Source organism: candidate division KSB1 bacterium (genome assembly GCA_034506335.1).
GTDB lineage: Bacteria > Zhuqueibacterota > Zhuqueibacteria > JANLFK01 > Oleimicrobiaceae > Oleimicrobium.
Window position 1 is genome coordinate 1 of record JAPDPR010000025.1, and the last position, 47802, is coordinate 47802.

The following is a 47802-nucleotide window of genomic DNA, read 5'->3' on the forward strand; positions in this document are numbered from 1 at the left end:
GCGCACCTATGTGCCCACGATGCTGGAGTACACCACGACCTGGGGCGTGCTGTCCAGCGACAACTATTTTGCGTGCGTCAGCGGCGACGACGTACTGCCTGACCTCTATGTAGGGCGCCTGCCGGTTGCCAGCGCAGAAGAGGCAGGGGCGGTCATCGCCAAGATTATCCAGTACGAGCGCTATCCCCTCCTCGGTCAATGGCGGCGACAACTTGGCTTAATCACGGGTACAGGCACGGCAACGCGTAATGAGTTCGAGATGAACGCCGACTACCTCCAGCGGAACTGCACGCCGCCGGAGATCCGTGTGCGACGATTGTCCACGGACACCCGCTCCCCGCACATGGGAAGCACCGAGGAGCTTGTGAAGCTGTTTGAAGAAGGCACAGTGATCATGAACTTTATCGGCCATGGCGGCGGCGGTGTGTTTTCTGATGAGGAGCTCTTCCAGATCGACGACGTCAAGCTCCTGAAAAACACAATGAAGTTTCCGGTTCTTTTCAGCCTCACCTGTTTCATTGGCTATTTTGATAGCCCGACCAAGGCGTCGCTGGGCGAAGAGTTGCTGCGCGCTCCCGCGCGGGGAATAGTGGCTCACTTCGGCTCGGCAGGAAGGGCGCGCCTGTACGGCGACCAACTGCTAAACGTAGCCCTGTTCAAATCGCTCTTTGTAAACGGGAGGCGCCGCGTGGGCCAGGTCACCACCGAAGGCAAATTGGGCATGCTCGGCGGCGGGTTCCGTTATCCGGATGAGGCAAAGAGTTTCAACCTCATGGGCGACCCGGCTTTGCGCATCGGATTGCCGCCCACCGAAATCCAGCTTTCACTGGCCAAATCGAGCCTCAGCATGGGCGATTCGTTGCTGGTGAGTGGATCTGTCGCTGGTGGGCTGAGTGGCTTAGTGCTACTCGAAGTGGTCAACGATGCCGACTCGGTGGTGGCCGAAAAAGTGGTGCAAGTCAGTAACGGGCGGTTTGAGGCGTGCCTGGCTGAGGTCACTTCAGGGTTTGCCCAGCACTGGCAAGAGGGCAAGGGGCCGGGGGTAGTCCGTGCTTATTTCTGGAATGAACAGACCGACGGGATGGGGGCAATAACGTTCCGCCTCAACGAGCTCCACTTTGTTCAGGTGTTCACCGAACCTCCGTGCCCGGCCCACCTTGACTCGGTGTGGATATCGACAAAGGTGGCGGTTTCTCCGTCGCTGTCGCCTGGCGGGCCTACGGCCGTATACACCGAGTGGTCGCGGAACAGTGCTACCTGGACGCGCATCGACATGACACCGAACGGAGAGGGATTCTACCGCACCGTGGCCCCCATTCAGGTGGAAGGGGGTGCGCGCGTGTATTATCGCATTGTGGCCGAGTACAGTGCCAGCGCGGCCGGTGTTTTGGTGAGCCAGACGTTTTCTTATGAAGTGGCCCGGGCAGCGGACATTGCCGTAAAGGGAGAAAGCATGGTGGTTGCCGGTGTCTCCTCGCTCCAGGTGAGCACCACCATCACCAATGCGGGCGAGGTGGAGACCGGTCCCTTTCTCGTGCACTTGTTCGATGTCACTTCAGGAGCCAGTGCTCTTTTGGCGCCTGAGATTCATATCGGCAACTTGCCCAGGGGTGCGGATACCACGGTCACTTTTGTGTGCAAACACGAGGTGAGCGGGTGGCGTACGCTGCGCGTCGTGGTGGACTCGGCGAGGGCGGTGCGGGAACAAAACCGTGCCAACAATGCGGTGCAACGCACAAGGTGGATTGTACCCCAGGCCACGGGTACGGGCGACTGGGCAATCGCGCCGGACGTGAACTTTTCTCTGAGCATTCCCCCGCAAGCCATGGCCCATAGTACCGCGATTGCAGTGAGCGGCATGATGCTGCAGCACTTTGCCCCAGGCGCTTCCAAGGCGAAGGACCTGGTGCCTGTTCGACTCAAGGACGGGAAGTCCAACTACCTCTACGCCCTCGTGAGTGACGACAGCACGATTAGTTTCACCAGCCCCTATCACGTGACGATGTTTTTTGACAAGGGCGATACGTTGGCAATGCATGCTGCTTCGCTGGGAAGGTTGAAGCTTTATGCCTGGGACGCTCGGGCCTCCCAGTGGGTCTACTTGGACAGCCAGGTGGATGTGCAGGAGGCGAAGGTGTCCGCCACCGCCACCGCGCTCTTCCCGGTGTATGGGCTTTTCGTGAATGCCGACAATCAGGCGCCAACCATTAGGGTCAAATTCGAAGGCCAGACCTTTGCCGATGGTGACTTTGTCCCTGCCAAGCCCAGCATCGTGGCCATTGTTGAGGACGCCAGTCCTCTGGATAATGAACTGCGTCCGGTACGGGTAGTGCTGGACGCAGTCGAGCTGGCGCCGGCAGAGTTTTCAGTCAGATCCACATCGGAAGCACCTAACGTGCTATTTGTGGGGTTCACTCCTGAGCTGGCACCGGGCCCGCACCATCTGCAGGTGACCGCGTATGATGTGCACGGAAACAAGGGGATAGCTGAGGTGTCGTTCGTAGTGAGCGAGCATTTCACCCTGCGCAGCATAGCGAATCACCCAAATCCTTTTGCATCCGAGACGGTGATCGCATTCACCCTCACTGCCGAGGCCGATGAGCTTCAACTGCGCATCTATAGCACCTCTGGGCGTATGGTGCGGGACCTGAGCAATCAGGTAGAATCGGTGGTGGGCTACACTGAGGTGGTGTGGGATGGCCGGGATGAGGAGGGCGACGAAGTGGCCAACGGCGTCTATTTCCTGAAGCTGGTGGCAAAGAAGGGTCAGGCGCGCATAGAGACCATCGAGAAGATAGCGAGACTGCGATAGTAGCACAGTGCGGAGAACGAGCGAAATGACAATCAGTCGTGGCCTACGGTGGGGAGTGACAATTCTGATCGGATGGTTGGCGCTAGTGCACCAGCCGGCGCAGGCTGGGACATACGCCGCGGAGTTCCTGCGAATCGGCGTGGGAGCACGTGCCATAGCCATGGGCGGCGCATTTACCGCTCTGGCCAACGATGGTACTGCCTTCTATTGGAACCCAGCCGGTTTGACGTGTGTGCATCGGGCCGAGCTGACCTTCGAGCACGCACCTCTCTTCGGGGGCATGGCGCACTATAATGTGGCAAGCCTCGCGGTGAGACTCATACCAGCATTAACCGTTGGCGTGGGCTGGATAAGGTTGGGGGTGGAGGACATTCCGCGCTACGGCCCGCTCCAGGAGACGCGATGGGATAGATTCACCAATCCAGCGCTTCGCTCCACGGGCGAGCCAGAAGGGTACTTCCAAGACTCGGAAAACGCCCTCTTGCTTTCCTTTGCCAGGCGCATGGACTTCGAGGTTAGTTTGGGGGTTGGACTGGCGCGAGTGTGGATTCCAGCCGAGCTTAGTTTAGGGGCCAACTTCAAATACCTGGAGCAGAGACTGGACACCTTTGCCGGTCGCGGCGAGGGTCTGGATGCCGGCCTCCTCCTACGCCTCATGAGCGAGTCGATGAGCGATAGCGAGCCACAGAGGACGGTAAGCGTTGGCCTGAGCGTGCACGACCTCTCGCGGACTTCTATGAGGTGGAACACTCCTTCAGGTGCAGTTGATCGTGCGGGGGCGGTGGTGCGCTCCGGTGTGGCCATTTGTCAAACTGTGCCCTTTATTAGATCTCAGGTCACCCTCGCTTTGGACAGAGAGTGGCTGAGTGCCCGCGCGATGTACTTTGGCGGTGAATTGCGAGTGCGAAGGGCGGTAGCACTGCGCGCCGGTTCGAACGATGGCCAGCTTGCCGTCGGCACAGGCCTGCGCCTCGGACGGGTGCAGGTAGACTATGCATTTGTGAGCTACCAGTTGCGCGGCACACATCGGGTGAGCGCAGCGTTTCGCTTCTAGTACCGAAATCAGCTTCAGCGATGGAGGTGACTTAGACGGCGGAGGGGCGGGTGTGGGTCACGTAGGAGCAGGGCGCGGCAGCGTCCTGAGGTGGAAGAGGCCGCTCTTGACCGTCTGAGCTCTCCAGGGCCGGCGTTGCAAGCTGCAACGCCGGCCTTTTGCTTCAGAAAGAGGTGGCACAGGGGATGGCGAGAAACAAGTTGATTTTTACGTGAGATGTGCTAACTTTCCTCTCGTGACGCAGGAGCATGAGACATTGCCGGAGGGTGTACTGTACGGCGGCATCGACCCAAGTGGCAGCTCAGCCCGGCCTAGCGGCGTGGCCGTTTTGGACGGGAGGTTGCAGGTGGTGGACGCCGGGCTAGGCCGGACTGACGAGGAAATCGTGGGATTCTTTACCCCGTACCGGCTCCGTCTCTTCGCCGTGGGACTGGATGGACCTTGCGTGCTGCCCATAGGATTGCATGAGTGCTGTTTTGCGGCCTCCCCCACCTGTGACCATGATCAGCCCAACGGGCGAAAAGGCCGCTTCTGCGAACTGGAATTGGCGCGTCGGGGCATCGGCTGCTTTTTCACCGTGAAAAACTCTTTCGCCAAGGGCTGGGTCTTGCGCAGCCTGCGCCTCTACCGTCAGCTTTGCGCGGTTGGACTCAGAGTGGTAGAAATCTATCCGTACGCCACCAAGCGGCTGCTGCTCGGCGCGCAACTTCCCGCCAAGCAGACGCGGCGCGGAAGGCTGTACCTTGGCCAGATGCTTTCTCGGCTTGGGGTAAGTGTTCCAGAGGACCTCAGCCACCACGAGCTGGATGCGATTGTCGCTGCTTACACAGTCTACTTGCTGGCCCGCGACCTGGCTGAAATGGTGGGGGACGAGGCAGAAGGGTACATTGTCATCCCCAAGAGGGGGGCTCAGCTATGAGTGCCTGGTACCGGGAGTTGTTCGATCGGCTGGGGGTAAAGTACCTTGACTACCCCTTCACCCAAGGCACGAAGCAGGAGGTCTCGTTCCTGATCCAGGCGTTGGCTTTGACGCCGACGACACGTGTGCTCGATATCGGGTGTGGTGCAGGGCGACACTGTATTGAGTTGGCCAAGCGCGGGTTCTGGTCCGTGGGGGTGGACCTCTCGCGGCGCATGGTGCAGGTGGCCCGACAATGTGCTGCCCAGCAAGGGGTCAGCGTGCGGGTGGTCAGGGCGGACGCTCGGGCTCTACCATTCTCCGAAGCGTTTGATGTGGCAATCTCGCTCTGCGAGGGGGCTTTTGGCATCATGGACGGCGACCAGGACGACCACCAGTTTCTGCTTGAAGTTCATCGCGCTCTACGCCCAGGGGCTCTCTTACTCCTTAATGTGCTGCACGCAGCCTTTGCCTTTCGGCATCCAGAAAACGATGACCTTCTGGAGGTAGAACGTTCGGTGGGGCACTGGACGGAGCGAGGAGTGGGCGAGGATGGGGTGCCGTTTGAGCTCAAATGCGTCAATCGCTATTACACCTGCGCAGAGATCCGGCTCCTCCTTGAATTCTGTGGGTTTGAGGTGATCGCGTTTTGGGGCTCCCTTGCGGGCCATTTCGAGCAGCGTCCGGTAGCCTTGGATGATTTTGAGTTCTTGGTCCTCGCTCGGAAACCCACTTCCGGGTAGGCTGGGAGGCGGCGCACCCTCATCCCCGAGTGGCCGGCTGGAACCAAGGGGAGGGTACCGCTTGGACTTCCGCAACTGTGAGCAGATGCAGTATAAGGCAGTATCCATTGCGCTCGCGCTACGCCGCTAAGCCAACAAACCAATTGACTTTTAGGCTACCTTTTTGTAAATTGACACCCGTTTCAGCTAAGGAGATCGACCGTGATCGATGGCGTCAAGCTTAAGCCCCTCCGTGTTATTCCTGATGAACGTGGCCGATTGATGGAGATGTTACGGGCCGACGACGAGATGTTTACCAAGTTCGGTCAGGTGTACATGACCACCACCTACCCAGGAATCATTAAGGGCTGGCACTACCACAAGCTGCAGGAGGACAACATCGTGGTCGTCAAGGGCATGCTCAAGGTGGTGCTGTATGATGACCGTCCGGACTCGCCGACCAGGGGTGAGGTGAACGAGTTTTTCATTGGCGAACACAATCCGATGCTGGTCCATGTGCCAGTGGGGGTGTTGCACGGCTGGAAGTGCATTGGCGAAGAAGAGGCTATCGTTGTCAATACGGTGACCGAGCCCTACAATTATGCCCAGCCGGACGAGTATCGCCTGCCATACGATTCGCCTCAGGTGCCGTATACCTGGGACGTCAAAATGGGTTGACAGAAGGGGGCCAATGACATGACCACATATTTGGTTACGGGCGGTGCGGGGTTCATTGGGAGTAACTACATTCACTATCTCCTCCGCACTTACGACGATGTGCGTGTCATCAACCTTGACAAGCTTACCTATGCTGGCAATCTGAACAATCTGCGCGACGTGGCCCACGACCCCCGCTACCGGTTCGTAAAGGGGGACATTTGCGACCGGGCGCTCGTTGGAGAGCTCATGAAGGGGGTTGATGTCGTGGTCAACTTTGCGGCAGAAAGCCACGTGGACCGCTCCATCGGTGCGCCTGATGATTTTATCAAGACCGACATCTTTGGCGCTTTTGTTCTCCTGGAGTGCGCCCGTGAGCAGCACGTGCGCAAGTTCATCCAGATTAGCACAGACGAAGTATACGGCAGTATTGAGCACGGCTCGTTTACAGAAGAGTCGCCCCTCAAGCCCTCGAGTCCATACTCAGCCTCGAAGGCCGGTGCCGATCGCCTGGCTCATTCCTACTTTGTGACCTACGGGTTGCCGGTGATTATCACCCGGTGTTCCAACAACTTCGGTCCGTATCAGTATCCAGAAAAGCTCATCCCATTGTTTGTAACCAATGCCCTGGACGATAAGGCATTGCCCATCTACGGGGACGGCAAGAACGTCAGGGACTGGATCTACGTGGAGGACCATTGCGAGGCAATCGAACTTCTGGTCCAACGCGGTGTGGATGGAGAGACGTACAACATAGGGGCCGGCAACGAAAGGAGCAATCTGGAGATAACCGCCATTATCCTGGAGGAATTGGAGAAGCCGAAGGAACTGATGACGTTTGTCAAGGATCGCCCGGGGCACGACCGGCGCTACTCGGTGAGCACCAACAAGATCCAAACATTGGGGTGGAAGCCTCGCCACCAGTTCCGCGAGGCGATGGCCGCCACTATCAAGTGGTACCGTGACAATCGCTGGTGGTGGGAACCTTTGAAGAGCGGCGCCTACCTGGAGTACTACCGGGCACATTATCAGCGCGATCTGTAGCATGGGCCGGCAAGGCCCCAGTTCACAGAGTGGAATGGTCATCCAGTTCAGTAGACCGCTCGACCATTCCATTCTTTTTGGAGAGAACGCAGAGTACATCGGGCACAAGACACTTGAAGACCGGAGAGGAGCATATGAAAGAGAAGATCGCAGACAAAAGCGCGAAGATTGGCATCGTGGGGCTGGGTTACGTGGGCCTGCCCTTGGCGGTGGAGTTTGCCAAAAAGGGATTCAGCGTGGTTGGTATTGACAAGTCTGCTGCCAAAGTGGATAAAGTCAACCGGGGCGAAAACTACATCGATGATGTGGACGATACAGAGCTGGCAACCTGCGTGAGGGAGGGGAAGCTTAAAGCCACCGCCAGTTACGACTGTGTCCCAGAGCTGGACGTGGTCTACATCTGCGTGCCGACGCCGTTTACCGACAACAAAGAACCGGACGTGTCATACATCGTGGACTCGGCAACGGAGATCGCGAAAGGCTTGCGCAAGGGTCAACTCATCATCCTGAAAAGCACGACCTTCCCGGAGACGACGGAAAAGATTGTTCAGCCGATTCTGGAAAAGACTGGCCTCAGAGTCGGAGAGGATTTTTTCCTGGCCTTTTCGCCTGAACGGATCGACCCGGGCAACAAGAAGTTCACCACGGCGAACACCCCCACGGTGGTAGGAGGTGTGACCAAGCGTTGCACCGAGCTTGCTTGCGCGATCACAGGGCAGGTGGTGTCGCAAGTGGTGCCGGTTTCCAGCCCGCGCGTGGCGGAGATGGAAAAGCTGTTGGAGAACATCTTCCGCAGCGTAAACATCGCACTAGTTAATGAGCTGGCACGGTTGTGTGATCGCATGGGCGGCATCGATGTGTGGGAGGTGATCGATGCGGCGGCCACCAAGCCGTTCGGGTTCATGCCGTTCTACCCCGGTCCGGGTATCGGTGGGCACTGCATCCTTGTGGACCCGTACTATCTTGCATGGAAGGCACGGGAGTACGACTTTCACACCAACTTTATCGAACTGGCCGCCGAGACTAACGAGGACATGCCCTTTTACGTCATGGGTATGGTGCGGCGCGTGCTGTGTGACCGCGGCATCGCCTTTGGCAAGGCCAAGATCCTCATTTTGGGCGTGGCGTTCAAGCGTGATATCGATGATGTGCGCAACTCACCGGCGCTTAAGGTCATGGAGCTGCTGGTGAACCGTGGAGCCAAGCATGTCTCTTACAACGACCCCTACGTACCTCAGGTGACTGTTGACGGAAAAGAGTTTCGCTCAGTTAAACTGACGAAGCAGGTGCTGGCTGCTTCTGATCTGGTGCTCATCACCACCGACCATTCGTGCTATGATTATGAGCTTATTGTGGGACACGCCAAGAACATTGTGGACACACGTAATGCGACGCGGCACGTGAAGGATCGGGGGAAGAAGGTCACGGTGCTGGGAGGGGGGCGCAGGCTGTAGCAGAGGTTGGCTCATCCGTCGTGACACTTGGGTCAAGAGTTTGTTGCTCGCCCGTCAGCGCGGCATTCGTGGGGACGCGCAGCGTGACGTTGACTTTTCGGCCGAGCAAGGGAGCACTGCTCGCAATAGGGACCGGACGAGGTGAGATGTGTATGAGCTGGTGAGTCGGCTGCTAAAGCACTCCGGTGCCTATGCGGTGGCCACGGTGCTCAACCGGGCGGTGAGCGTGGTGCTGCTGCCGCTTTATACGCGCAGCCTGACAAAGGCCGAATACGGTATGCTGGAAATCATCACCGTCACCTCGACGGTGGTGATGCTGGTGTTACAGCTGGGCATGGATTCGGCGCTCTTCCGCAGTGCCCTTTACCGCCAGGGAGTCGACCGGAAGGTGCTCACCAGCACTGCCCACTACTTTCTGATGGCATGCGCACTGGTGGCGGTGTCTCTTCTTGTTTGCGCGGCAACGCCACTTGCGCATCTTCTCTTTGGCGAGATTAGCTACGCCCGACTCCTCAGGATCATGTTTCTCGGTGATTTTTTCTTGGTATGCAATACTATTCCCATGGCGCGACTGCGCATAGACGAAAAGTCCGGCAAGTTCGCGCTCATTGCAGGTGCCAATTTTGTTCTCACTGTCGGGCTGAACGTGCTTTTCGTGGCTGTGCTCAGGAGGCGCGTGGAGGGTGTGGTGGTGGCCAACACCGTCGCGGCGCTCTGTTTTGCGCTGATCTACACTGCGGTCATTTGGCCTGAGCTGGGGCGGAGCTTCTCCACTTATGAATTGAAGGAGATGCTCAGCTTTGGGCTGCCTTTGGTCCCGGCAGCTGCCTGCAACATGGTCCTGATGATGTCGGACCGGTACCTTCTCCGCTTTCTCGCGGACTTTGATCAGGTGGCGCTGTACAGTGCAGGGATGCGTCTTGGCGTGCTCATGATGTTGGTGGTGAGCGCGTTTCAGCTGGCCTGGCCGGCCATCTTTTTCCCCATTGCCCGGCGCTCGGATGGGCCCCAGATCTTCGCCCGGCTCTTCGAGTTTTTTATGCTGGGAGTGTGCACCATTGCGCTGGGTCTGGCAATTATGGCCCGAGACCTCCTTGAGCTATTGGCGACCAAGAGTTACCTGGAGGGCGCACAGGTGGTGCCATTGATTGTCGCTTCCTTCGTGCTGTACGGAGTCTACTACTACACCGCCATCGGCGTGCAGGTGCGGAAGAAGACCTACTTTCTTCCTCTGGGCATCGGCGTGGCGGCAGCCATCAACCTCTTTCTTGGGTTGTATTTCGTGCCGCGCATGGGGATGATGGGCGCCGCCTGGGCAAAGGTGGCGGCCTATGCAGTGCTGGCGGTGGTGATGTGGGCCATCTCCCAGCGCCTGTACCGGATTCCGTATGACGTGCCCAAGTTCGCCCTGCTGATTGGCATAGGCGCGGCGTTTTTCTCGCTCAGCAGATTGACTCCTCCGCACCTGGGCGTTGCCCCTGTGATGGAGCGTTTGGTCCTGACCTTGGCATTTCCGGCTGTGTTGCTTGCCGTCGGGTACGTTGACCGCCACACGGTGGTTCGTCTGCTGAGCACGGTAGGCCACAGTGTACGTGGGATTCGGTTTCCCGGTAAGAATTCTGCGGCCTAGGAGTCCAGGCCAGGGGAGAGCCCTCAGGTTCTGCAAAGCAGTGCCATGGTGAGCACAGAGTTGAGGTGAACAGATCTGGACCGTGTCTCTGGTAAAGTGGCCCGCAACGCGGTGTTTGTCTTCTTGGGACGGATCGTGGGGTTGGGCCTAAACATGGTCACCATTGTGGTGCTGGCTCGGGCATGGAGCGAGGAGATGTTTGGGATCTTCTCCTACGCTTTGGTGCTGGTCGGCTTTTTTTCGCTGCTTCCGGACTTTGGCATGCAGCCGGTGCTCATTCGTGAGATGGCGCGGTGCCGGTCGCGGGCTGGGGATGTCGTGGGACTTGGCATCCTCAGCAAGCTGGGGCTCTCCCTTCTTTCCTTAGCATTGGCTTCCGGCACCATGCTCTTGTTTTTTCCGGACCCACGGATGCGCATAACGTTTGCCTGGCTCAGCCTGACGATGTTTCTTTCCGCCAAGGTGAACACCATGCGCGTGGTGCTGGAAGGCGTGTTCTACGCAGACATGGATATGGGGCTTCCGGTGATTTTTCAGCTGGTGGACGGCGTACTGCAGGTGGCGTTAGTGGTGGTGTTGGTGGGTCTGGGTGCGACTCCTGCCCAGGTAATTGCCGGCTATGCACTATCCAGTCTGCCGGGTCTGATCCTCACCATTGCCTTCGTGTGGCAGAGAGTGCGCCCGTCCTTTCGGCTAGACGTCGCCGCACTCAAATGGCTCCTTGGGGAGTCTTTCCCGCTATTTTTGTACCTGGGCTTGACGATGCTGCATGAGCGCATGGATGTGCTGTTTCTTAACTCGCTCTGGGGCGAAGGTGCGGTTGGAGTCTATTCCACGGCCTTCCGCTTCACCGCGCCTCTGGGAATTGTGCCCTTTGCCGTGGCTACAGCGCTGTATCCGGTGATGGCAAAGGCGGCCAATGCCGAGGACGCCAGGCTGGGCGTCGCGTTTCGCATGGGTGTAAAGGTGCTACTTGTTGTGGGACTTGCTCTGGGGGTAGTCGGGACCATTCTGGGCCGCCCAGTCTTCTTGATGCTCTTTGGCGAGAGGTTCAGCGAGGCGGCCTTGCCTTTTCAACTGTTGCTCTGGAGCCAGTGTTTCACCTTTCTGGCTTTTTTCATCGTTGACTTTAACAATTCACAAAACCGGCAGGGGCGCAATACGCTGTTCATGTTGTGTATGGTAGGTGCGGCGCTGCCTGTGCAGTGGTTGCTCATCAGCCGCCTGGGCGTGCCTGGGGCTGGCTGGGCTAAGTTGCTGCTCAGCGCGCTTGGACTAGCGGTACTGTGTGCTTTTTCATGGAAAGGCTTCACAAGACAGCAGGCACGCGTGGCGCTGTTCGCGGCCCTGGCGCTGACAGGGTTCGTGGTTGTGGCTCTGGTACATCTGAGGCACCTACTGCCCACGGTGCTTTCAGGCGGGCTGCTCATGCTATTGTTCTGCGTATCTCTGCACCGTGTTTTCTCGCCTGAGGAGAAGGAGCTTTTGCGCCAGGCAGTCAGGACCGCCGTGCCCGGATCCCTGCCCGCGCCGCTTGCCTGACGAGACAGGCCGGGGACCTCGCAGGGACTGCCGGATTACAACCGCTCCTGGATCGTGCAGCAGTTGGGTGCGTGTCAAGTCGCGGCATATGCGACAGAGGGGGGGCCTGGTGGATCCCTCGGGCCGAGCCAGTATGCAGGCCCTTGCGTCAGAGCGCTTAGCCTGCGGCACGTTCTCGGTGTGAGTGGAGCGAGGCGACGTTTTCCATGCGACCGCATCGATCATTGTTCATCCTTCTAGCCATGGCAGGCTTGTCGAGGATTGTCTCATCACGGAGATTTGTGAGGGGGAGAGCAGTCGTGCACCAGTTTCGTGTATGTCGGGTAATCCGCGTGCTCACTTCGTCGTCGCGCCGCCGCGCGAAATGACGGAGTCGGGGAAGGAGAAAGTGAGGTGCTGTGTACCATTCTTCAACGATTACAAGCACGTGAGCTGAGGGCGCGCTGATGGCGGCACGAGTGCTGTTCTGGGTGAGCCTTGTGCTGATCCTTTACACGTATGTGGGCTACTACATCATCCTGGCCCTATGGTCGCGGATTCGCCCACGACGTCGCCGGGTGGATGAGGACTTGTTGCCCACAGTGACAATGGTTGTCGCCGCCCACAACGAGGAAAAGGTGATTCGCGACAAGTTGGCGAATTGCCGGGCGTTAGACTATCCGGCGGGGCGGGTTGAATTCCTCTTCGGTTCTGATGGCAGCACCGACGCCACGGCGGAGCTCATCCGCTCATGCGGGATGGACAACGTGCGCCTGATCGCCTATGCGCAACGCGAGGGCAAGGCGCGTGTGCTCAATAAGCTGGTGCCTGAGGCACGGGGTGAGATACTCGTTTTTTCTGACGCCAACACCATGTACCAGCCAAATGCCTTGCGCAGGATGATGGCGCACTTTGCAGACCCATCAGTAGGTGGCGTATGCGGCTACCTGCGTCTGGTCAGCCCTGACAGACGCGCTAGCAGTCAGGGCGAAGCCGTGTACTGGGACTATGAGAACCGCCTGAAGGATATGGAAGGGAGGATCAAAACCGTATTTGGGGCAACTGGCGGCATCTACGCCATCAGGCGGGAACTGTTCGTGCCCTTGCCCACTACCAAAATGGTAAACGACGATTTCCTCATCCCCCTGCGCGTGGTGGAACAAGGGTACGACGTTGTCTACGAGGGGAGAGCTATAGCCACTGAGTACACCTCGCCGCGCGTCAAAGGGGAATTCTTGCGGAAAGTGAGAATTGGCGCAGCCAATTTCAATGTGCTTCCTGAGATCCGCCACCTTTTGCACCCGAAACGTGGATACGTCGCTTTTGGCTTGTGGTCGCACAAGCTCATCAGGTGGCTGGTGCCGTTCATGCTCGTAGTGCTTTTCGTGAGCAACGTATTTGCCACGGGCGCGCCGTTCTATGATGCCTTCATGGCCCTGCAAGGCGCCTTTTATTGTCTTGTCGTCCTTGGGTGGCTCCTGAGCCTGATGGGCGTCAGGCTGGGGTTGGTGACTTATGCCTACTACTTCGTGGTAATTCACATGGGGCTCCTGGTGGGATTCTTCAAATTCCTGACAGGCAGGCAGCCTGCTGCGTGGACGCGAGTGGAGCGGTAAGGGGACGTGCTCTGGTAGTGACTCGAGGAGGTCTTGGCTGAACAGTGCCAAAGAACGTGCAAAGAGTGCTGCTCTTGCTCTCGGACAGCGCGGCCGCCGTCGGTGTGTTCGTTGTCTGGTGTTGGCTTCGGAAAGGAATGGGTTTCTTCGCCGCCTCCCAGCTGGAGCAGCAGTTGGAACTTGCTGCTATCCTAGCGCTCTTCTGGGTGGTCGTGTTTGGCCTTTCGGGCTTATACCGTCCTTGGTATGCTCAGTCGCGGATGGACGAGCTCATCACGGTGGTGAAGGCGGTGAGCTTTGGCGTCGTGCTGTTGCTATTGGCTACGGCCGACTGGGAGCGGGACCTTTCCCGTCCGCCGGAGCTGAGCCGCATGATGATTGTGAGTTATTGGGGACTGATGGTGGTGGGGGTAGGAACCGGCCGCGTGGCACTGCGCACCTTCCAGCGCAAACTCTTGGAAGCGGGGGTCGGCGTGCGCCGCACCCTCATCGTTGGGTGGAATCCAAAGGCGCGCAAGTTATATGACGACCTCCTTCGCTATCCAGCGTTGGGACACAGAGTGGTTGGGTTTATTGACGCGGTGGCCAAGGAGGGGAAAGGGGAACACCGTGGATGCCCGGTGCTCGGTGGGCTGCGTGAGCTGACTGAGGTGGTAACTAGGGAGCACATCGAAGAAATCCTCATCGCGCTCGAAGGCAACTCACGACGCAAGACTGTAGATGTGATCGCGCGGTGTGAGGGCCTGCCGGTAAACATCAAGATTCAGCCCGACCTCTACGACATTGTTACCGGCCAGATGCGCACCAACCAGATCTACGGCTTTCCGCTCATCGAAGTGTTTCCGCAACTGATGCCGGCATGGGAACGCAAAGCGAAGCGGGCGTTGGATGTGCTAGTATCCGTGGTGGTGCTGGTGGGCTTCTTGCCGTTGTGGCTCTTGGTGGCGCTCCTCATCAAACTGGACTCGCGCGGGCCGGTGTTGTACAAACAGTGCCGGGTGGGCAAAGGGGGAAAGCACTTCGAGATCTACAAGTTTCGATCGATGATCGTTGGTGCGGAAAAGTACACTGGGCCGGTCTGGGCAGGGAAGAAGGACCCTCGGGTCACGCGCGTGGGACGGATCATCAGGCGCCTGCGCATCGATGAGGTGCCGCAGTTCATCAACGTCTTGAAAAACGATATGAGTCTGGTGGGCCCGCGGCCCGAGCGCCCTTACTTTGTGGAAAAACTGAAGCGCCACTTTCGTCTTTACACTAGACGGCTCATGGTCAAGCCAGGCATAACCGGGTGGGCGCAGATTAAAGGCGCCTATGACGAGTCCTTGGAGGATGTGAAGAAGAAACTGGAGTATGACTTTTATTACGTGGAGAACATGTCGTTGCGCATGGACTTGAAGATTATCCTCAGAACCATTTGGGTCATGCTTACAGGGAAGGGTCAATAGAGAAAGGCGAACGATGCTGGACCTGAAATTCATCCGTGAGAACGTGGAGCTTGTGCGTCAGGCGATCCACAACAAGAGGGAAAGGGTCGATTTGGATCGATTGTTGGAGCTGGACGCAGAGCGGCGAAACATACTGGCCGAAGTTGAGGCGCTGAAGGCACGGCGCAACAAGGTTTCGGAAACCATCGCTGTGCTCAAGAAGCAGGGCCAGGACACTTCCTCGCTCATAAGGGAGATGGGACAAGTAGCCGACCGCATCAAAGAACTGGACGCTCGCCTGGGAGAGCTGGAAGAAGACCTCCTCCAGGTCCAAGTCCGTATCCCCAATATCCCCCATGCCAGCGTCCCAGTGGGCGACGAATCGGCCAATGTGGTCATAAAGCAGTGGGGAACCATCGAGCCCTTTGACTTTCAGCCCAAGACCCATTGGGAGCTCGGTGAGAGCCTCGGTCTTCTCGATCTTGCCCGCGGCGCGAAGGTGGCCGGTGCGTTCTTCGTTAGCTTCCGTGGACTTGGGGCGAAACTGGAGCGCGCGCTCATCAACTTCATGCTGGATCTCCACGTCAACGAACAAGGCTACACCGAGGTTTTCCCGCCGTTCGTGACGAAGCGCGAGAGCATGTTCGGCACAGGGCAACTGCCCAAGTTGGAAAAGGACATGTACCGGATCGAAGAGGACGACCTTTTCCTGATCCCCACCGCTGAGGTGCCTGTCACGAACCTCCATCGGGACGAAATCCTGGACGGCGCTGATCTGCCCATCTATTACACGGCCTATACCCCCTGCTTCCGGCGGGAGGCCGGCTCGTACGGCAGGGACACGCGCGGGCTGGTGCGCATTCACCAGTTTGACAAGGTGGAAATGGTGAAATTCGTCAAGCCGGAAACGTCCTACGATGAGCTGGAAAGCCTGCTTGCCGACGCCGAAGCGGTTGTGCAGCGTCTTGGGCTGCCCTACCGAGTGAAGGTGCTCGCCACGGGTGATTTGAGCTTTGCTGCTGCCAAGTGCTACGACATCGAAGTGTGGGCTGCGGGTATCGGCAAGTGGTTGGAGGTTTCTTCGTGCAGCAATTTCGAGGCCTTTCAGGCACGCCGGGCAAATATCCGGTTCCGTCGCACCAAAGGGTCTAAGCCTGAGTATGTGCATACCCTCAATGGCTCTGGTCTGGCGTTGCCGCGGACGGTCATTGCCATCCTGGAAAACTACCAGACAGATGAGGGCACAGTAGTTGTGCCCGAAGCGCTTCGGCCGTATATGGGAGTCGACGTGCTCCGCTGAGCGCTTCGCTTTTCCCTAGCGGCCCTTCTTTAGATTCGCCGGAGGTACCGTGGAACCTACAGGATGGGTCTCTGTACTTCCCCCGGTCGTTGCGATTGCCTTAGCCATTTGGAGTAGGCAGGTGTTCATTTCATTGTTCGTGGGCATCTGGCTAGGATGGACGATTCTGAGCGCGTGGAATCCAGTGGCAGGGCTGGTGCAGGCGTTGGAAGGGTGTGTGCGCGTCTTTCAAGACCCTGGCAATGCCAAGGTTATCCTTTTCAGCGCCATGGTGGGTGCACTAATTACTTTCACTCAGTACTCTGGCGGGATGGATGGATTTGTCAACTGGGTGAGCAGGCGAGGTCTCGTGAACAGTCGGCGGAGTGCCGGGCTCTTGGCGTGGGTGCTGGGAGTCGTGGTTTTTGTTGAGTCGAGCATTTGCGTGCTGATCTCTGGCACGGTGTGTAGACCGTTGTTCGATCGTCTGCGTGTGTCGCGTGAGAAGTTGGCCTACATCTGCGATTCCACTTCTGCCCCCAAGTGCATTATGATTCCGCTGAACGCCTGGGGTGCTTTCGTGATCGGCCTGCTGACCGAGCAGCGGGTGGAAGACCCTGTGCGCTGGCTGGTCTCGTCCATGCCGCTTAACTTTTATGCCATCCTGGCCCTGCTGTTGGTCCTGCTTGTGGTGCTACTGGGCCGTGACATCGGTCCTATGCGCGCAGCCGAGCGACGCGTGCGCGAGGAGGGGAAGGTGCTTCGCGACGGTGCCGAACCTTTGGTCTCCGCCGACGTGACGGCAGTGAGCGCAAAACCCGGCGTGCCTGCGCGAGCTGTCAATGCAATTCTGCCCATTGGGGTTATGGTAGCGATGATGCCGCTCGGCTTGCTGATCACAGGCCAGGGAAACCTGATGCGAGGCTCCGGTTCCACTGCCGTGTTTTGGGCGGTGATTGCCGCGGTTGGCGTCGCGGCGGTGGCCTATCGGGTGCAGGGCATCATGACCGTGCGAGAAATCACCGACCAGTTCATGAAAGGCGTAGGCGGATTAGTGCCATTGGCGCTCCTGATGGTCTTTGCCTTTGCGATAGGGGCGGTGTGTCGCGAGCTGGGCACAGGTCCGTTTGTGGCGAATATCGCCAGAGTGTGGGTTGCCCCTGGGGTCGTGCCCGCGCTCCTTTTTCTGGCTGCATGTGTGGTCGCCTTCTCCACTGGCACCTCTTTCGGCACATTTGCTATCATGATTCCCATTGCCGTACCGATGGTGGGGCCCATGGGGCTGCATCCCGGCCTGGTGCTCTCGGCCGTGCTGGGCGGAGGCGTGTTTGGCGACCACTGCTCGCCCATATCCGACACCACCATCATATCTTCGATGGCAGCGGCCACAGACCACATAGACCACGTGAATACGCAGCTCCCCTATGCCCTTGTGGCCGCAGGCCTTGCCACGGTCCTTTATCTGATTGTTGGCTTTGCAACCAGCGGGTGATCCGCGTGATGAGAATCGGGCTCATAGCCGACACCCACGGCCAGCTTCACCCTTCGGTGGGAAAACACTTTGCTGGGGTGGAACTGATCCTGCATGCCGGCGACATCGGCTCGCCAAAGGTGCTGGAGGAGCTGGCGGCGATTGCACCCGTGCAGGCGGTCGCGGGAAACATGGACCGTCCGCCGTTAAGCACCTCCCATCCGAAGTATCGATTCCTCGAGCTCCAGGCGGTGTCGATCCTCTTGGTCCACCGGGCTCCGTCTCGAGTTGAACTGGACGACCTTGCAAGGACTTGGCGGAGGCGACCGAGGGTTGTGGTGCACGGGCACACGCACTGTCCACGCCAGGAATGGCGATCCGGGATTCTGTTCGTAAACCCCGGTCCGGCCGGCGGTCGCGGCGATACGTTCTCCGTCGCTATCCTCACACTCCAAGAAGATGATGCTCCTTCGGTTGTCTTTTGCGACTTGTAACCTACAACTGAGCCCTGCTCGAGCGCCTGTCGGGGCCGAGCCCTCAGGTGAGAATGGGAAACCGCAATAGGGCCAAGAAACGCTTGATATGTTCCAATGAAATGGCTACATTTGTCGGCGGCTGTTCGCGCGGTCTTCTGCGGTGGCTTTTGGGAAGGTGCTCCGGCGATGCCTGCGTGTTGGTGGGCCGCCAAGTTGTGGACGGGATGTGACAATACTTCGAGGAGTGCACCAGATGGGTGATTCTTCGCCTGGGAACAAGGTAGGTGTTGCTGTGCTCTGTGGGTTTCTCCTCTGGTGGGGGCTTTTTCTTGTCGCCTCGGCACAGGAGCGGGAGCGGCTGCTGGAACAACTCTTTCCTCGCACCGGCAAGGCCCAGCTCGCCGGTGAGACCACGGTGGCGCTTGAGGAACCGGTCGATCCGAAAACCTACATTGTGGGGCCATCGGACCGAATCACAGTCTCCATCTGGGGTAGCCCATCGGTCAGCTATGAGCTCACGGTCACACCCGAAGGGACGCTGCTGGTCCCTACGGTGGGTGAGATTCAAGTGGCGGAGCTTACCTTAGCTGAGGTTAAAGATCGTACGATAGCAGAGGTGCGCAAAAAGTACGTGGCCGGGCAGATCACAGTCACGCTGACGCAACCCCGGTCGGTGGTGGTAACAGTCGCTGGTCTGGTTATCAAGCAAGGCTCCTACACTCTACTGGCCACCGAGCGGGTGGACAAGGCGATCTCATTGGCAAACGCGGCCATGGACACGGTGCGGGAGGAGCGGGAGCGGCAACGCGCAATGCTGCAGAAGGCTTCGACGCGCAACATCCTCCTGCGGCGGCGTGACGGCACAATCCATCGGGTGGACTTGGCTCGCTTTTATGCGACACGAAACGCCAGCACAAACCCCTATCTGCTCAACGGCGATGTGATTCTGGTGCCGCGCAGGGACTTGACAAAGGACTTTGTGAGCATCTACGGCGGCGTGACCGCACCGGGGGAATATGAGTTCGTGGAAGGTGATCGTCTGACCGATCTCTTTCTCATCAGCCATGGCCTCACGCCACTTGCTGACTCCAGCTACGTTGAGATTTCCCGTCTCGATAGCACGGGCAATCGGATGATCAACTGGGTCGTGGATGGTAAGGCCGTGCTCGCAGGGCAAGCAGAGGACTTGCTTTTACAGCGGGGCGACAGAGTCTTTGTGCGCGAGAGGACACAGGAGCGACGCAATTTTGTCGTTGAAGTTCAGGGAGAGGTCCGCTACCCGGGGGTCTATCCGATCACCAAAGAGAGCACCAGGCTTTCCCAAGTCATCCGCAGTGCAGGAGGTTTCACCGAACATGCTTTCTTGCCTGGGGCGGAGATCATTCGTACTTCGGTATCGGAGAAAGAGGTGGATCTTGAGCGTCTCCTCAGCTCGCGTGGTTACATCACACCCGTGGATAGCGCCTATTACAATACTGAGACGAGCATTCGCCTGCGGCGGGAGGTGGTGGCCGTAGACTTTGAACGCCTTTTCGTGCACGGGGACTCCACGCAAGACGTTACCCTCCATGCGTGGGACGTGATTCGTGTTCCGGCGAGAAAGAAAACCGTGTACGTATTTGGTCAGGTTGTGAGCCCTGGACATGTGCCCTACGAGGAGGGCAAAGGTTATGAGTACTACATCCGCAAGGCCGGCGGGTACGCTAAACGGGCGCGCAAAGGCGATGTGAAGATCATCAAGGGTAGGACCAAGCAGTGGCTTGACGTGGGCAAGACGGTAGTGGAAGAGGGGGATAACATCTGGGTCCCGATGAAGCCTCATCGTGATTTTGCCTACTACATGAACCTTTACGGACAGGTGTCAAGCGCGGTAAGCGTGATCGTGGGCATTGGCGTGCTGATCATGCAAGCCTCAAAGTGAGCGCACAGACCAGCGCCCCAATTCTGTGGAGAGTTGTATGGCACCGCAAAGACCAAGACGTGACGAGGAAGGGGACGGTCAGTTTCGTTCCTCCTCTCTGTTTGACTACTTGTACGTCCTTTTCAAACGACGGCGGTTCATACTCCTGACCGTTCTCACGGTTGCAGTGGTGACGGCTTTGGTGAGTCTGTTCCTGCCAAACTGGTACGCGGCAAGGGCCTCCCTACTTCCCCCCAAGCGACCTGGCGGAATTGCCGGCATGCTGGAAGGCGGCCTCTCTTCTCTCATGAAGAACCTGTCCGGCCTTAGCCGAGGCCTTGGCGGGTCAGAAGAGGCTTATAGCTACCTGGCCATTCTCCAGAGCCGCACGGCGATGGAAGCGGTCGTGCAGAAGTTTGACCTGGTAAAGGTGTACAAGATCAAGGACGGTTCCGTTGAGAAAGCCGTGCGCAAGCTCAGCAGGAACGCGGAGTTTGACATAGGCAGTGAGGGGAACATCAACATCACGGTGTACGACCGGGACCGGCAGCGCGCCGCGGACATGGCCAACTACTTCATCGAGGTGCTGAATGAAATCAGCGTACGTCTCGGCACCCAGGAGGCGCGCAACAACCGAGAATTCGTGGAGAAGCGCTACCACGAAAACCTGCGCGACCTGCGACTGGCTGAGGACAGTCTGAAGGCGTTTCAGCAACGCTACGGCATCTACGCCCTGAGCGAGCAGACGGAGGCAGCAATCAAGGGGGCGGCGGAGCTCAAGGGCGAGGTCACAGCAAAAGAGATTGCCCTGCGTATCGCCGAACGGAGCCTTGGAACCGACAACCCGGAAACGCAAGCGCTACGCCTCCAGGTGGCGGAGATGAACCGCAAGCTTCGCGAGATGAAGTTCGGGACGGATGATTGGTTTTCGGGCCGGTCTCTCAACTTGTTTGTTCCCTTCAAGGACGTCCCAGAGTTGGGGATGGAGTACATCCGGCGGTACAGAGAGTTTGAGATTCAGAACAAGCTGATGGAATTTCTGCTGCCGTTGTACGAGCAGGCCAAGCTTGAAGAGCAGAAGGAAATGCCTGTGGTGCTTGTGCTGGACCGCGCGGTGCCACCGGAGCGGAAAGCCAAGCCGCGGCGGAGTCTGTTGGTAATCATCTTCACCGCTCTGGCGGCGCTCTTTGCTACCTCGGCAGCATTCGTGGCGGAGATATACGAGCGCGAAAAGGAGCACAATCCCAGGGTGGCTGCCCTGGCCGAGGCCATACCCGGCAGACGGGCATACCAGCACGTCGTCCGCTCCGTCAAGAGGTTTCCTCTCCTGCAGGGGAAGCATAGGGGGTAAGGGTGCCGGCTCAAACACGCACCTGCAGAATCTGTGGCAATCGTGCGGAGCATCTGACCTTCCTCGTGCCAGAGATGATGTTTGGCCTTGGGGAGAGCTTTTCTTATTTCCAGTGCGTACATTGTAAATCCCTACAGCTGGAAAGCCCCCCTCCAGACAGTACCCGATACTACCCCCAAGCGTACTACAGCATCACCCAGGAGCCGGTCTCTACCGGTGGCAACCTTTTGCGGCGTTTCGCCCTCGAGCGTCGGGACCGCTATGCGCTCTACAATCGTGGCCTGCTCGGCAGGATCCTGTATGGAAGGTTCCCCAGCGAGGGGCTACGCAGTCTTTCCGGGGTGAAGGGGTTGCACAGAGGCACGCGCATCCTGGATGTGGGGTGCGGTACCGGCGCGCTCCTTTACCGTCTGCGAGAGCGTGGCTTTCAGCACCTCATGGGCATCGATCCCTGGTTGCGGGAGGACATTTGCTATCCCAATGGCCTCACCGTGCGGCGCCAAAGCTTGGGGGAGGTGGAAGGCGTCTGGGATGTGGTCATGTTTCACCACTCCTTCGAGCATATCGCCGAGCCGGAGGAGACACTGCGCCAGGTCAGTAGGCTCGCATCCCCCGGCGGTACCTGCCTGTTGCGCATGCCTGTTGTCCCTTGCTACGCCTGGGAGCATTACGGGGTCAATTGGGTGCAGATCGACGCACCACGTCATCTGTTCGTCCTCTCGCCTCTGGCAATTCGCCTGTTAGCAGAGAGGACGGGATGGAGACTGGAGCGAATCACCTTTGACTCCAGCGATTTTCAGTTTTGGGCCAGCGAGCAGTATGCACGAGGTATCCCGCTCACTGCTCCGAATTCTTACGCGGTGAATCCACGAGCGTCGATATTCACCAAGCGGCAGATCCGTGCCTTCCGTCGGAAGGCGAAGAGGCTCAATGCTGAGGGACGGGGGGATTCGGCAGCCTTCTACCTGGTGCGTCTCGGTGGGGGGGAGGCAGCGTGATGGAACCGGTGCCCTTGCTGATGCTGGCGTGCGGCCTAAGCGGCATTCTGGTGAGTCGGGCCCTTCTCGGCAGGTGGTTCAATCACTTGGCACTCTATTCGCTCATTTGGGGCGTGGGGATGGCTGCCTATGCGCTGCGGCTCATCAACTACAAACCCATGAGTGGGGAGGTTTGGCTGATCGTCTGTTATGGATGGGCCGCTTTTGCCGCAGGAGCCTGTCTTATTCCCTTGGGGCGCGCGGCCCTCGGTATTGTGCCCGAAGACAGGGTGGAAGGGGTGCCACGTTCGGTGGCCAGGCTCGAACTACGGCTCCTCGCCATCAGCATCGTCCTGCTTTCCCTGATCGGGCTCATAGGGGCATTACAACACTGGTCAGTACTCATCTCGCGCTTCGGGAGCGTTGCCATGGTTATCGTCCGGGGCAACCTCATCTACCGAATGCGGGTGAGCGACGAACTGCCGGGAATGATCCCCTATGTGGATTCCTTTGCCCTTGCCGCAGCATTCCTGGCGGGAGTCTACAGCGCGCGAAGTGGCAGGATTCGCCCCATCGCTCTCCTTCCGCTTTTAGTGATCATTGTCGGCGACATCGCCCTGGTTGGTCGGGCGAAGATGCTCAACGCGATCGTGCTATTCTTGAGCGCCTATTTTGTCGGCAGGTTGGGCTCCGGTACTATGGGGCTGCGGCTCCCAGTGGCACGCTGGAAAAGGGTAGTGGGACTGCTGCTGGTGGTGGCGTTGTTCCTTGCCGCCGCAGAGTTCGTGCGCGGCTTCCGTGGCACCTTTGAGCGGTTCCGTGGGGCGTCAAGGAGGCTCAGCAAACTGGAACGTAATATCCTGATCACTCCTTCGCTCTACATGTACATCAGTTCGCATCCGGCGGTCCTCAATGCATACTGGAAGGCCGGAGGTGAACACCCCTTTCCCGGTTCCAACACCTTCGCGCCGGTGTTCCGCATCCTGGCGCGCTTCGGCCTGGCAGATGACGTGCCGGATTATCAAAAGTTCTACCCCATCCCATTTCCTTCGAACACTGCCACCTACTTGAGGGAACTGCACGCAGATTTTGGCTTGACAGGTGTGCTTGTCGGACCGTACCTCCTGGGTTTGCTGTGCACGGTCCTCTGGTTCAAGGTGAGGAGGCAGCCGAAGACCACAACCCTGGCCTGGCTGGCGCACCTGTACGTGGTGGTGGCGTTTTCGTACCTTTACCAGGCCACCAGGGCGGGATACTGGGTTATTAGCCTGGGGCTTTCTCTGCTCGTGGGTGCCGTTATTGACCGGTTGTGTCTTCGCTATGCCGCGCGCACAGCATGAGCACATGTCTGGGAACGTGGCGGGCAGAAGGGGCTTCCACCAGGCTCACTCCAGAAGGCGCCGCAGGAGATACGTTGGACCTGCCAAGCGTCAGCACAGGGGCGCAGACAAAAGTGATGCGGACAAGGCGAACGCAGTATGGCCATTGACCTCTCTGTAATCATTCCAAACTACAACACGCGTGGGTTGCTTGAGGGCTGCTTGCGCTCCATTTTCGCCACATGCGCAAGGTTGCACGTTGAGGTGGTCGTGGTCGACAATGCCTCCACGGACGGCAGCGCGGCGATGGTACAGTCGCGGTTTCCCCAAGTGCGGCTTGTGCAAAACAGCCAGAATGTGGGTTTTGCGCGGGCGGTAAACCATGGACTAAACCTTGCCAGCGGGGAGTTCCTCCTTCTTCTGAATTCGGACACCGAAGTTAAGCCTGGTGCCCTGGAGTACTGTGTGGAGTTTCTTGTCAGACGTCCAAGGGCCGGCGCTGTCGGGTGCCGGCTTGTCAACCCGGACGGGTCGTTGCAACCGTCCTGCGAGAGTTTCATGAGCTTCGCTGGCATTGTGTGGGAGGCGGTATTCCTGGATAAGCTTTTCCCCGGCAGCAGGCTATTCGGCCGGATGCATCTCACCTACTTCACTTACGACCGCGAGGAGCAGGTTGATTACGTAAAAGGCGCGTTCTTGATGACGCGGCGGCAGACTTTGGAGGACGTAGGGCTGTTGGATGAGCGTTTCTTCTTCTATGGAGAAGAGATGGATTGGTGTTACCGCGCACGGCGCAAAGGATGGGAGGTCTGGTTCACACCAGGCGCCACGGTCGTGCACTACGGCGGCGGCAGCGGTGACCCGGTAGCGCCGGAAATCTTTGTCCAGCTGCACAAGAGTCGCTTCTTGTTCTACCAGAAGCACCATCCTCCGTTGAGCAGCGTCATTGCGCGAGTGGTATTGGCTGCTGGCTCGCTAGTGCGCGTGGCAGCCTGGGGCCTGGCGGGGCTTGCCCGGCCCCGCGCGTGGCGGGTGTGCTGGAAAAAGGCCGCCGCTTTCTGGGCCGCCTTCACGTGGTACATTGGATGCAGAAGAGGACAGGGCAATGACTGAGGCTGCAGGACCTCTCAGGGTAATGGTCATCTTTGGCACGAGGCCGGAGGTCATCAAACTGGCGCCGGTCATCGCCGCGCTGCGTGAGCACCCCTCTTATTTCGCCACCACGGTGGTGGTCACAGCCCAGCATCGCTCGATGATGGATCAAATGCTCGAGGTGTTCGGCATTCAGCCCGACAGGGACTTGAACATCATGGAGGAGAACCAGAGCCTGGCGCGGGTCACTTGCAACGCCCTGCAGCGCTTGGATGGGGTGCTCGCTGAGTACGCACCGCAGGTGATCATCGTGCAAGGGGACACGACAACCACCTTCGTGGCGGCGCTGTGCGGCTATTATCACAAAGTTGCGGTGGCTCATGTGGAAGCCGGACTCCGCACAGGGCGGAAGTACAGTCCCTTTCCAGAAGAGATCAACCGTCGGCTCACTTCCGCGCTGGCCGAGCTCCACTTTGCGCCCACGCCTCTGGCCAAGGAGAACCTGTTGCGAGAGGGTGTGGAGCCGGAAAACATCTTTGTCACTGGCAATACGGTGGTCGATGCGGTGCAATCGATCGTGGCTGAGCCTCCCCATTTTCGTGACGCACGCCTTGCCGCGCTCATGCAAAACGGCCTGAGAACGGTGGCGATCACGGCACACCGTCGAGAGAACTGGGGACCAGCCTTGGAGAACATCGCCGAGGCGGTGTTGCGTCTCGCCTCGCTTTGTGAGGACGTGCAGTTTGTCTTCCCCGTGCACCTGAATCCAAACGTACGAGCCGTATTCAAGAGGCGACTGCGGGGGCATCCGCGAATCCATCTTCTGGAACCTTTGGACTACCGTTCCTTCGTCCATCTTTTGGGACGTTCGGTGTTGATCCTCACCGATTCCGGTGGCATTCAAGAAGAGGCGCCTTCTCTGCGCAAGCCGGTGTTGGTGATGCGGGAGGTGACCGAGCGGCCGGAAGGGCTTGCGAGCGGCTGGTTGAAGCTGGTGGGGTGTGATGTGGAGCGCATCGTTTCTGAAGCACAACGACTTTTGGCGGACTCCGCACTCTACAGCCTGGCCATATCCGCACCAAATCCGTACGGTGATGGCAAGGCGGCGCAGCGTATCATCGAGGCGCTTTGCTTCCATTTTGGGCTGAGCGATCGGCGCCCTGAGGAGTTCCAGCCGGGAGCCTGAATGGCAATGAAGGTGTGCATCCTGTTTCAGAGCGATTTTCCCCCTGAAGTGAGGCTTGAGCGTACGGCAACCACGCTCTTGGAAGCTGGTCACCAGGTCACGATCGTATGCGACAACCGGAAGGATCGGCCCCATGAGGAGGAATACCAGGGGGCCCACATTCGACGGATTCGTAACATACCACCTACCAGCGGCGGCGTAGGGCACCTGATCCGTCTGCCGATTTTCTGGAACCCGGTCTGGATCGCGCAATTCGTACCCCTGGTGCTGGCCAAAAGATTTGATGTGCTCCACGCCATCAACCTCACGATGGTTCCCCTGGCCCTTGCGGTTGGACGCATGGTGCGCATTCCGGTGGTGTACGACATGTACGAGAACTATCCCGCTGCCCTGAGGAGCTGGAACTTGCAGGGAACCTTCAATCGCATTTTTCGAAATCCCCGCGCCGCAGACGTGCTCGATCGCGTGTGCGTACGCATGGCCGACTTTATCCTGGTGGTCACCGAGGAGGCAGAAGAGCGGGTGCGCCAGCTCGGTGTCCACCATGACCGCATTGCTGTGGTGCACAACACGCCTAACCTGAAGGCGATGAGGGAATACCCCTTGGAGCCGGAGATTGTCGCACGCTATCGGCGGAACTACACCATCCTGTACACTGGGTGGTTGAGTGCGGAGCGCGGGTTGGAGACGGTGGTGGACGCCATGCCGCGCATTCGAGCCCGGATTCCTCAGGCGCGGCTGGTGATTGCAGGAGGCGGACCCCACGAGCAAGCGCTGCGCCGTTTTGTGCACGCTCGGGCCGCTCAGGACTATGTGGAATTCACCGGCTGGATTGATCACAGCCTGTTCCCGTCCTACATCACCGCGGCTCGGGTGTGCGTCGTGCCGCACCCGGCCGATCCGAGCATCAATACCACCTCTCCGAACAAGCTCTTCGAGTACATGGCTCTGGGCAAGCCGGTGGTGGTCTCTGATGCACGCCCACTGGCGCGGGTAGTTCGCACCCACCGCTGCGGCGAGGTATTCGCTTCTGGTAACCCAGAAAGCTTTGCGGATGCGGTACTTCGGTTGCGGGGACGGGAGAGCGCCGCCGGAAGCGAGGGCAAGCGTGCCGTGCTCGAGACCTACAACTGGGAGGTGACCTCTCAAGTCCTGCTTTCGGCATATCGTAGGCTTGAACGGCTACGGCCGCCGCGTCACTGAACACTGAACCTGCCCGGTGCTTCTGTTTCCCTTCGAGTGCGTAGAATTTCCGGTTGTCTTTTCGTGGCGAAAGTGCTATATTTATCGGCCCAAGTATGAGGGTGTAGCTCAGCTCGGTAGAGCAGCGGCCTTTTAAGCCGTTGGTCGTGGGTTCGATTCCCGCCACCCTCACAAACGGCCGCACGGCCACTCTATTGGCACCCTCGCGGAGTACGCCAGGACAGTGGCCGAGTGCGAATCCACATGCTGTTTCCACGCTGGAGAGGTAGTGCTGGTGACGGGTACCTTTTGCTCGCCTGGACACAGGGTCTCGCTACTGCCCACCATTTCCGCCAGCTACCGTACCAATGGCATGCCTCCTCTCGGTGTGGTGTCGCTTAACATTGAACACGACCTCCACCCGCCACTCTGCGCCCTTGAATGCCCCGCAGGCCCCCCGCGTTTCTCTGCTGACACGGCGAAAGGTTTCCTGATAGCTAGCACGACTTGCCCGCCTCGCTCCCGTGGGGTGCGACTGGAGTCTGGCGTGAGACGATGGGCAGGGCAAGCATCATCGGAAGCACATGGGGCATGCACCTCTGTTCTCCTCGAGGGGACCGGGGTGGCCTCCCGAGCAGAATGACCCGAGTTCCCGAATGGAGGCAGACATGCGAGCGGAAAGGAGAACGCTTCCAACAATTCTCACCTGCCTGCTGGTAGCGCTTGCTCTGGTGAGCTGTCAGCCTGGGCGTTTTTCCCAGTGGGAGCTCGTGGCCCAAGGTTTTGATTTTCCTGAGGGCCCGGCATGGGATGGGCGGGCCCTGTACGTCTCAAACTGCTATGGCGGCTGGATTGCGCGGCTGGGTCCTGGAGAAGTGGACACTCTCGCGCTGCTCCCCGAGCCCTATCGTACCAACGGGCTTGCCCTTGGTCCGGATGGTGCACTCTACGCTTGCGAATTTGGCAGCAAGGCTGTGGTCAAGTTCGCAGAGGGGGGTACGTTGCAGGTGGTGACGCACGGCCCGGAGGGGATGCCTTTTCACCGGCCCAATGACCTCGCCTTTGATGGCGCCGGACGCCTGTACGTGACGGACCCCAAGACCTACGACCGCGAAGCGGAGGATGGCCGGATTGTTTGCGTCGAGGTTACCTCCGGTAGGGCTTGGGTGGCGGCTTCAGGATTGGCGTTTCCCAACGGCATCGCGTTCTCGCCAAGAGATGGCAAGCTCTACGTGAGCGAATCAGCGCGCCAGCGGGTTGTCCGCTTTTCTGTGGGGCCGGATGGCGCTCTTGGCGAGCAACAGGTGTTTGTCCAGTTGCCCGGTGGCGACCCTGACGGCCTCGCTTTCGATGCCCACGGCAACCTGTACGTGGCGCACTTCGGCGCAGGGGAGGTGGTTGTTGTGGCACCCGACGGGAATGTTATCGCCCGCCTTGATGCTCCTGGCAAGAGACCCACAAATCTCGAATTCGGCGGAAAGAATCTACGCGTGCTCTTTCTGACGGAAGCCGGGACTAACTCCGTCTACATGTGCAAGACTCGCGTGCCTGGCGCACGCTTGCCGTGGGTGAGCGAAGCAGTGGCGAGGTGAAGCGTGCGAAGATGTTGGTGTCTTTGGGGTCTCGTATGCATCACGCTGGGGCCGTGGCCCTTTGCCACAGTGGCATCCCCCCAGTGGGTGCGCGGTGCCGGAGCTATTTCTGCTTGGTCTCCCCTTCTCCCGCCGAAGGAGGTGCGCACTGGTGGGGTGGTGTTACGGTATCTGCCGGAGCTTTCCGCCGGGGTAGAAACAGGTCAAAGGTGGATGGTGGACGGGGAACTGGCTGTCAACAGCTTCGTCCGGTTGTACTGGCCACCTGCTGGCGAGTTCAGAGCGAGGCTGTACCGCGCATGGCTGCGGCTGTCGCGGCCGCAGTGGGAGCTGCGTGCCGGCCTGCAAAACATTACTTTTGGTTCAGCCGCCATTCTCCGCCCGCTCATGTGGTTCGAGCGCGTGGACCCCAGAGACCCACTGCGGCTTGTGGACGGAGTCGTCGGAGTGCTGGGGCGCTACTACTCGCTCCGCAACGCAACGTTCTGGGGGTGGGTGCTCTACGGCGACCAGGAAGCACGTGGCTGGGACGTTCTCCCCTCCGCTAAGAGTCCAGAGGTCGGCGGCAGACTACAGCTTGCCGTGCCGAGGGGTGAAGTCGCATTGAGCGGGCATTATCGAAATGTTAAGGCGGAGCGGGGGCTGACAACATTCCCGACGGACACGGAAGGGCCAGAGTGCCGGGTTGGGCTGGACGCCAAGTGGGATGTGAGGATTGGCCTTTGGGCAGAGGGGACGGTTGTGCGTCGCGACATTCCTGATCGTCTACTGCGACAGCAGTACATGGGCGCACTGGGTTGTGACTACACGTTCCCCCTTGGAAACGGCCTGCATCTGCTGGGCGAGACGCTATGGATGTCTTTTGGAAAGAGCGCGAGGAGTCGTACGCTCAGTGCCACCACCATCGGCTATCCGCTGAGCATAGTGGATATGCTCAGCTCCGTTGTCATGTTCGACTGGCAAGAGCGCGTTTTCTATCGCTTTGCCTCATGGCGTCGCACCCTGGACAGGTGGCAGGTGCATCTAATGGCGTTCTGGAATCCCAGCGATAGGAAGCCTATCTATCCCATGATGCCGGAAGAAAGGCCTGAGTCTCAGTTTCTTGGAAAGGGAGTGCAGCTTCTTGTGGTGTTCAACCATTGATTTGGAAAGGCAGCGAGGCGGCGGAGACAGGGAATGGATGATACAAAGCTCATCACCATCGAGGGTCTGGTGAAACGCTTCCCTATGGGTAAAGGCTACTTCTCGGCCCTGCGAGGCGTCGACTTGACCTTCGAGCGGGGGGAGTTCGCGGGCGTAGTAGGGCCAAGCGGTTCGGGCAAGACCACTCTGCTAAACATCATCGGCTCTCTGGACGCCCCTTCGGAGGGGCGGGTTATTGTCTTAGGTCATTCGATCGGCGAGCTGAACCACAGGCAGGCCGCCCAGTTGCGGAACCGACATCTTGGGTTCATTTTCCAGACGTTCAATCTACTGCCGGTGTACACCGCGTACGAGAATGTGGAGTTTCCCCTTTTGCTTTTGAAAGTGCCAGCGCGGGAGCGACGCAAGGCAGTCTGGGAGGCTTTGGAATGGGTGGGACTGGCCGACAAGGCACAATCTCGTCCTGCGCAGCTTTCAGGTGGAGAGTGCCAACGGGTGGCAATTGCCCGCGCCATGGTCAAGAAACCGGAAATCGTCCTGGCTGATGAGCCCACAGCCAACCTGGACGCAGAGAATTCGCACCACATCTTGCGGACCATGGTCGAGCTCAATCGTCAGTTTCGGACAACTTTTCTTTTTGCCACGCACGATGAGAAGGTCATCCAATATTTGCGGCGAAAGATCAGGCTGGTGGATGGGCGCGTCGAAAGTGATGAGCGGTGTGAGCCCACACAGGGAGGCAGCGGGCAATGACGACCTTAAAGCTTGCGCTGCGCAACCTGCTCGGTGCTGGTCTTCGTACCTGGTTGAACGTGGTGGTGCTGTCGCTCTCCTTCGTGGTGATCATCTGGTACCAAGGGGTGTTGCAAGGATGGAACAAGCAGGCGCGCCGCGATACTATCGCGTGGGAGGTCGGAGGGGGGCAGTTCTGGCACCCTGCCTATGACCCTTACGACCCGTTTACCCTTGAGCAAGCACATGGGCCGCTACCGGCGCCGCTGCGTGAAGGCGTGGAACGCGGCGAGCTCACCCCAATCCTCGTTGCCCAAGTGAGCATCTACCCATCCGGGCGGATGCAGAGCGCTCTGGCCAAAGGGATCGACCCCGGACAGCGCATCCTCAAGATTCCCAGTGCTGTTCTTCTCTACGAGGGCCCAGAGATCCCCGCCATTGTGGGTAGGCGCATGGCGCAGAGCTGCCACCTCAGTGTTGGCGACGTGTTCACGGTCCGCTGGCGGGACCGACATGGCACTTTCGACGCGCAGGAAGCGAAGATCGTGCAGATCATGAAGACAGACGTGGGCACCGTCGACAACGGTCAGCTGTGGATTCCACTGGAGCATCTGCGGCGGATGCTGGACATGCCCGAAGAAGCGACTCTCGTGGTAGCTTCCCCAACGAGCGGCGTCACAGAGGGTGCGCTTGGGTGGGAGTTCAAGTCCCAGGAGTTTCTCTTGCAGGACATTGAGGCGATGATTCGTGCCAAGAGCGGAGGCACGGCCATCCTCTACTTTGTCCTTATGGCCCTGGCCTTGTTGGCCATTTTCGACACCCAGGTGTTGTCCATCTGGCGGCGCCGTAAGGAGATCGGCACTCTCATCGCTCTCGGCATGACGCGCGGACAGGTAGTGGCGCTGTTCACGTCAGAGGGCGCGATGCATGGGGTATTAGCAGCCGTGGTGGCAGCAGCCTACGGCATCCCTCTTTTGCTCTACTTTGCCGTGAAGGGCCTCAGCTTGCCCAGAGAAGTGTCCGACAGCATGGGCATGGCCATTGCAGAGCGCATTTTCCCCGCGTACAGTGCAGGCTTGGTGGTGGGCACTACGGTCTTGGTGCTCCTTGCGGTCACCATAGTGAGCTTCTTGCCGGCCCGCAAGATCGCCAAGCTCCGCCCCACCGATGCGTTGCGAGGGCGTACGTCATGATCCGCTTTCTGATCAAAGGGCTCTTACGGGACCCATCAAGGAGCTTGTTCCCCTTGCTGGTGGTGACCCTCGGTGTGGCGCTGACCGTGCTGCTTCATGGCTGGCTCGGCGGAGTGATGCACGATTTCGTGGATACGTCCGCTCGTTTTTCCACCGGGCATGTGCGGGTGGTTACGCGCGCCTACGCCGAACAGGAGGATCAATTCCCTAACGACTTGGCCCTCCTAGGCGTGGAAAAACTGCTAGAAGAACTGCGGCAGAAGGAACGCGAGCTCGACTGGGTGGCACGAATCCGTTTCACCGCGTTGGTCGATGTGCCCGACGAGCAGGGCGAAACCAAGGCGCAGGGGCCGGCTGTGGCTATCGCTGCAGACCTTCTTTCGCAGCACAACGAACTTTCCACCCTCAACGTTCCAAGGGCGCTCGTGCGAGGGGACGTGCCTCCACGGGCCGGCTGGGTTTTGCTGAGCGAGGAGCTGGCGCAGCGGCTTGGTCTTACTCCCGGCGACCGGCTCACCCTCATCGGTTCTTCCATGCATGGTGCCATGGCGATTGGCAATTTCCGGCTGGCAGGGACGGTCCGTTTCGGGGTGGGTCCTATGGACCGCGGTGCGCTGCTGATGGACCTTTCCGACGCGCGCCAACTCCTTGACATGGAGGACGGGGCAAGTGAGGTTCTCGGTCTATTCCGCAATCGGGTCTATCGCAATGCGGCGGCACGGGCGGTAGCGCAGCGCTTCAATCAGGAGTACGCAAAGGACACCGGAGAGTTTTCTCCGATAATGATGACCCTCGGCGAGCAGCAAGGTTTGGGAGAATACCTGTCCTACGTCGGGGTTTTCTCGCGTATCATGGTGGTGGTCTTTGTGCTGGCCATGTCGCTGGTGCTATGGAACGCTGGGCTCCTGGGTGCGCTTCGGCGCCACGGGGAAGTGGGAGTGCGCCTGGCCATCGGCGAAGACAAAGGGCACATCTACCGCTCAATGTTGGCCGAATCTCTGTGCATAGGCCTCGTTGGCTCGGTTCTGGGCACACTGGCAGGGCTGGCCGTTGTCTACGTGCTGCAGGTGAAGGGCATCGACATGGGCAGGTTCTTCAGGAGCTCTTCACTGATGTTCTCCAACGTGGTGCGGGCGCGGGTTACACCCGCAAGCTTCTACCTCGGATTTGTTCCTGGACTGTTTTCCACCATGTTGGGGACTGCCCTTTCCGGCATTCGCATCTACAAACGCGAGACCGCCCAGCTCTTCAAGGAGTTTGAATCATGAGTGCCGTAAAGAATGGGATGCTGAGCATTTGCAACTCCGTTCTGCTTTTTTTGTCAGCGCCGTTTCTTGTAACCTTTGCCCAGACCCCGTCCGGCGACTGGATACTGGCGAGACTTGACGAGAATCTCAGCTCCACAAGCCGGGTGTTGGTGTCGAAGATGGTCATTCGGGGCAGGAGAGAGGTGCGGACTATCGAGGCAAAGTCATGGATTCAGGGCACGGAAAAGTCGTTCACCGAGTACCTGGCTCCGCCTCGGGAGAAGGGCACGAAAATGCTGAAAATTGGGGATAGGTTGTGGATGTACTCCCCGTCCACGGACCGCACCATTCAGATCGCTGGGCACATGTTGCGCCAGTCGGTGATGGGCTCGGACCTGTCGTACGAGGACATGTTGGAGGACCCCAAGTTGAGTCATCTGTATCGCGCTGAGGTTACCGGCAGCGAGGTGGTCGATGGGCGTGACTGCTGGGTCGTGGCCCTTGTTGCTACGTCGGAAAAAGTGGCCTACCATTCGCGGAAGATGTGGGTGGACAAGGAGCGGATGGTCCCTCTGCGGGCGGAACTCTTCGCCCGGGGCGGCAAGCTCCTTAAGCGCATGGAGCTCAGGGATGTGCGCCGCCTGCAGGGACGATGGTTCCCGATGCGCATTTGGTTCAAGGATGTGCTCAAGGCAGGCGAAGGAACAGAGTTCATTGTCGAATCGATTGAGTTTGACCTGCACATTCCTGATTACCTCTTTACGAAGGCCTCGCTGACGAAGTAACGCACGCGGACGGAGGTTAGCCGTTCTCCTCCCAAAATGTCCTGTGCCAGCTGAAAATATTCTTGACAAAGGCGGCTCATTTTCGTATTTTATGTCAGCCTTTGCGAATCTCCACCTCTGGAGTGCGTGGAGGGATTTGGGCGTGGCCGGAGGCGGAAAAGAGGCTATGGAAAAGGAGGTGATGCGAGTCGGCAGAGTGAGGGGGCTGGCTTGAGTGCCACCAGTGATAGTGCGCACCTGGGGAGTAACAGGTGACAAACTGGAGAGAGGAGGTGCCTCGATGACAAGATTGCTCACGCTCAAGGTGACAATGCTTGTTGGGGTGTTGGCGGCGGTCGTCAGCGCGCAACAGATCGGCGGGCCCTACACGCCCGACGAACACACAATGTTGCTGCTCCACTTTGACGGGGACCTCAAGAACGCCGCGCAGTTTTCTGCAGACGGCGAGTTTCACGGGGCAATGACCAATTTCTTCTTCCTGCCCAACCCGATTCCTGGACTAAACAAATGTCTGCGCATCGACAATGACTCACGCACCGACTCGGCCTATGTGACCGTTGCCGATACGCAGTACTTGGACCTCACGGGCAACTGGACCATCGAAGGGTGGATCAACATCTTTACCTTTGGTGAAGGCTCGGATGACTGGCGCTGGGTACCGCGCTTGGTCATCAAGACGGGCGATGAGGTCTTTTGGCGGCCCAACTACTTCGTGGAGATGTGGGGCTCCACGCGGTTTTTCAGCTGTGGCTATCATACGGCCTCTCAGGACGCATGGCCGCAGGCCAACTCCCCAGACAACACCATGGTGCCAGGCCAGTGGTACCACATGGCGTTCATCCGCGACACAACCAAACATGTGCTGCTGACCATCATTCATGACGCGCAGCGGAACCTTCGCACCTTCGCCGTGGCCGACTACCTGAGTTTTGGCGCAGCAGACCCAACGCCGATTACGACCAATCAACCCTTGCACATCGGCTACGCAGGCGGTGGCGGAGATTCCTTCCTGGATGGCTTTGTGGACGAAATCCGCATCAGCAATGTGGTGCGCGAGTACCCCGTGCCGCCCATCGTCTCCTCGGTTACGGTCATGCCTAACCAGACGGCGGATGTGACGAGCTATCCCATCGGCGCTAACGCCTACACGCTGATGGCGTCTGTGATCCAGAGCGTAACGCTCTACTACGCGGTGGGCAGCGGCCCATGGACCCCAGTGCCGATGACGCATGTAGCGGGTGATTCCTTCGCGGCGGCCATCCCGCAGCAACCGTTAGGTTCAATCGTCAAGTACTACGTGGAAGCGGTGGACAACCAGGGGCTCTCCTTTGCGTACCCGCGCGACGCCGGATGGGGAGCAATGCCGTACTACACCTTCGGTATCTACAGCCCCAACACCACTATTCTCGACCTTGGGTTTGAAGAAGGTGCGGGTGTGCCGGTGGATGCATCGCCGTACCACAATCCGGTCACCGTGGTTGGGGCGCCGACTTACTCCACCGATGCCGCGGCTGGGAACTACTCGTTGTTCCTCGAGGGTGATTCCAGCTACTTGGAAGTCGACTCACCTTTCCTGTCGAGCACGGAGTTCTGCGTTGATCTGTGGTTCAAGGCGGACACTATCGAGAACTACTGCCGGATCATCAACAGGCCGGCAACCGCCCAGACCTGGTCGGACAATAACTACCAGATCCGCTTTGACGACAACCGGCACGTGCAGGGCATTGTGGACGGGACGATCACGCTGACGACTACGGCGCAGGTGGAGCCCGGCAAGTGGTACCACGTGGTCTTTGAGGTGCAGGATGCGCCGCCCGGCTTCCCTGCTGTGTGCATCGGTTCGCTGCTGCTGGAGGATGCAGCGGGCAATAAGCTTTACGGACGGTTCCTCCCGTCTAACACGCCGGTGCGATTGCGCAACGCTCCTTTGCGCATTGGCAAGGCAGCGGGTGGCACTTACCCGCCCTTCTTCCAGGGTCGGTTGGACAACATCAAGATCTACAACTATCCTGCTGCCCGGCTGTACAATAGGTTCACGGGCGTAGAACCGTCGGTGGCCGAAGTGCCTGCCCGCTACGAGCTGGCGCAAAACTATCCGAACCCCTTCAACCCCACCACGGAGATTCGCTTTGCAGTTCCTTGTCGCTCCAAGGTTACGTTGGCAGTCTACAATCTCCTGGGCGCTAGGGTCAAGACGCTGGTGAACAAGGAGGTTGTGCCGGGCCGTCATGTAGTGACCTGGGATGGCAAGGATGAAATGGGTAGGGACGTGGCCAGCGGCGTCTACATTTATCGTCTGGAAGCAGACGGGTTCACCGCTACCCGCAAGATGTTGCTGGTCCGTTAGTCAATGAGAGGGCGAGGGGGTGGACCAAAGTCCATCCCCTCGCTCTGTTTTCCTTGTCCTGTTGTCGGTAGAGAGTGCGTCCCCTTAGCAGGTGGACTCTTGCCGGCGGTGGATGCTCTCTGTTCACCATTGCGCAGAGGTCTCATGAGCATGCGTAGAAGCGAGCGTGTGATTGGCGCCCTGTGGGCGGTTGGTGCCTTGCTTGTCCTGGGTGCGAGCGGATGCGACACTGGGGTTGAGGTATCGCCCCAGCCTGGTATCCTGCGTGTCACACTCCAATCTGACCCGGCTGACACCTCGATTGTGATCGTCAAGGACACCGTGCGAGTGGCAGAAGGGGACAGTTTCGGCGTAACTGTCTACCAGGGCAAGGTTTACAACGACAGTGCCTTCGCTCTGTTGTACACCAACCCCCGCGCCTACCAGCAGCAGGATGTCGTTTACAATATCATCAAGCGCGTAGGCGGCCAATACCACAAGTTTACCATCTACGAAAGCCATGTGCCGCCCTTTTCCTATGACAAGATCACCTTTGGCATGACACCGCGCATCCTGCGTCTGGGCACTTTCGAAATTCCCGTGAAAGCGCCTACAGACATCAGCCCCTTCGTGGAACTCCCAGTTGCACTCCATGTGGAAGAAAATGGAGTTACGGAGGTAGAAGTGCGCATTCGTCCGTTCCGTTCCGTGCGTCGCTACAGGGATAGCTACCTTTTCATTCCTGATGTCGAAGTGGTGGCCGTCAAGAATCTGTGAGTTGGGGGGCAACCTGGAAGTGGGACCTGAGCATGAGGTGACAAAGCTCATGAAGTCTGCTGTGAAGACCGCCTGTGTGGTGGCTGTGTTCCTTGTCCTGGGCGTGGGTGCCTGTGAACGGAAGACTTCACCTGCCCGGCCGAACATTCCTCCAAACACGACGCTGGCCAACATACCGGTGGATGGGGACACATTGTTTGCCCTCGTCACCCTGCACTGGGATGGGGAAGACGATGATGGATACATCGCCGGCTACCAGTACCGTTACATCACCTACCACGTGATGCGCGGGGATTCCGCGGTCCAGGAGTGGAAGAGCACCGACCAGACTCGCGAGACAATTGCCTTCGAGTCCAGCGACTTGCTGAACCGCCAGCGCTTTCAGGTGCGCGCAGTGGACAATGACGGAGACGTAGACCCCACACCGGCGGAAAAGTGGTTCTACACGTACCAGACGGTCTTTCCAACCACAGAGATCCTAACCCCAACGAACAATCAACAATTTTTTGCCATTGACCAGACCACAGACTGGTGGCTGGGGATTCAGCTCATTTTCCGTGCCCGTGATCAGGACGGCGAGGTGGTGGAATATGCGTGGGCGGTGGACGACGGCGAGTGGCATTGGATGCCGGACACCTCAGTTTACATTGGCCCCGAATACTTTAGCCCGCTGGAAGGGAAGCATACGCTCCGCGCCACCTGCCGGGACAACACCAATTTGGTGGACCCAGTGGGCGACGCGGTCGTCGTAGAATTGGTGAGGCCGACTTTCAGCAAGTCAATCCTCATCATCGATGAGACAATTGAATCCAAGTTCCCCTTTGGCCTGAGCTACAAGGACGCGGACGTCGACAGCTTCTACGCGCGGATCTTTGGTACACGCGATTCCTGGGACTTTGAGAAGAATGGCATGCCGCCGAAGAAAGTGCTGGGGCAGTACAAGCTGGTGGTGTGGCATGCTGACAACTACTTCACGTACGAGCGGGACGTGCATCAGCTTCCGCGCCACATCAACGACATCATTGACTACTTGAATGTCGGCGGGGACTTTATCATGGGCGGCTGGCGCATTCTCAAGTCGTTTGCCCATGCGGAGCCATTCCCGAAGGCATTTCGCGAGGGCGATTTTATTTACGACTATCTGCACATCATGGTGGCCGATGAATCGCCGCCAATTCCGGACTTTAATGGCGCTTATTCGAGCGACACGCTGCGTTTCAGCGACATCCGGGTGGATTCCCTAAAGTTGTCCGAGTCCTACCTGACGTCGATCCCCGTTATCGGGCTGCAGTACGTGAATGTGATGCCGCGTCGAGCCGGCTTTACCAGCGTCATCTGGCGGTACAAGAACGATGATTACGTGGGGATTCCCACCTACCGCGGCTACCCGGTGGGAATTCGCTACTATGGAACCAGTTTCGACGCCATCGTGTTGGGCTTTCCAATGTTCTTTATCAAGCAGGAGGATGCCGCGCGCATGGCGCGAGAGATGCTCAGGAGTCTTGGCTATTGAGGCCTCATGGGATCAGATAAGGGTATGAGGGCAAAAATGCCGGTGAGGCAGCGACACGCTTTGTGGGCGCTCTGCGCACTCGCCGTGTGTGTGCAGCAGCTGTTTGCAGGCAACACGGGCAAGATTGCTGGGGTGGTCATCGACAAGCAGACCAAAGAGCCCCTGGTCGGCTGCAACGTGATGGTGAGGGGCACCGCCTTGGGAGCCGCCACAGACATAAAAGGCGCCTACTATATCCTGCAAGTGCCACCAGGCAGGTACGAGGTACTTGCTTCCTACATCGGCTATCACACCAAGACGGTGGCCAACGTGGAGGTGAAGGTTGACCTCACCACCCGGGTGAACTTTGAGTTAGAATCCACGGCCATTGAGTTTCCGGAGCTGGTGGTGGTGGCCGAGGAGCCGTTGGTGCAGTTGGACATCACCTCCACGCGTAAGACCACCAGCCGCGAACAGATCGAGCAGACGCCAGGTTTCGAGAGGACGACCGATCTGTTCTTGCTGCAAGGAGGCACGATCATCGACGCTGCGCCTCAGGCCATCCGCTTCGGTGATGGCACCCAGTTACAGGTGCGTGACGAGAGCGTGAAGGACATCCACGTGCGCGGGGGGCGCGGTGGAGAGATCCTTTTCATGGTGGACGGCGTGCCAGTGACCCACCCTATCTATGGCGGCCGCGATGTGCTCAATTTGAACGTCGTCGACATCAAGCAAATGGAGCTGCTCACCGGGGCCTTCAACGCTGAGTATGGTCAGGCCCAGTCCGGAGTAGTGAACATCACTACCCGCTCCGGCGGGCAGCGCTTGGAAGGAGGCGTTGAATACAAGTCCTCGGAGATGCTCAATACCTACGCAACCGACTATGGCTCCTTCTATTTGGGTGGGCCGGAGCCTTTAACTGGTCTCCTCCGCAAGTTGGGAGTGCCTTTCCCTGGGAAGATGAGCTTTTTCCTCTCCGGCAACGGAACTCTTTCCGATACCCCCTACAACAACCATCGCCGACGCGACGATATCACTATTCTGGGACTCAAGGTCAGGGAAAAGCAGGACAACGATGGCAATTTCAACGCGAAGCTTGGCTGGCAGCTCACTCCGCAGCTTGACCTGGGCTTTTCATACAACGGCTCATGGAAGAGTTGGAGCAGCTTTGATTGGCTGTGGAAGAACTACCCCGACCACACCGCCGACTATGCGCGCAGGAACGAGAACCTGATGCTGCGGCTGAACCACACGCTGTCGCCCTCCACGTTCTATAACATCAATCTCGGCTACCTACGGGTGGACTATGAGGGGTCGCTGGACGGCAAGACGCCGGCGGACTTTTGGCGCTTCTACAAGGACGGTCTGGAGTATGACTACTACACCTACGTGCGCACATTCTCCGGCGCCCCCGATTCGCTGAAATCAATAATCAAGGCACCCACCACTGACGGCTACGGTTTCTTCGACGCACAGAGCTACCAGAACATATGGCGAGATGACAAGACCAAAACCTTCACCCTCAAAGCGGATATTACGTCCCAGATCCACCCGGATCACTTGATCAAGTCCGGCGTGTTGGTTCAGTACAACGACATCCACTACATCGATATTCAAGACGGGGGCGTTAAGCTCTCGAACTATGGGCTCTACGTGTTCAAGAACGAACCGCCATTCATTGCGCCCAACGGTCCTTTTAAGGAGTTTGGGCAGAACCGCTGGGTGTTCACCGCGTATCCGACCAGCGGAGGTTTCTATCTCCAGGATAAGTTTGAAAAAGGGTCGCTCATCATCAATGCGGGAGTCCGAACGGATTGGTTTCTGTTAGGCTCCACAGTGGAGAACAGGGCTTGGAAGAAGGCGTGGGAGGATGCCACTGGACTGCGCGCCAACTGGAAGCAGCTCAAGTACAAGGTAAGCCCTCGCTTCGGCATTTCGTTCCCCATCTCGGATCGCACGGTAATCTTTTTCTCCTATGGGCACTTTAATCAGCTTCCTGAGTTGCAGTACATGTACCGTGATCCTTATACAGGTGGTTTCACCGGCAATCCCTTCTTGGACTTTGAGCAGACCATTCTCTACGAGTTTGGCTTCACGCATCAGTTCCTGCGCGACTGGGCGGTTGATGTGAAGAGCTACACCAAGGATATCTCGCAGCAGGTGGAGACCACTCAGCTCCGGGCAGCCTTGGGGCTTCCTGTGTATTTGTACGACAACAAGGGCTACGCCCGGGCACGCGGATTGGAGTTCGAGACGACCAAGCGCTATTCAAACTTTACTTCTGGCAAACTGAGCTATACCGTTCAATGGGCCACCGGCTACTCCTCTTCGGCCTTTGAGAACTACATCCGCTCGCTGACCGACTTTCCGCTACCTATCCGGGAGCGGCGGCTGAGCTGGGACGTGCGTCACCAGTTCATCCTCCAGGCCATGCTGGAGGCGCCACCTCGCAAGCACCCGAAGCTTTTTGGACTCACGCTGCCGGACAATTGGAATATCACCATTTTGTCGCGGGCCTCCTCTGGGCAGCCGTACACCCCGTTCACCTTGGATCCAGTGGTGGCCCAGAAGATCGAGAACTCGGCAAGCGGGCCCTGGACCATGTCCACCGACGCAAAGGTTCGCAAGTCCTTTAGCTTCGGTTCTGTACGCTTGTCGGTGTTCGTGGACATTTTTAATCTGTTCGACCAGAAGAATACGCAGATCAGCTATGCTTTCAACACATTGACCGGCAAGCCGTACAAGTATGGAGACGTGGATCCGCAGCTCACGGCGATCAATGTCTACCAGTACCTGAGCTGGCACAAGATTTACAACCTCATGGACCCACGCCAATTCTCAACAGGCCGTCATGTTAAGATTGGGACGAGCATTGACTGGTCATTGGACTAGAAGCTGGGTAATGGGTGCCGATTCTAGGCAGCCCATAGTGAGCCCAGGCCGCTTGCGATTGTCCTGGGTGGTGTTCAGCTTTGCTCTCTTTGTTGCGGTCTTGCCTTGTACCAGCCATGGGCAGGCCCGCGTTGCCCTTGACTGGAAGCTGCATGATGTGGGACAGGTTCGCCAGTTTGTCTCCAACATCGGTTCTCTGTGGCCCACCTGGGTTCTGTGGGGGAGCTGGTCAGGGCTCATCTACTGCGAATTTCCACCGGGTAGCCACGAGGAACATGTGGGCGAAGGGGGCATATGGGTGGGAGCAATTGTGGGCGGCGACACGGCGGTCTCCGTGACCACCAGCTGGCACTCTGATGTGGAATTTTTTCCGAGCCAAGCGAGGTGGGATACCGTGTGGGTGGTGGAGAAAGGGGACACGGTGGATATTCCCTACTGGCGAGGCTACACGGCAGTGGGCGACCAGGATTTTGTCTGCCGTTACGCTGACTTTCATCTCACCAATATCGCTTTGCATACGCCGCTTTATGTGGACGTCATTCAAGCGAGCTACGCCTGGGCTTCTCCGCCGTTGGATGAGATGATTGTCTTCAACTACCGGGTGACCGCGACCGCCAAACCCCTGCAGAATGTGTGGATCGCCTACTGGCTGGACGGCAACGTAGGCTATCGGGGAGAAGGGTGGGGGTTTGCCCTGGATGACTATTCGGTCTACTACCCGGATCGGCATCTAGGCGTGTCGATCGATGCTACTGGTGGGACTGACGGGAACGCATACAGCCCAATCGGCGTGAAGATCTATCCTCCCGAGGGCATGGCGAAGCTCCGCTGGACCTTTAACTGGATTCAAAATCCCGACTTTGGTCCTCCGGCGCGCGATCCAGAGCGATATGCTGAAATGGCGGCTGGGATCATCATGCAAAACCAGCTTGACCCCATCGGCTCCCAGTTCTTCATTGCCTTCGGTCCCTTCAGCTTGGGTGTGGGCGACACGGTCCAGTTCTACGTGGGCGAACTTCTGGGCAAAGGGTTGAACGGTTTGCTGAAGAATGCCGACCGGATGGATTGGTTGGTGGCTAACGAGTTTAAAGTGCCCTCTCCCCCCCCGCGTCCCCCGCTTCGGGTGGAGACCAGAAGCCACCAGGTGGTGCTGCGGTGGAAGGCTCTCGCGGGAGATACCGATCCGGAGACGTACCAAGACCCATATCGCGCAGACAGCTGCCCCCAGCCCTTTGAAGGGTATCGCGTGTACAAGAGCACTGTCGGCCCCACTGGCCCGTGGACGCTCCTGGCGGAATATGACGTGCCTGGTAACCAGTTTGGTGCGAACACAGGTCTTGCTTATGAGTATACAGACCTCGGTCTTCTCAACAACCTGGAATACTACTACTCGGTGACGGCGTACTCGAAGCCCGACACGGTCTCTGGGTTTCCGTCGCAAGAGTCCAGCGTGACCGCCAACGTGAAGGTGGTTGTGCCTGGCACAGAACCGCCGGCCAGCGTGGGCCAGGTAGCGGTGGTACCTAATCCCTACCGTGGTGATATTGCCTACGACTCGTACAATCCGCGGTGGGAACGCCCGAAAGGGACGCGTGAGCGATGGATGGAGCAGGACAGGCGCATCCAGTTCATCAACCTGCCCGAGGCCTGCGAGATAACCGTGTACACCCTTGCGGGCGATCAGGTGACCACCATCGCCCACAATGACCCTTACAAGGGGTATGAGGATTGGAATCTGACCTCGGCAGTGGGCCAGGCTGTTTCCAGTGGCATCTATTTGTTCACGGTGAAGGACACACGGACAGGGGCGGTGCAGGTGGGCAAGTTTGTGATTATCAAATGAGAAGGATGAGAAGAGCAAGAGGCAGAAGGAGCTTTCTGATCGGCACTGAGCTGGACAGCGCCAGCATAGGCAGGGTGGCCGGCTGGCTGATCGTGGCCGCATGCGCACTCCTCTGGGGTGGGCCGCTCTACGCGCAGTGGACCAACCTGGATTGGAAATTGCACAACGTGGGCAAGGTCAGGCAACTGGTGACCAATATGGGCACCCTCGACGACACGCATGAGAACGTGCGCGCAGGCTACCCTGGGCTCCTTTACTGTGAGATGCCCCCTGGCAGCAACGAGGAACACGTCTACCAGGGTGGCATCTGGATTGGCGCGATCACACCCTCGGGCGACACGCTGGTCTCAGTCTCGCGTACCCACTTTACCCCTCATGAGTTTTTCCCCACTGCTGAACCGTGGGATACGGTCTGGGTGGTGACCAAGGGGGACACGGTGGATATCCCTTACTGGCCCAGGTACGCCGCGGTCTCCGATCAGGACTTTGTCTGTCGCTATAGTGACTACAACATTCTCAACGTCACCGACCACACGCCCATGTACCTCGATGTGATCCAGTGGAGTTACGCGTGGAGCTCACCGCCGTTGGATGAGTTCATCGTGTTCAATTACAACGTCATGCCTACCAGGTTCCCGCTCCGGGAAGTCTATGTGGGCTTCTGGCTGCATGGGGAGATCGGCAACAACGATGCTGCCCTCAACTTTTTGGACGAGCATACCTACTTCTTCCCCGAGCAATTCATGGCCGTCGGAGAGGATAACCCTGGTGGCGATGATGGTACGGCGATTAGCCCTATCGGCATTAAGGTGCTGTATCCGGCAGATAGTACGCTCGAGTGGACCTTCAAGTGGTACAACCACGAGGATTTGGCCGGGTGGGGGAGGGACCCGGTTCGTTACCGGCTGGGGATGGCCAGCGGCGAGATCATGCAGAACCGACCGGATATCGAGCGGGCGCACATCTCCATTGCCTTTGGGCCATTCCGCCGACTTGAGGTGGGTGACACGCTGCACTTTGAAATCGGTGAGGTATTCGGGATGGGGATGGCCGGTCTCATGAAGAACGCCAAGTATTTGGAGTTCTTGCGGGACCGGCGGTATCGCGTGCCTTTTCCGCCTCCACGCCCGCCGCTCCGCGTCTATCCGGCTTCGCACCGTGTGACTCTGTCGTGGAAGCCATTAGCTGGGGAGGCTGACCCTGAGAAGTACCATGATCCTTACCGCGGTGACCACAGCCCCCAGCCGTTTGAAGGGTACCGCGTGTACAAGAGCACGGTGAGCGCGCAGGGGCCGTGGACATTATTGGCCGAATACGACATACCAGGTAATCGCTACGGGCAGAACACGGGGCTGGCCTATGAGTACACGGACGTGGGCCTGGTGAACAATGTGGAATACTACTACAGCGTGACGGCCTTCTCAAAGCCGGACTCGGTGACCAATTTCCCGTCGCAGGAGTCCAGCGTCACAGCCAATGCGAAGCGGGTGGTACCAGGAACGCCGCCGCCGGAACGCGTCGGTCAAGTGGCCGTGGTGCCCAACCCTTACCGCGGGGATGTGGCCTATCATGAGTACAATCCGCAGTGGGAAAAGCCAGCGGGAACCCGCAAGCGCTGGATGGAACAGGACCGACGGGTGCAGTTTATCAATCTTCCGGCGCACTGCACAATAAAGGTCTACACGCTTGCCGGTGACCTTGTGACCACCATCGAGCATGACGATGCCACTCGAGGCTATGAGGACTGGAATCTGACTTCTGCGGTGGGGCAGGCCATTTCCAGCGGGATCTATCTGTTCTCGGTAGAGGACAAGCACACTGGGGAAGTGCAGGTGGGCAAGTTTGTAGTGATCAAGTAGAGGACGTTGGGCCTTATGCGAAGCAAGAACGGCAGAAGGTTGAAAACGCTGCTTAGCCTGTTCCTGGCTCTGCCCCTGGCTGCATGGGCGCAGTACGAGCGACCTGGCAGCACTGATGCCCAGTTCCTCAAGATCGGCGTCAGTGCCAGGGGCGCAGGCATGGGCGATGCTTTCATTGCGGTGGTGGAGGGCGCCGAAGCGGCCTACTACAACCCAGCGGCTTTGGCGTGGATCCCAAGTAACGCTGTTGCCTTCACCCATACTGGGTGGTTTGCTGGTATCAACCACGACTTTGTGGCCGCAGCGCACACCTTCGGGAGGAACGGCACTTTCGCCCTGTCGGCAACCGCCCTCTACACTGACGAAATGATGGTGCGAACGCCCCTCCAGCCGGACGGCACAGGCGAGACCTTTTATGCAGGCAACTATCGCGTGGGCCTCAGTTACGCGCGTTACCTGACAGACCGGGTCACCTTTGGTGGGAGCCTCAACTACGTCCGCATGTCGCTCTATTCCGATTTTGTGGGCGAAGCAGTGGCCGCCGACATTGGCGTGCTCTACGTGACGCACTTTCGCGGCTTTCGCTTCGGGATGAAGATCGCCAACTTTGGCTCCGAGGTCAAGTTTGTGCATGAGTCATATCCGTTGCCGACAAATTTCACCTTTGGCTTGGCGATGAATGCCATCGACGGACCGACGCAAACGCTGGCGGTGAGTTTTTCTGCGGTAAAACCGAACGACGGGCGCCCTTTGGGTGACCTGGGCGCGGAGTGGTCCTACCAACGGCTCCTGTTCCTGCGCGGTGGCTACCACCTCAATCATGACGTGGCCCGATATGCATTTGGTGGGGGACTCCAACTTGACCTTGCGGGGGTGCGCCTGCGGTTGGACTATGCCTACAGCGACTTCAGCCTGTTGGGGGCGGCCCAGCGCATCGGTATCAACGCCCAGTTTTGAGCCTTGGAAGGGATCACACACAGGTCTGGGGGACCCTTCCGCATAGCGTCTGCTGCCCTTTGTCACTGCGCTTTCCTAAGGCGCCAGGTTGCACCCATTGCCCTCAAGCTTTGCAGGTGCTGGCGCGTATCTTTGTTGTGCCTGCTGCTGTCATCCTCGCCAATATGGAGTCACGACTATCGCTTCTCTCAAACTCCCGAGGAGATGCGTGATCAGGTGTGGGTGCACGTAGACCCGACCCTGGTCACAATCCAATACGAGTCGCTCTATCTGGGCCAAATCGCCCCCCATACCCGTTGCATGATCGACACGGACGCGGATAGCCTCCTCACCGAACAGGAGGTAGCAGCGTTTTTCACCACCTTCGGTGCCGCGCTGAACAAACTCCTTGGGGAGGAGCCGTTGTCCATAGATGGGCGAAACTTTCGGGTGCGCCTTGTGGAGTGCGATGCGCCCGGTTTGCTTCAGGACAGCCTCCTTGCTCCTCTGCGATTACGGATGGTCTTCGTGGTAGATAGCTGTGCGCTCGCGGCAGGGGTGCATGAGATCACCGCCGACCCCAGGCTTTTTTTTCTCGGCGGCAATCTTCTCATTGACATGGCTAAAGAGCGGGTCGCGTTGACGGAAGCACAAGAACGCGCCATTGGACGGCTATTGCAGATAAGGGTCGTGGGCTCGCCGGCCATTACGTTTGTGTCTACCTACCCCGGCTATATCAAGCGTGAGCTGGGTACGGTACTCATCAGCGGTGTGTTTTACGACCAGACGGTCTTGCGCATTCGCAAAGGAAAGTACGCCACGTTAAGAGTTCGGTTCACTTGCCAGCCGCAGACCCCATGAACCAGGATGTGCTAAAAGAAGTCCTGTACTACGAACAGGTCTCGCCGCTCTTCTTGCTCGGGGTGTTGGCGGTAGCTTTCTTCCTGGGTGCGCTCCATGCGCTCGGACCTGGTCATGGCAAGTCCCTCATGGCCGCCTACTTGGTGGGCAGTCGGGGGAGGGGCCGTGACGCGGTAGCCCTGGCTTTGAGCCTTTCCCTTGCGCACGTCCTGGTGGTCCTGGTGGTCGCCTTAGTAGCATTGTGGGTGACGGACGTTTTCTGGCCTGAGAGCGTTGCCAGGTGGTTCGCTCTGGCTTCCGGTGTTGCGATTTGTGGCATCGGCGCGTGGCTGCTTGTGGTACGGGTGCGGAGCCTAGTTGGCAGGGGCCCGCAGGGTGCGGCCCATGCTCACGAAGAACGCCACAGCCACAGCCATTGGTTGGACTCCAGGGGTCGACACAGGAACAACGCTCATCCTTGCCGCGAGGAGGTTGGTGGGACTCTGCGTCCATGGGCAACGTTGTGGCACGCTGCGGCACTGGGCTTTTCGAGTGGGGTGGTTCCCTGCCCCAAGGCGCTGGTGATTTTGCTTCTGGCAGTCTCGCTCCACAGAGTCGCGCTTGGGCTTGCACTCGTAGCCAGTTTCAGTGTGGGCATGGCCTCCGTGTTGGTGGCCATCGGCCTGGTGATGGTGAAGGCCCGCCACTTGGTAGAACACCGCCTGGAAGCGCGGGGGGTCGCCTACCTCTCTCTGGCTGGCGCACTTCTCATCATGGGCCTCGGCGCGCTCGTCAGTTACCGGTCATTGGTTGGTTCATGAATCAGCTTGCGCAAACGACGGAAGGAACTTGCAGGGCACGCGTCCCCCCTCGGAGGCGGGGGCCACAAATGTGCCACCGGAGCATCTTGGTCGCCGCAGTGGTGCTGGTGGCGTTGAGCACCTGGAGCTCGTCATTGCAGGCGCAGTGGGTCTACTTCAGGAACTTTGTGTCCCATGCCGACGGCCAATTCTGCCGCCACAAAGCGCCCGAAGCCACCTTCACCGTGTTCTTGAATGGGGACGAGAGCCGCATACTCTT

At 58.6% G+C, this 47802-nt stretch carries 37 protein-coding genes and 1 tRNA gene; all 38 read left to right on the top strand.

Translation table 11 applies throughout. The annotated features are described in order from the left end of the window. Nucleotides 1–2812, top strand: a 2812-nt coding sequence (locus tag ONB25_08695; GenBank protein ID MDZ7392956.1) for a C25 family cysteine peptidase, incomplete at its 5' end; no start/stop codon positions are given. 25 nt (nucleotides 2813–2837) lie between these two features. Next, nucleotides 2838–3866, top strand: coding sequence for a UPF0164 family protein (locus ONB25_08700; protein MDZ7392957.1), 1029 nt, complete (start codon nucleotides 2838–2840; stop codon nucleotides 3864–3866). A 256-nt stretch (nucleotides 3867–4122) separates the two neighbouring features. Then, the gene (locus ONB25_08705) at nucleotides 4123–4785 is read left to right on the top strand and encodes a DUF429 domain-containing protein (GenBank protein ID MDZ7392958.1); all 663 of its coding nucleotides are present in this window, start codon (nucleotides 4123–4125) and stop codon (nucleotides 4783–4785) included. Beyond that, entirely contained in the window at nucleotides 4782–5507 is a 726-nt protein-coding gene (locus ONB25_08710) for a methyltransferase domain-containing protein (GenBank protein MDZ7392959.1), read from the top strand. Before ONB25_08705 ends, ONB25_08710 begins: the two co-directional genes overlap by 4 nt. A gap of 201 nt (nucleotides 5508–5708) precedes the next feature. Continuing rightward, entirely contained in the window at nucleotides 5709–6164 is a 456-nt protein-coding gene (locus ONB25_08715) for a dTDP-4-dehydrorhamnose 3,5-epimerase family protein (GenBank protein ID MDZ7392960.1), read from the top strand. Nucleotides 6165–6182: 18 nt separating this feature from the next. Further along, entirely contained in the window at nucleotides 6183–7187 is a 1005-nt protein-coding gene (gene rfbB, locus ONB25_08720) for a dTDP-glucose 4,6-dehydratase (GenBank protein MDZ7392961.1), read from the top strand. 134 nt (nucleotides 7188–7321) lie between these two features. After that, nucleotides 7322–8641, top strand: a complete 1320-nt coding sequence (locus ONB25_08725; protein MDZ7392962.1) for a nucleotide sugar dehydrogenase — start codon at nucleotides 7322–7324, stop codon at nucleotides 8639–8641. Between the two features lie 148 nt (nucleotides 8642–8789). Continuing rightward, nucleotides 8790–10271: an oligosaccharide flippase family protein gene (locus ONB25_08730; protein MDZ7392963.1), complete on the top strand. Its 1482-nt coding sequence runs from the start codon at nucleotides 8790–8792 to the stop codon at nucleotides 10269–10271. 111 nt (nucleotides 10272–10382) lie between these two features. After that, complete coding sequence (locus tag ONB25_08735) at nucleotides 10383–11813, top strand: flippase (GenBank protein ID MDZ7392964.1); 1431 nt, start codon at nucleotides 10383–10385, stop codon at nucleotides 11811–11813. A 446-nt stretch (nucleotides 11814–12259) separates the two neighbouring features. After that, complete coding sequence (locus ONB25_08740) at nucleotides 12260–13408, top strand: glycosyltransferase family 2 protein (GenBank protein ID MDZ7392965.1); 1149 nt, start codon at nucleotides 12260–12262, stop codon at nucleotides 13406–13408. 44 nt (nucleotides 13409–13452) lie between these two features. Next, entirely contained in the window at nucleotides 13453–14853 is a 1401-nt protein-coding gene (locus tag ONB25_08745; protein MDZ7392966.1) for a sugar transferase, read from the top strand. A gap of 13 nt (nucleotides 14854–14866) precedes the next feature. Continuing rightward, on the top strand, nucleotides 14867–16132 hold the full coding sequence (serS, locus tag ONB25_08750; protein ID MDZ7392967.1) for a serine--tRNA ligase: 1266 nt from the start codon (nucleotides 14867–14869) through the stop codon (nucleotides 16130–16132). 49 nt (nucleotides 16133–16181) lie between these two features. Then, complete coding sequence (locus ONB25_08755; protein ID MDZ7392968.1) at nucleotides 16182–17603, top strand: sodium:solute symporter; 1422 nt, start codon at nucleotides 16182–16184, stop codon at nucleotides 17601–17603. Nucleotides 17604–17611: 8 nt separating this feature from the next. Further along, nucleotides 17612–18076, top strand: coding sequence for a metallophosphatase family protein (locus ONB25_08760; GenBank protein MDZ7392969.1), 465 nt, complete (start codon nucleotides 17612–17614; stop codon nucleotides 18074–18076). Between the two features lie 235 nt (nucleotides 18077–18311). Then, a complete protein-coding gene (locus ONB25_08765) occupies nucleotides 18312–19979 on the top strand; it encodes an SLBB domain-containing protein (GenBank protein MDZ7392970.1) in 1668 nt (555 codons plus the stop codon). A gap of 37 nt (nucleotides 19980–20016) precedes the next feature. Next, nucleotides 20017–21309, top strand: coding sequence for a Wzz/FepE/Etk N-terminal domain-containing protein (locus tag ONB25_08770; protein MDZ7392971.1), 1293 nt, complete (start codon nucleotides 20017–20019; stop codon nucleotides 21307–21309). Between the two features lie 2 nt (nucleotides 21310–21311). Beyond that, complete coding sequence (locus ONB25_08775) at nucleotides 21312–22307, top strand: methyltransferase domain-containing protein (protein MDZ7392972.1); 996 nt, start codon at nucleotides 21312–21314, stop codon at nucleotides 22305–22307. Further along, nucleotides 22307–23626 carry an oligosaccharide repeat unit polymerase gene (locus tag ONB25_08780; GenBank protein ID MDZ7392973.1) on the top strand — a complete coding sequence of 440 codons (1320 nt, stop codon included), beginning with the start codon at nucleotides 22307–22309 and terminating at the stop codon, nucleotides 23624–23626. The genes ONB25_08775 and ONB25_08780 overlap by 1 nt, the downstream gene beginning before the upstream one ends. Before the next feature lie 138 nt (nucleotides 23627–23764). Further along, a complete protein-coding gene (locus ONB25_08785) occupies nucleotides 23765–24718 on the top strand; it encodes a glycosyltransferase family 2 protein (GenBank protein MDZ7392974.1) in 954 nt (317 codons plus the stop codon). Next, nucleotides 24711–25883: a UDP-N-acetylglucosamine 2-epimerase (non-hydrolyzing) gene (gene wecB, locus ONB25_08790; GenBank protein ID MDZ7392975.1), complete on the top strand. Its 1173-nt coding sequence runs from the start codon at nucleotides 24711–24713 to the stop codon at nucleotides 25881–25883. Before ONB25_08785 ends, wecB begins: the two co-directional genes overlap by 8 nt. After that, nucleotides 25884–27086, top strand: a complete 1203-nt coding sequence (locus tag ONB25_08795; GenBank protein MDZ7392976.1) for a glycosyltransferase family 4 protein — start codon at nucleotides 25884–25886, stop codon at nucleotides 27084–27086. It abuts the gene before it with no gap. A 97-nt stretch (nucleotides 27087–27183) separates the two neighbouring features. Further along, nucleotides 27184–27257, top strand: a tRNA-Lys gene (locus tag ONB25_08800). Between the two features lie 476 nt (nucleotides 27258–27733). Continuing rightward, nucleotides 27734–28657 (top strand): SMP-30/gluconolactonase/LRE family protein, encoded by a 924-nt coding sequence (locus tag ONB25_08805; GenBank protein MDZ7392977.1) that lies wholly within the window; start codon nucleotides 27734–27736, stop codon nucleotides 28655–28657. A 159-nt stretch (nucleotides 28658–28816) separates the two neighbouring features. Beyond that, complete coding sequence (locus ONB25_08810) at nucleotides 28817–29800, top strand: hypothetical protein (GenBank protein MDZ7392978.1); 984 nt, start codon at nucleotides 28817–28819, stop codon at nucleotides 29798–29800. A 33-nt stretch (nucleotides 29801–29833) separates the two neighbouring features. Further along, the gene (locus ONB25_08815; GenBank protein MDZ7392979.1) at nucleotides 29834–30553 is read left to right on the top strand and encodes an ABC transporter ATP-binding protein; all 720 of its coding nucleotides are present in this window, start codon (nucleotides 29834–29836) and stop codon (nucleotides 30551–30553) included. After that, complete coding sequence (locus ONB25_08820; protein ID MDZ7392980.1) at nucleotides 30550–31725, top strand: FtsX-like permease family protein; 1176 nt, start codon at nucleotides 30550–30552, stop codon at nucleotides 31723–31725. Before ONB25_08815 ends, ONB25_08820 begins: the two co-directional genes overlap by 4 nt. After that, complete coding sequence (locus tag ONB25_08825; GenBank protein ID MDZ7392981.1) at nucleotides 31722–32993, top strand: FtsX-like permease family protein; 1272 nt, start codon at nucleotides 31722–31724, stop codon at nucleotides 32991–32993. Before ONB25_08820 ends, ONB25_08825 begins: the two co-directional genes overlap by 4 nt. Further along, the gene (locus ONB25_08830) at nucleotides 32990–33757 is read left to right on the top strand and encodes an outer membrane lipoprotein-sorting protein (protein MDZ7392982.1); all 768 of its coding nucleotides are present in this window, start codon (nucleotides 32990–32992) and stop codon (nucleotides 33755–33757) included. The genes ONB25_08825 and ONB25_08830 overlap by 4 nt, the downstream gene beginning before the upstream one ends. Nucleotides 33758–34037: 280 nt before the next feature. Continuing rightward, the gene (locus tag ONB25_08835; GenBank protein ID MDZ7392983.1) at nucleotides 34038–36104 is read left to right on the top strand and encodes a T9SS type A sorting domain-containing protein; all 2067 of its coding nucleotides are present in this window, start codon (nucleotides 34038–34040) and stop codon (nucleotides 36102–36104) included. A gap of 144 nt (nucleotides 36105–36248) precedes the next feature. Next, on the top strand, nucleotides 36249–36860 hold the full coding sequence (locus ONB25_08840; GenBank protein ID MDZ7392984.1) for a hypothetical protein: 612 nt from the start codon (nucleotides 36249–36251) through the stop codon (nucleotides 36858–36860). A gap of 49 nt (nucleotides 36861–36909) precedes the next feature. Continuing rightward, nucleotides 36910–38373, top strand: coding sequence for a hypothetical protein (locus ONB25_08845; protein ID MDZ7392985.1), 1464 nt, complete (start codon nucleotides 36910–36912; stop codon nucleotides 38371–38373). A 36-nt stretch (nucleotides 38374–38409) separates the two neighbouring features. After that, complete coding sequence (locus ONB25_08850; GenBank protein MDZ7392986.1) at nucleotides 38410–41244, top strand: TonB-dependent receptor; 2835 nt, start codon at nucleotides 38410–38412, stop codon at nucleotides 41242–41244. Nucleotides 41245–41254: 10 nt separating this feature from the next. Beyond that, nucleotides 41255–43087: a hypothetical protein gene (locus tag ONB25_08855; GenBank protein ID MDZ7392987.1), complete on the top strand. Its 1833-nt coding sequence runs from the start codon at nucleotides 41255–41257 to the stop codon at nucleotides 43085–43087. 5 nt (nucleotides 43088–43092) lie between these two features. Next, nucleotides 43093–44946, top strand: a complete 1854-nt coding sequence (locus ONB25_08860; GenBank protein ID MDZ7392988.1) for a hypothetical protein — start codon at nucleotides 43093–43095, stop codon at nucleotides 44944–44946. Nucleotides 44947–44961: 15 nt separating this feature from the next. After that, nucleotides 44962–45903, top strand: a complete 942-nt coding sequence (locus ONB25_08865; protein ID MDZ7392989.1) for a PorV/PorQ family protein — start codon at nucleotides 44962–44964, stop codon at nucleotides 45901–45903. 204 nt (nucleotides 45904–46107) lie between these two features. Beyond that, a complete protein-coding gene (locus ONB25_08870) occupies nucleotides 46108–46743 on the top strand; it encodes a hypothetical protein (protein ID MDZ7392990.1) in 636 nt (211 codons plus the stop codon). Beyond that, entirely contained in the window at nucleotides 46740–47543 is an 804-nt protein-coding gene (locus ONB25_08875; GenBank protein ID MDZ7392991.1) for a sulfite exporter TauE/SafE family protein, read from the top strand. Before ONB25_08870 ends, ONB25_08875 begins: the two co-directional genes overlap by 4 nt. A 68-nt stretch (nucleotides 47544–47611) precedes the next feature. Further along, nucleotides 47612–47802 (top strand): hypothetical protein (locus ONB25_08880; protein MDZ7392992.1); only part of this gene is annotated, 191 nt, incomplete at its 3' end.

Coding starts and splice junctions, on each gene's coding strand:
- ONB25_08700 (MDZ7392957.1), top strand. CDS start 2,838: ATGACAATCAGTCGTGGCCTACGGTGGGGAGTGACAATTCTGATCGGA.
- ONB25_08710 (MDZ7392959.1), top strand. CDS start 4,782: ATGAGTGCCTGGTACCGGGAGTTGTTCGATCGGCTGGGGGTAAAGTAC.
- rfbB (MDZ7392961.1), top strand. CDS start 6,183: ATGACCACATATTTGGTTACGGGCGGTGCGGGGTTCATTGGGAGTAAC.
- ONB25_08725 (MDZ7392962.1), top strand. CDS start 7,322: ATGAAAGAGAAGATCGCAGACAAAAGCGCGAAGATTGGCATCGTGGGG.
- ONB25_08740 (MDZ7392965.1), top strand. CDS start 12,260: ATGGCGGCACGAGTGCTGTTCTGGGTGAGCCTTGTGCTGATCCTTTAC.
- serS (MDZ7392967.1), top strand. CDS start 14,867: ATGCTGGACCTGAAATTCATCCGTGAGAACGTGGAGCTTGTGCGTCAG.
- ONB25_08760 (MDZ7392969.1), top strand. CDS start 17,612: ATGAGAATCGGGCTCATAGCCGACACCCACGGCCAGCTTCACCCTTCG.
- ONB25_08765 (MDZ7392970.1), top strand. CDS start 18,312: ATGGGTGATTCTTCGCCTGGGAACAAGGTAGGTGTTGCTGTGCTCTGT.
- ONB25_08770 (MDZ7392971.1), top strand. CDS start 20,017: ATGGCACCGCAAAGACCAAGACGTGACGAGGAAGGGGACGGTCAGTTT.
- ONB25_08780 (MDZ7392973.1), top strand. CDS start 22,307: ATGGAACCGGTGCCCTTGCTGATGCTGGCGTGCGGCCTAAGCGGCATT.
- ONB25_08785 (MDZ7392974.1), top strand. CDS start 23,765: ATGGCCATTGACCTCTCTGTAATCATTCCAAACTACAACACGCGTGGG.
- wecB (MDZ7392975.1), top strand. CDS start 24,711: ATGACTGAGGCTGCAGGACCTCTCAGGGTAATGGTCATCTTTGGCACG.
- ONB25_08795 (MDZ7392976.1), top strand. CDS start 25,884: ATGGCAATGAAGGTGTGCATCCTGTTTCAGAGCGATTTTCCCCCTGAA.
- ONB25_08805 (MDZ7392977.1), top strand. CDS start 27,734: ATGCGAGCGGAAAGGAGAACGCTTCCAACAATTCTCACCTGCCTGCTG.
- ONB25_08815 (MDZ7392979.1), top strand. CDS start 29,834: ATGGATGATACAAAGCTCATCACCATCGAGGGTCTGGTGAAACGCTTC.
- ONB25_08820 (MDZ7392980.1), top strand. CDS start 30,550: ATGACGACCTTAAAGCTTGCGCTGCGCAACCTGCTCGGTGCTGGTCTT.
- ONB25_08825 (MDZ7392981.1), top strand. CDS start 31,722: ATGATCCGCTTTCTGATCAAAGGGCTCTTACGGGACCCATCAAGGAGC.
- ONB25_08830 (MDZ7392982.1), top strand. CDS start 32,990: ATGAGTGCCGTAAAGAATGGGATGCTGAGCATTTGCAACTCCGTTCTG.
- ONB25_08835 (MDZ7392983.1), top strand. CDS start 34,038: ATGACAAGATTGCTCACGCTCAAGGTGACAATGCTTGTTGGGGTGTTG.
- ONB25_08840 (MDZ7392984.1), top strand. CDS start 36,249: ATGAGCATGCGTAGAAGCGAGCGTGTGATTGGCGCCCTGTGGGCGGTT.
- ONB25_08845 (MDZ7392985.1), top strand. CDS start 36,910: ATGAAGTCTGCTGTGAAGACCGCCTGTGTGGTGGCTGTGTTCCTTGTC.
- ONB25_08850 (MDZ7392986.1), top strand. CDS start 38,410: ATGCCGGTGAGGCAGCGACACGCTTTGTGGGCGCTCTGCGCACTCGCC.
- ONB25_08855 (MDZ7392987.1), top strand. CDS start 41,255: ATGGGTGCCGATTCTAGGCAGCCCATAGTGAGCCCAGGCCGCTTGCGA.
- ONB25_08860 (MDZ7392988.1), top strand. CDS start 43,093: ATGAGAAGAGCAAGAGGCAGAAGGAGCTTTCTGATCGGCACTGAGCTG.
- ONB25_08865 (MDZ7392989.1), top strand. CDS start 44,962: ATGCGAAGCAAGAACGGCAGAAGGTTGAAAACGCTGCTTAGCCTGTTC.
- ONB25_08870 (MDZ7392990.1), top strand. CDS start 46,108: ATGCGTGATCAGGTGTGGGTGCACGTAGACCCGACCCTGGTCACAATC.
- ONB25_08875 (MDZ7392991.1), top strand. CDS start 46,740: ATGAACCAGGATGTGCTAAAAGAAGTCCTGTACTACGAACAGGTCTCG.